Here is a 57,671-nt window from a genome sequence, read left to right as displayed (position 1 = left end):
AGATGAAGTCAAGAAGATATATGAGCACACAGGAGCGAGTATTTGGATTTCTGGCGTTGGGCAAGGTGGCTCGTAATAATGCTGGATCCAATGTAACCGCCGAAGTCAAAGTAGGAGGCAAGACAGTGGCTGAATTCACGAAAAAAACCTTGAAACTGACCAGCGATCAGCTAATTGGTGGCAAAGTCACCATCAGTACGTCAGGGCAAGGCAATCTATATTACTTCTGGGAAATGGAAGGCATTCCGGTGGATGGAAGCTATAAAGAAGAAGACTCATTCATTAGAGTAAGAAAGTCTTTTTATGATAGAAGAGGTAGGCAGATTACCTCAGGTAAATTCAAGCAGAATGACCTGATCGTAGTCAAACTCAGCATTAGCTCAAAGAGCGGAGAGCTGATAGAGAATGTAGCTATGACTGATATGCTACCTGCGGGATTTGAGATAGAAAATTCAAGAATATCTGATGTGCCTACCATTACCTGGATCAAAGACGGTCGTCGTCCTGATTATTTGGACGTCCGAGATGATCGTATTTCCTACTTTATCAATCTGAGAAATACTGGTATTGTGAACTATTACTATATCGTAAGAGCAGTCTCAAAAGGCACCTTCCAAATGGGGCCAGTCGGAGCAGACGCCATGTATGATGGAGAGTATCACTCATACAGCGGTGGAGGAACAGTAGTGGTCGAGTAAACTTGAAAATGAAAAGTAAAATTAAAATATGAAGACAATAACCCCTTTCCACCTGGCTATACCTGTGGCCGACTTAAGTAAATGTAGAGCCTTTTACGGCCAAACGCTTGGCTGTCCAGAAGGGCGTAGTTCAGAGCGTTGGGTGGATTTCAATTTTTTTGGTCACCAGCTTGTCATTCACCAAAAGGATGGATTTCAGGTCACTTCTAATCACGACACCAATCCTGTCGATGGCCATGATGTACCCGTGCCTCACTTTGGTGTAGTGCTTGGCTGGGACGATTGGACTGCTCTGGCAGACAAGTTGAAAGCGATCAATATGCCATTTGTCATTGAGCCATACGTTCGATTTGAAGGTGAAGTAGGAGAGCAGGCCACTATGTTTTTTCTTGACCCGGAAGGCAATGCGCTGGAATTTAAAGCATTCAAGGATGTGGGACAATTATTTGAATCCTGATTTGGATCGGTGTGTTAAGTCTGATTTTGCCGAAGTTTGTCAAGCGATGATCAGAACCAGACCATGCGAATCAGCATCAAAGCACAGATCAGGAATATGATTCCTGACAAGAATTTCAACCCATAAGATTTATTCCGTACTTCATTGGTGTTATCCTCATTGATTTCTCTATTAGAAATCCATAAAATGATTAGGCCAAAAGTCAACACAAGGCCAAACCCAATCTGAAATCCATGAGTCAGTATCCAGTCTATCATACCAGCGTAATCTTATGAACTTTAATTTATCAAATTATCCAGAAAGGTCAATATGCTGTCATATACCTGATCCAACTCCTCATCAGTGATCACATAGGGAGGAAGCAGATAGATTACATTGCCAAGCGGACGAATAAGAATTCCTCGCTCCAGAAAGTAGGGATAGATCTTTTTTCTGGCGTCGCTATCGTATCCTGTTTCACCAAACCCTTTTAAGTCGAAGGCTACAATTGTGCCTCGTAATCTTATATTTTCTATGTTTTCGTAAGAGTTCAGCTTTTCCACAAACTGCTGATGCCTTTGATTGATACGCTGAATGTTTGCCTTGCACTCATCAGCTTCAAATAATTCGAAGCTGGCATTTGCTGCTGCACATATCATAGGATTTCCGGTGTAAGAATGACCATGCAACAAGGCCTTTGATATTTCCTCACTTTGAAAGACTGCTTCGATTTTGCTGCTACAGGCTGTGATGCCGAGAGGCAAGGCACCTCCGGTGATACCTTTGGATATGCAGGTGATATCTGGGTTTGCTTCGATCTGATCACAAGCGAAATTGGTACCAGTCCGACCCCAGCCAGTCATCACTTCGTCCGCAATACAAATGACTCCGCGTGATTGTGCCAACGAAACTAGCTGCTGAAGCATCTCAGGCGTGTACATTCGCATACCGCCAGCACCCTGTACCAACGGCTCAAAAATAAATGCCGCACAATTTTCGTCGGCCGTCAGCTTGTCGAATCGAGACAACACCTGATCAAAGTTTTGCTCAGTCGGGAAGTCAAGTGTTTCTATATCAAATAGAAATGGGAAAAAGGGCCTGGTAAATCCACTTCGTTCGCTGACTGACATAGAACCAAAGGTGTCTCCATGATAAGCTCCGTCTAGCGCAATAATCTTCGTTTTGTGCTTTTTATCCTGATTGTACCAATACTGGAAAGCCATCTTCAAAGCCACCTCTATCGAAGTACTGCCGTTGTCCGAGAAGAAAACTTTGGAGTAGTTTTTCGGTAGAATCGTCATTAGATTTTTTGCCAATCTTACCGCAGGTTCGTGGGTAAATCCAGCAAATATTACGTGCTCTAGTTCCAGCGCCTGCTTGTATATGGCTTCGGCGATATGCTTATTCGCATGACCATGGATGTTGACCCACCAGGAAGAGACCGCATCGATGATTGTATCACCGTCATGAGTAAACAGTTTGGCATCCTTACCAGATTTGATAGATAGATGACCAAATGGATTAATTAATGGAGTAAATGGATGCCATATGAGGTCCTTGTCAGCTTGTTTGATTTCCGTGCTGTTCATAGTGTAATATTTTGCAACTGTGATTGAATACTGGTTTTATCGATAACTGGCATAGCGTCTATACGACCAAGGCAGGGCAGATTAGAATGATTTAGAATAAAACTTTCTGTTTCAGGGTTTGGAGTGTCGTTGAAGATGATTCCGGCTATGTCAAAGCCATTAGATTTTAAATAATCAATAGATAGCATAGTATGATTGATGCTGCCTAGATAGTTGCGGGAGACAAGGATGACCTCTGCCTCAAATTGCTTTGCCAGATCTATCACAAATTCATGGTCATTGATCGGGACCATAAGTCCCCCAGCTCCTTCGATTACCAGTGTTTTTTCAGCCGATGGCATTTTGATATCCGTCAAATTGAGGTTGATATTTTCAAGCTTAGCAGCCGCATGCGGAGACATGGGTGCTTTGAGTACAATGCCTTCCGGGTGGATTTTTCGCTCACCCTTCACGAGCGAACGTATGGTATCCGAATCGGTTGGCGCTCCAGCCTGAATGGGTTTCCAGTAGTCCGCTTGAAGTTTTTCTACAAGGATGGCACTTGCGACAGTCTTGCCACTGTCGGTGTCTATGCCGGTAACAAAATATTTTTTCATATGATTGAGGCCAACTGATTGATTAATTCATCAATTTCTTCGTGAGAATTATGTGTGTGAATCGAAATTCGCAGACGTTCTGCTCCTTCCTTGACTGTAGGCGACAAGATGGCTCGTACATCGAAGCCGCTTTTTTGTAGTGACTTAGCCATTTTTTTTACTTTTTCATTGCCGGGTACTACGATCGGTTGAATCGGGGTTTGACTATCCAACTTATGAATTGCAGTTGAGTTTCCAATTTTCTGATTGAATAGTGAATTGAAGTAAAAAATCTTGTCTTTACTTTCCTTTTGCAGATTAATATTTTCTGAGAGATAATCAAAAGCCGCATCTATAGAGAACAGACTATGCAGCGGTAGGGCAGTGGTATATATAAACGGTCGTGCGAAGTTGGTAAGATAATCTATAAGTTGCTTTGAGCCTCCGATGCAAGCACCGTGGACACCCATGGCCTTTCCAAAGGTATGTACCCGAGCGAAGATATGCTCTTCCAATCCCAAAGCACATAATTTACCAGCGCCACTTTCGCCATATAATCCTGTGCTGTGCGCCTCATCCACTATTATTTTCGCATCATATCTGGCTGCCAACTCTATGATGTCTCCAAATGGAGCCAAGTCACCATCCATTGAGTATACAGATTCTATCACCACATATTTATTTCCAGAAGCCGATTTGAGTTTTGCCCCCAGGTCATCACAGTCATTGTGGCGAAATGAAAACCGATTGGCCTTACTCAAAAAAGCACCCTCTTTCAGGCATACATGAGCCAAGTTGTCATAAATTATAGTGTCACCGCGTTGGGGTACACAAGAAATCAGCGCGAGGTTCGCTACATAACCAGAATTGAAGAGCAAAGCCGCCTCTGACTTGAATATTTTGGCTAGTTTGGATTCCAGTCGGGTCGCAGTGTCTGAATTGCCGGCAAGAAGTCTGGATCCTGTCGATCCGTTGAGATTGACTTCATGCTGATAGTCATATCCACGAATCTGATCAAAGAGGCGTTTGGATCTACTCAGTCCCAAATAGTCATTGGATACAAAATCTACTAAGCCTTTGTGCGTGGTAAGCTCTCGGGTAGACCCGGCTTTATCTCTGTCCTGTTGTTTTTGTGAAATATGGTCCGTCATAGCGGTGGTTTTGCAAATCTTTAACTTTCTGGCAATCCTGCCAAAGGAAATCTAAGTTTCTTTTGGGGGAAGGTTATATATTAGCGGTCATATCAAAAACATCAATTATAAGACTTATGAAAAAAATCACATTACTACTCGTTGTTGGAACACTTTTTTTGGCAACTGCCACGCAGGCGCAGGTCTCTTTTGGACTCAAAGGTGGATTAAACTTTAGCACTGCAGATGTAGATGGCTTGAGCGTAGATTCTAAAACTGGCTATCACTTCGGTGCTTACGCCGTAATCAAAGCAGGACCTATCGGTATCCAGCCTGAGGCATATTTTTCTGCTCAGAAATTGAGCGCAGATGGCGAAGATGTAGACTTGAGCTACATTCAAGTTCCAATTTTGCTTAGACTTGGATTTGCTAAGATTTTGTATTTAAATGCTGGACCTCAGTTTGGAATCAATACCAAAGCTGAACTCGGCGGAGGAGATATCAAAGACGACATCAAAGGAATGGATCTTTCAGCCGCATTGGGTGCTGGATTGGATCTGCCAATGGGGCTCGGCGCACAAGTGAGATATGTGAAAGGTCTAACTAACGCTTCAGAAATCAATGGTGTGGATTGGAAAAATGCCATGTTCCAGGTGTCGGTTACTTACGCACTTTTTGGTAACAACTAGTTCCAATTTTATAAAAGTAAAACAAAGGCTGCCTTGATAGAAAAGGTGGCCTTTTTAATTGCCTAAATTACCAATCCATTAACACGGTGTCTTATGAAAAAATGTCTAATCCATCTAGTAGTCCTTATTTTATTTCAATCTTGTACGCCTGAAGGCACAATGAGGACTTGGAGTTCAAACGAGGATTATGATCGACGCTTCAAGAATGTATTGGCTATGGGACTTGTCAATAATGTCACGGTCCGAAGCGATGTAGAAAACGAATTGGTATATGCAGCGCAGAAAATCAACCTAAAAGCCGCCAACGGAATGTCACTTTTCCCACCTGAACTGGGCAAACCATTCGAGGATATAGAAAGAGTGAAAGCTCGATTGAGAGAAAAAGGGTACGACGGGATATTGACCGCAGCACTTATTGACATCAGAGCTGAGAGGTATGTACCACCAGAAACGTCATACGAGCCTCTGATCTATTACGACAGATTCCGCAATTATTATTACCGTACTTACGATCTGGTTTATCGCCCTGGGTACTATTCCGCCTCTTCCAAATATTTTATCGAAACCAACTTCTATGAACTAAAAGAAGGCAAATTAGTTTGGTCAGGACGATCAGAAGTGTTTGAATATGGTGAACTGGAGAGTTTTATTCCTACCTATTCGAGAAGACTCTTCAAAGAGTTGATGAAAGAAGGAGTAATCGCCACACAGTAGAATCTAGTTCTTTTAGACAATTCATGTTTTAAGTAGAGACCTGTAATATTCTAATGCATATTTCAGGTTTAACGCTATCCGTGAATACTACACAATTCCATCTTTGGAAGCTCATGCCTGTTATCTTTATGATGATGGCCAAGAGCATTGATTTTTGCAATTCATTGGGGTTTTATCAATCTTAGTGGTCTTTAGAGTTGAAAACATAAATTGAAAAAGATGAAAAAAATATTACTATTCATATTTCCATGCATGCTACTTATCAGTGTTTCTGCGAATGCACAAGTGGAATTTGGTATGATGGGCGGGTTGAATTTTAATTCACCCAAAATAGATGCCATAGGTACTAGCGGTGCCTTGAGTGATGTCGGATCGAGCAGTATGGGATTTCACGTAGGACTATATGCTACGATTGACTTTGAACTTTTTGCTATCCAGCCAGAGATATATTATTCCATGCAAGGAGGGACATTCAAAGTAAACACCACGCAGGAGAATGAAGTAAACATGGACTTTATCCAAATTCCACTTTTGGGGAGATACAATTTTCTGGAATACTTTCATGTGCTAGCCGGCCCTCAGTTTGGGATTCCGGTAAAAAGCGAGGTATCTCTTTCTGGAGGTACACCTATAGATATTAAAGATTTTACCAAAGGACTGGAAGTATCCGCAGTCCTTGGAGTAGGAATAAATGTACCCGAAGTGGGTATCAGCGGTTCGCTGCGCTGGGCAAGGGGTCTAACCAACATGATAGACATCGATGAGGCAAGTGCAGGCCCGGGATCAGTCACTTCCTTGAAAAACTCAATGATACAAATCTCAGCTGCGTACGCCTTTGGGGGTGGAAATTAAAGAGTACACACAAAATAAAAGGTCCTTCCGATTCAACCACTTGGCTGAGCCGGAAGGACCTTTTTTTACTGTTATTCCTTTCCTGAATATTATTCTGGCTATATGCTTAGAATTTTTGTCAAACGTATCAACTCTTCATTCAAAGGCTTGGATTTTGAAATGGCAAGTTTCAAATTGGTATAGGTAATCTTATTATCGATGACACCTACCATTACATTCTTTTCACCATTCATTAGTCCTTCTACAGCCGCCAGGCCTAAGCGCGAGGCTAAAATCCTATCAAAAGCTGTCGGGCCGCCTCCTCTTTGGATGTGTCCGAGACTAGTGACGCGAATATCCATTTTCGGAGTTTCCACTTTCACTCTTTCCGCGATCTGAAGAGCGCTACCTTGCTCGTCACCTTCTGCTACTACTATGATAGAAGAAGTTTTTTTGTTGTCTCGCCCTTCACGTAATTTATTGATTACATCCTCTATAGTGGTTGAGGTCTCAGGCACCATGATCATTTCTGCTCCTCCGCCGATACCCGATTGGATTGCAATGTAGCCACTGTGCCGTCCCATGACTTCTATGAAGAAGACCCGGTCGTGTGATGCTGCAGTATCTCTGATTTTGTCTATAGCATCCAGCGCAGTGTTCACTGCCGTGTCGAATCCTATAGTATAGTCCGATCCATATAGATCGTTGTCAATGGTGCCAGGCGCACCTATCACAGGTATTCCGAACTCATCATAGAACAGGTTGGCTCCGGTAAACGTACCATCTCCACCGATAGCCACCAGACCTTCGATGCCGTGTTTTTTTAGATTCTTGTAGGCTTTTGCTCTGCCTTCTTTAGTTCGGAAATCTTCACTTCTCGCAGACTTGAGGATTGTGCCTCCGGTTTGAACGATGTTACTCACGGAGTAGGACTCCATTTTACTAATCTCTCCGCGGATCATCCCGTCATAGCCATATTTGATTCCGTATACTTCCAGATCCAGATATATGGCACTTCTCACTACAGATCTAATGCAGGCATTCATGCCCGGTGCATCGCCCCCAGAGGTAAATAATGCAATTTTCTTCATAAGGTACTTACTAAAACTTTATACTTAACCTTTTATACCGTTTTGGGTGTCTTGATGTTTTGGGCATTCAAAGTAAATCATAAAAAACTATAATTTCATCAATAATTTGACTGAATTCTATGTTTGTTTCCACTCAATGGGTCGAATCTTTTAAAATTTCACATTTTGATAATATACCATTCAATTTTGATTTAATTAGCGAAGTCTACAGGAGATAATATGACCAAAAAGAAAATATTGATAGTCACATATTACTGGCCACCTAGCGGAGGTGGGGGGGTACAACGCTGGTTGAAATTTGTAAAGTATCTACCGGAATTTGGATGGGAGCCCATTGTTTTCACTCCTGAAAATCCTGAATTCGATCTGAAAGATGACTCCCTATCAAAAGATGTAGACCCAAACCTGGAAGTGATTAGGTTCCCCATTTGGGAACCATTTAGCTTCTATAAACGACTGTTTAAAAAAGGGGAAAGACTCAAGCAGGGCATCGTAATCGAAAAGAGCAAGATGTCACTCACTGATCGTCTTAGTGTATGGGTCAGAGCCAATTTTTTTATCCCAGACCCAAGACGGTTTTGGGTAGCTCCCTCAATAGATTTTCTGAAAGACTATATTGATGAGCACAAAATTGATGTACTGGTCACAACGGGACCACCACACAGCATGCACCTAATAGGGCGTGGATTGAAAAGAAAATGTAATATCAAATGGGTAGCCGACTTCAGAGACCCGTGGTCTGATTGGGATATCCTGGACAAACTAAATGTGAGTGGACTAGTCCGAGGCATCCACCAACGAATGGAAAGGTCTGTGCTCAATGAGGCTGACTTATGTATTACCGTGAGCCGACGGCTAGCGCAGGCACTAGCAACCAAGAGCGAAAATAAAAACATCCCTGTTATCACGAATGGCGTGGATCCAGATGATTTTGAATTGGATGATCAAATGCAGTTTGAAGCCAAGTTTAGGATCACCCATATGGGACTGCTCAACGAGATAAGAAATCCGGAATCTTTGTGGGAGGTGTTGGAAAGCCTTTGTGCTGAGTTGCCAGGATTTCAGGAGGATCTTCAAATCATACTAGCCGGCATGGTGAGTGGATCTATACTTGACCGATTACAAGAATCTAAGGAACTTTCTCAATCTTTGAAACATTTGGATTATATCTCTCATCATGAGGTTTTTGGATATTATAAAAACTCGTCAATTCTACTCCTTCTACTGAATCAAACAGAAAATGCTAAATGGATATTGCCGGGAAAATTCTTTGAATATCTAATGGCCGGACAGCAAATTCTAACTCTGGGTGAGCCTGATAGTGATATCCAGGATATTCTACTAGAGACCGAAAGTGGAGAAGTATTCAAATTTGATGATAAAGTTAAAATCAGACAAATGATTAAAAGTGCATATGAGCGATTCAAGGCCGGCGAAAGCACTCAACAGCAACTGAAGACTAAACGATATTTGAGAAGAAATCTTACCCAGGAGTTATCCATTAAATTAGATCAGCTGCTCGCTGATTAATCCTCCATAAAACTAATTTATTTTCGAGATTGAATTAACTTGTCGGGTTGTTACCGACTCGTGTTTTGTTTCATATGACAAGATTGATACAATCGTATTTATTTTTCTTTTGTAGTCTCTCCACACTTCATCTATGTGCTCAAGTGAATGGAGAATTGCCCTCTGGAGAGAAGGCAGAATATTTCATCGATTTGTCATTTAAGACGGATCAGTCAGATTCAGTGATGCAAATGTTGGATTCGGCACTTTACTATGCCGAACTTGAAAACAACAAGGATGTATTTGCAGAGACATTGATCGAAAAAGGAGAGGAGTATGTCAGGCTCAAAAATGGAGACAGTAGCAGTTTCTATTTTGAAAAGGGATTGAGATATTCACAGAAACACTTGGTCTCAGTACCAATCCGTGCCAAAGTATTCAAAAGATATGGCAATCATTTAGGCAGACAAAATCAGTATTTCGTTGCTCTTTCTTACCTTGACAGCGCCGCACTATTGTATTTATCATATGAAGACACACTTTCCTACGCAGATGCTATCACATTGAAAGGTACAGTTCATGATAATAATGGCAATCAGGGCAAAGCCCTAAGTTCCTACCTGGAAGCTTCAAAAATCTACGAACACTATCAGGACAGTGCCTTATATGCCGGCATAATCAACAATGTAGCTATTGTGCATAAAAAACTTGGTGACATAGAACGAGCCCTTGAGTTCTACAACAGAAGTGCCGACATCCATCGAGCTTTGAAGGATACGATGGGATTGGCCATAGCACAGGTCAACCGTGGTATGCTATACAAGGATTTGGGACAGCTTGAGAAAGCTAAAACTAATGTAAGAGCTAGTTTGAGTGTATTTGAAGAGGTAAAAATGAGTTATGGAATAGCTATAGCCCATCACAATCTCTCCGAAATTCACTTGCTTCAGGATAATGTTGATTCTGTACTTTTTCATGTAGATGAATCTCAGAAAATTGCTATCAATCTTGAGTATTGGATGATTGTAGTCAGCAATCAAATTGTATTATCCAAGGCACTCCGAAAAATGGGACGTCCAGACATTTCTAACAAATCGGCTTTACGTGCCTATGAATTGGCATCTACCAATGGATTTATGGATAAACTAGAGGAACTAACTTCACTTCTTGCTACCAATTATGAGACGATGGATGATCACCGCTCCGCATTGAGATACTATAAAGAATATAAGGAACTGCAAGATGGCCAACTGAGCAAGGAATCTCAGGAGCAGATCAATAGATTACGAACCGAATATGACGTACAGCAAAAGGAAGAGGATATAAAGGATTTGGAGCTCATCAATACGTATCAGATGAACTTGGCAGAGAAAGAGAAAAAACTGAAGCACGTGCTTGAAGCAGGGATTGTTCTGGCATTTTTAGTGATCGTTCTGTTTTTCTATCTATACAGAAGGCAACGAAATTTTGCTAAAAGACTTACCGCTCAAAAGACGCAGCTGACCGCTTTGAATAAAGAAAAAGATGATTTGATTGCCATGGTCGCACATGATCTTCGTAGTCCACTCAACAACATCAAAGGATTGCTCGGCATCATAAAAGATGTTTCTCAAGATGAACGTGACAAAATGATTGCATTGGCGAATCAATCCACAGACGTACTCAGAAATAGAATCAATCAAATCTTAGACGTAGAGGCGATCAACGAAGGTAAGATTAATCTAAAGATCGAGCAGGTCAGTGTATCTGAAATTTTGACCCAATTGACCCGTCATATTTCTCCGGAAGCGGACAAAAAACAAATCTCATTTTATACCCATTCAGTCAAGGATATGACTTGCTGGGCGGATGAAAACTACTTACTTCAGGTTTTAGAAAACCTTTGTACTAATGCCATTAAGTTTTCAAAACCCGGATTGGAGATTTTTGTGAGAGTGACCACAGAGGGAAACAAAATTACCTTCGAGGTTCAAGATCAGGGTCAGGGGATACCCAAATCTGAGATCAAGCAGCTATTCACAAGACATGCCAGAATCTCAATCCGGCCGACGCACAATGAGTCCTCCACAGGACTTGGATTGCCTATTGTGAAAAAATATGTAGAAGCCATGGGCGGCAACGTATGGTGTGAAAGCGAAGTCGATAAGGGCAGTACTTTCTACGTTCTGCTCAATGCGGGTGATCAATCAACACCCCACCAGTAAAAATTCATTCAGAGATTTTATATAATAGTTCAGGTAATAATTCGAGCCAATGGCAGTCTTAAGCCAGATATTCTGAAGGCGCTTGACCGTATCTACTTTTGAATAGGTTGCTGAAGTATTTAGGTGTTTCGAATCCTATTTCGTAACAAACATCAGCCACCGTGTAATATTCACCAGACTGCAATAGATCGCGTGCTTTTTTAAGTTTGATTTCATTAAAATAATGAACTGGCGATAGCCCTGTGATCTTCTTTAATTTTCGCCTCAACTGTCGTTCGCTTATTGCCATTTCATCAGCTAAAATCAAGATGTTGAAATTCCTGTCGCCTAAATATTTGGTCCAGGTGGCCTCTAGCTGCTCTAGCCAGCGCAGATCCACTGGCCTTACCTTCATTAAGTTGCCGTCTTCATCTAGCGACTCAGCTGAATTTGTATCACCATCTATGGGCTCATTGCGGTTTTGAATGTTGTTTAGCAAACTATTGCAATGTGCCAGCAATATATCCTCTGTGAATGGTTTGGTGATATAGTCATTGACACCTACAGATAGAGCCTGAAGTTTGTCATCTACCTCGGCTCTGGAGGTCAGCAAGGCGACTGGTATGGAAGCGAATTCTTCACTCTTCTGAATATTGTCCAAAAGCTCATATCCATCCATCTCGGGCATCATTACATCAGATAAGACAAGATCAAAATTGCCGTTTTCTTTTTTCAATTCCTCAAGAGCCTCTCTTCCATTCATCGCAGTCGATACGTTAAATGATTTGTCCAGAACGGACTCGATATACTCAAGCATTTCAAGCTGATCCTCCACCACAAGCACCCTACTGGTTTTGTATCCACTTGGGCGTTTATGTTTTGGTTCAGGATTCAGTGCAAATTCCATTTCATCGATTGTTCCCTGCGTCTCTACTTCAACGGATTCATTTGGCAATGCATCTGAAGAGATTGAAAGCACTTTTGGAAACTCAAAAATAAACGTAGATCCTTTTCCATGCTTACTTTTTGATTGGAGCTTACCTCCCATTTCCAATGCCAGATTGAAGATATGATTAAGGAAGGTATCTTTATCATGAATACTATAAGATTCATATTCGGAAGTTTCATTTTCCGGTTTGGTAGGTGAGAATAGTTCGGCCAACTCAGATTCTTCCATGCCTTCACCTTCATCTTTTACCATTATTCTCATCATATTCTGACTGACTTGCTCATCTACTATGACGGAAACTTTACCCTTATCGTAGGATTGTTTGATAGCATTATCAATGAGCACAAACAATATTTTAGAAAATTTGGACTCGTCGAGGTCAAGCAAATAATTTTCGTAAACCAAAAATTCTAACGAATAATCAAGATTCTTAATTTTTGCTTTTTGCTCATTGAAACCATAAATCCTTTTGATGAGTGAATTAAGTAATACGGGGGAAGTGTTTTGTGAAAGTTCTGTTTTGCGACCCTCATATTCATTGCACAGAAGCGAAATTTTCTCAGCGAGGGCTTCGAGTTTTTTGCTTCCTTTATCAATTCTTACAATGGCTTTTCTCTGAGAATCATTCAAATTATCGGCAGTTTCGAGATCAGCCAGTGGACCTACAATTGAACTGAGTGGGGTTCGTAATTCAAATCCCAATTCTTTGAAAAATTCAGAGTCGATTTTTCTATGCGCCTGTCTTTGTTTTGATTTTTGGTCTACTTTTCGCCATTTTATCAAAAGCATGATGCTTGTGATAATGAGTAGTACGGTATAAAACACCAATCCCCAAAACAAAGTTTGAGGCAGACTGTTGATCATATTCATATCATGTTCTCTAATTAATAATAGTTAGAGTAGGTTGGATTTGGTTAGATCGGTTCTATTAGGCAGTTTTATTTCTCTGGTTATAAACAATTTTATTAGGTGATGAAAGATAGTATGTCCGAGAAAGTCACAAAACAAAGCTTTGACTCACAAGTACAAGACAATCATATTAATACCTTAAAAGGATTCAATTGACAAATAATATGATAAGTCAAAATCTCCTTAGAAATAACTTGGGGATGTTATTATTTCAAAGGTCAGGAGTAGTTTGGTAAATATGCTGAAATATTAAGATGAACGATATTATCAAACTTCCATCTCCACTACTCTGTTAGATACTATATTATAAATTTAATGAATTGTGGCCAATTAATTGATTACATCTTGCAAAAAAGTCAAGAACCACCTTATCGTCTTTACAAGAGTCTGAAGCTGTCAAATCCTTCAATTAATGCGCCATATGTCCATTTTATGCCATATAAACCTACTGAATTGGCACCAAAATAAGTCCGTTTACTACCCTGTTGCTGCCCATTTTTCAGATAATGATGGCCGATTTGTGCCATTGTGAATGCTCACATTTGTATATAAGTTTTTTTACTGAATATAAATTCATTCGCCATGAAACCTTCAGCCATAAAGAACCTACCTACCTTTAAGAGATTCGAAATGATTGTGAGTGAGATAAAATATCACTTAACAAAATTTGAGAAATCCTTTTTCATTGCAAAAGCTAATCATAAGCGACACGAAGCTGATGGTAAGCTCGAAAATCACACTTCCGTCAAGGCTTTCTATAGACCTCCTGTTAATAGAACCATTCTGCTTGACCAGAAAATCACCAGGCTGATACATCTTTTATTTAAGCTGTTCGAACATGTTCGATTTAAGAAAAAGATCGAACCCAAATGGATGGTTCTATCTGGAGAAACTGAAATGAAAAGCTAAGAGTCATTATTCCAGAATAGGACAACCACCCTTACAAACCAGCCTGTAAACAGAATATTAAACAAAATTAATTATGAAAATTTCAGTGTTGATAGTTTTAGTTTTATTGATACGAGCGATTCCAACAGAAGCTCAAGCAACAGTTATCCTTAAAAGAAGTGTAATTGGTGCATCTGGAGGACTAACATATGCTAATAGTCACAAATTCCATTTGCAATCGGCAATCGCTCAGTCGTCACCCATAAAAATAGGCACCAAGGATAGATATAGTCTGGCCCAGGGTTTTCTACAACCTAATGGTATAAAGGCTGGTGAACCTCCGATCCGCAAAATTATTCAATTCGAGATGTTTCCTAACCCATCACATGGACAGGTAAATCTGGTTTTATCTGATCAGCCAGAGGACGTATCGCTTTTGATATACAATATTGACGGCAGACAGATGATGAATGAACATCTCGGTGCTAGCAAAACAATGACTATTGAATTAAACAAAAAAGTTTTGACCAGAGGCATTTATCACGTGGTCTTAAAGAACAAAGGTCAAATTCTTGGAACCGAAAAATTACTACTATTATGAAACCATTGATGATACTCGTACTAATGCTATGTGGGTGTGCAATATCAAAAGCACAACATTCAGTAGGTCTGGGACTTGGAGCAAATTTAAGCCAGATAAACTTCAAAAATAGTGAAGGTGAAAAAGACGATCGAATCAAAGGAGAAATCGGATTTGGTGTACACTTTACAGGGCAAAAGACTATAAACTATTCACGTAGAAATAAAGCAAAGACTGGGGACAATGTAATAGAACTAAAAGTTGGCTTCGAACAGATAAGTTTTAGAAACAAAGAAAACAATATTCTACAGTCCTGGAAGATGAATAATCTTTCGACCACCCTAATGTTTAAGCATTTTGGTAGCCAGGAAAGCGCCGTTTATCCTTTTTTTGGTGCTGGGGTATATATGGATTATATGATAGGAGGTACTCAGGAAAGTGGTCTCGAGCAATATGACCTGACCGCCTATCTGGAAAGGAAAAATCTTGGCGTTTTGGCCAACGTCGGCGTCGCCTATTATATATCAGCAGAATCGAGCGCTACACTCGGTTTTACGTATGCCAGAGGCCTTTCAGATTTGGAGCCAGCGGAACAAAGCCTGACTATCGGGGATTTTAAAATAGAAGTGACCTTGCTCTTTCATATTTCCAAATAAACCATTACAAAAATGAAATTATATAAAATAATACTTCTTATTCTGTTTTTGGCAATAGCTAGATTTGGACGTTCGCAGAGTGTTGGGTTTTCATACCAGGCTGTAGCCCTGGATCAATCAAAGAGTGAGAGACCTGGGCAAGACTCAGATGGTGAAGTGCTGGCAAGTGAAGACATCACTGTCAGATTTACTATTACTGAGGAAAGTGCTGAAGGAGCACAAGTGTATCAAGAATCTCATGATACCAGAACCGACATTTATGGTATGTTTCGGTTGATTGTAGGAAGAGGAGCAAAAGAAAGTTTAAGCTCCGAAATTGAGCAATTACAATGGGGCGAGATTGCCTATTTCTTGCATGTAGAACTCTATATAGATAATCAATATGAGTACTTCGGATCAGAAGAACTACTAGGCTCTCCCTATGCATTGAATTCACAGCCCCAGCAATTAAGTATGGAAGACGGTACGCTATTACTAAGCAATGGAGGTTCAGTGGAGTTGCCTTCAAAATTATCCGAAGAGGAAGTAGTGGCTTACGCTATAGAAAATGGGTTCATTACAGAAGCTGCTATTAGCAGTGCCCGTCTTACCGAAGCCGAAGTAGATGATTATATCTCTAACAATGGCTATCTGACTGCGGAAGTAGATGGATCCATCACCAACGAGATTCAGGACATCAGCCTGGCGGGTACAGTTCTTTCCATTTCATCAGGAAACTCCGTGGATCTCGTAGGTCTACAGGATGGAAATACACAGCTTACAGATGCGGATATCGCAGCTCTGGGATATGTCAAAAATATGACAGGCACTCCTCTCACCGAAGCTGAAGTAGATACGTATGTCTCCAACAACGGCTATCTAACAAGTTTCACCGAAGTAGATGGTTCCATCACCAACGAGATTCAGGATTTGGATTTGACGGGCGATGATCTAACGATCACCAATAATGGCAGCGCCACCACCATCGACTTGAGCGGATACCTGGACAATACCGACACCCAGCTCACCGAAGCTCAGGTCGACACGTATGTCTCCAACAACGGCTATCTAACCAGTTTCACTGAAGTAGATGGTTCCATCACCAACGAGATTCAGGATTTGGATTTGACCGGTGATGATCTGACGATCACCAACAATGGCAGTGCCACCACCATCGACTTGAGCGGCTACCTGGACAATACCGACACCCAGCTCACCGAAGCTCAGGTCGACACGTATGTCTCCAACAATGGCTATCTAACAAGTTTCACCGAAGTAGATGGTTCCATCACCAACGAGATTCAGGATTTGGATTTGACCGGTGATGACCTGACGATCACCAACAATGGCAGTGCTACCACCATCGATTTGAGCGGATACCTGGACAATACCGACACCCAGCTCACCGAAGCTCAGGTCGATACATATGTCTCCAACAACGGCTACCTGACGACTTTCACCGAAGTAGATGGTTCCATCACCAACGAGATTCAGGATTTGGATTTGACAGGTGATGACCTGACGATCACCAATAATGGCAGTGCCACCACCATCGACTTGAGCGGATACCTGGATAATACCGATTCTCAGGATTTAGCCAGTGTTTTGGGCAATGGAGCGGATGCCAATAGCATTTCAATTACAAATATGGCTGATCCATCCGATCCCCAGGATGCGGCTACTAAAAATTATGTAGATGGAATTTCGAAATCCTTCGAAACTACTACAGGTGTGATTAGCAATTCACCAGGAACTACTGCCTCAGACGATTTTGTTTTTGGCAGCACCAGTCTCGCCGACATAGCAGGTACGGATGATGATTTCAGATTCTTTTTCGATAAAAGTAAAGGAGCCTTTCGAGCTGGAGGGTCAGTAGGCACATATTGGGATGATTCTAATGTGGGTATCGCGTCAACTACATTGGGAGTAAATAATATAGCTTCTGCGTTGGCTTCTGCAAGTATTGGAGCGCAAAACGAAGCATTTGGTAATTCATCAATGGCATTTGGACATGGCAACAAAGCACATGGCTCTTATTCGGCAGCATTCGGTTTTCAGACTGAAGCGTCCGCAGTGCTGGCTACAGCCTTTGGGATTAGTACCGTGGCCTCAGGAAACAACTCAACCGCCATGGGAAATGGGAGCAAGTCGATCTCTTTTGGAGAAGTGGCTATGGGAATATACAATACGGAATATACGCCGATTTCCACCACCGCATACAACAGCGCAGATCGATTATTGGTTGTCGGAAATGGGCTTGACAATAGCAATCGAGCAGATGCATTTATTGTTTACAAAAATGGTAATGCTTTTTTAGCCGGAGCTCTTACTCAAAGCTCAGATAGAAGGCTCAAGGAAAGGATTGTGCCTCTCACCAAAAGCTTGGCCAAACTGACTGCCATCCAGGGTTTCCATTATTACTGGAATAGTGTCAGACCCAAAAACATGGACCAATTGCAAACAGGATTTATTGCTCAGGAGGTCGAAAAATTATTTCCAGAATTGGTTGAAGAAGACGCCGAAGGTTTCAAGGCAGTCAATTATACGGGCTTTATACCTCATCTGGTAGAAGCAATACATGAAATGAAAGCTGAGAATGATGAGTTAAGAGAAAAGCAAGAAATAATGGAAAGCAGGTTAGCCGCACTTGAGGCCATGCTGGCTAACAAATTTTGAGTGAAAAATATAAGGAATGAAAGTTTTTAGTGAGAACATAACCCCAAACAATATGATAATGTCCAGTCAATTGATGAAAATGATTCTTGTGCTTGCCAGTATGATAATAGCCTGCGGTCGTTTTCACGCCAAATCCCAATATCTCAATGCAAATGACAAGCAACACATACGTGTGACATCAGAATCTTATGCCCAAAGCAATAATGCTGTAGCTGCGCTGGAGACCGCAAGCTTAGGTTCTCAAAAAAACCAAATTTTCTCGAGCTACAAATTGGCTACCGAATTCGATGAACAGATTTTTAGCGGCAAGGCAGAAAAAGGAAACCACAAAGAAAATGAATGGAGCAAAGCTCAATTCGATCGTAGACAATATGGCAAATTCAGAAATGTAAATGTAAAAAATATTGAATTCCATCAGCTGAGTCAGATTATCCTTCCTGGTTTGAATTGGACAGTTGGCGTGGATACCGGTGATGGTGATAAATATAAGTTTAGTTTGGGAACTGATCTTACTACAGATCCAAAACTTACTATTGAAGCGACCACTGGCAATGTTGGAATCGGCCTGACTGATCCTTCAGAAACATTGGATGTCAATGGGAATATTGTGGGTTCAGATAATCTGATTTTTGGGAGAGATGATGGACTGAAGTTTGTCATGCATTCTCGTGGGAGTACTAAAGAATTCTTGCAAATTACTAATGACAATCCTGATGGAAGTTGGGATTGGTCAAATGGAATTATTCTATTGAGAGGTGGAAATGTCGGTATAGGAATCACTTCTCCTCAAGAGTCATTGGACGTGGCCGGGCATGCAGTGGCGGATGGTAATTTTATTACCACCGGAAGTCTGTCATTCAATACCTCGGCGACTCCATCCAGTTCGGTAGGCAATGAATCATATATATCCTGGAATAGTACCACCAGTCGACTACATTTTCAAACCGAAAATAGTGGTGTACAGGATAGAATGGTGATCGGAGATGATGGAAATGTTGGTATAGGCACGATTACTCCGCAAGAGTCATTGGACGTAGCCGGGCATGCAGTGGCCGATGGTAATTTTATTACCACCGGAAGTCTGTCATTCAATACCTCGGCGACTCCATCCAGTTCGGTAGGCAACGAATCATATATATCCTGGAATAGTACCACCAGTCGACTACATTTTCAAACTGAAAATAGTGGTGTACAAGATAGAATGGTGATCGGAGATGACGGTAATGTTGGAATCGGCCTGACTGATCCTTCTGAAACTTTGGATGTCAATGGAAATATTGTAGGTTCAGATAATTTAATTTTTGGTAGAGATAATGGAAAAAAGTTCGTAGCGCATTCTCGCGGCAGTACTAAAGATTACTTGCAAATTACTTATGACAACGGTGATGGTAGTTGGAATTGGTCAGATGGCATTACTTTGCTTAGGAGTGGTAATGTGGGAATTGGCAACTCTAGTCCAAGTGTCAAATTAGACGTAGATGGATATATCGAAGGAGGAATGTCGATGGTAGATATGGCATTTGCAAGAAGGGGTCTCGATGACAATATTGGAGCAATTCTAGTGACAGTAAAACCGTCCACCAATGAAGTATATGTTAGAACTAATACAAATCGCGATCAGAATATGGGCGGGTTGGCAGATATATCAAACTGGAATTCATATGTCAGTTTTGGAAATCCATCAGGAGGTACCACAAATATTGCCTCAGTGACTGTCGACATCTCCAATCTAAATGGAGATAATAAATATGGCGTGGTGTTGATGGCTCGGATGATTAACGGCCGTATTTATATCAGAACAACAACCAGCGATAGCAAAGATTTTGGAAAGCTTGACGATCCATTGGAGTACGGTGGGTGGGTTGATCTCAATGGCCCTTAAGGCTACCTTAATGTGCTCAGTAATGATTAGTAAGATATGAAATGAGGGCCGCTGCAAGGCGCTGAAAACTGACTCAACACCTTGTACGGCCCTGCAACCAATCATTCCTCTCGTTTCTTGTCTAACATAAATACCTCATTCAGACTGATTTCTGTGATGTACTTTGTAGTTCCATCCTTCTCGTAGTTTCGATTGACCAGTTTGCCCTGTATAGCAATCTCACTTCCCTTCTTAAGGAAATCATTAATTAGGTCAGCCTTTTTGCCCCAGGCGACCACATTATGCCATTGGGTATCTTCTATTTTCTCACCTTCATTGTTGACATAAGTCTCATTGGTGGCCATGGAAAATGAGGACATTTTTTTACCGCTGTCAAAAGTTCGCAATTCTGGATCATTCCCAAGTCTACCAATTAATTGCACATTGTTTTTTAAAGTATTCATGTTTATCGAAATTTTTTGTGTGATTAATTCATCAAATGATATGATGTATAATGTCATTGACAATGTAAATATTGAAGGGGTAAGCCTGGTTAATCGGTATATAAATGCTTGTATTCACTTATTAGCCATTTGTAGTCGTTTGTTGTTGAATGTAATTATGTAGCTTAGATTTATGAATGAAAACCTAAACCTACGCCTATGCCCCGAGTGCGACCGTCCAGTCTATGGACGAACAGATAAAAAATACTGCTCTGATGCTTGTAGAAATTCAGCTAACAACAAAGCCAATTCAGACGTGACCAATATGGTCAGAAATGTAAATAACAAACTGCGAAAAAACCGGAGAGTTTTATGCTCACTAAATGACAGTGGAAAAAGTAAAATGCATCGAGATAAGCTCCTGAAATCAGGATTTGATTTTGATTTCTTCACCAATACTTATGTGACCAAAGCAGGGAACGAGTACAAATTCTGCTATGATCAAGGTTATATGGAATTGGAAGAAGGGTTTGTCCTACTTGTAGATAGATCTTAGAAGCTGACGGTTTGGCCGGGGTTTTGGAATACCATCACTTCTGGCAAAAATTTATTAATCTTCTCCAATGACAATTTACTCCCATTTAATGGGAAGTGAACAGCTATGATTTTTTTGGCTTTGATATATTTATGTATGACCTCAGCGCCATAAAAACTAGTCATATACCAAAAGGGCACAAATGCTATATCAAGGTCCTCATATTGCAATTTGAGCTCATCAAAGCGGTTAGGATCCATATCTGCATCGCCTAAGTGAAGAACTTTTTTGCCTTCCATATCGGCAATAAATATGATGTCCTGGACTTTGGCATTAATCTTTCCGGCATGTCGCGCGTATGCGGCCTTAATGCTTAGTCCCTCTTTGCTATACGTTCGCCAGCCTCTGGAGATCGGAAAGGTGAGTGTACGGTCATGTATGCTTTCATAGTCATCCATTACTGCCTCTATAGAGTCCAACACTTGTGGTGTAGTTAGACAATTGAGTGTTTTTTGGTTCAGCAGTAACTTAGAAAGTTGACTGGGGTCACAATGATCCTGATGGGCATGAGTAATTAGCGCAAGCGATAAATTATTATATGGAGACTTACCTGTAGTCATAGCCGCCAGTTTAGAATCATTGGGAGTGGAGAACCTTCTGAGACCATTGGTAAACAGTGCATCAATCAATATTTTCGTGTTACCTACTTCCACAAATACACCACTATTTGCGATATATGTAGCTTTTTGGGCTATGGAAAATGTCGATAAACCCACAAAGATGATAAAAACAACAATTCTCAAAAACAGCATTCAATTAATAGATTTATTGCAACTCAAGTCCTTCAAAAAAAAGCAAAGTTAATAGATTCAATGTTTTTCTCTAATTGAAAACTTCCAGTCCATCAAAACGGAAATGTTTCTCCAGTTTCAGTAAATACAACGGCCTCAGGGAAATTTTCCCTAATGGCCTTTAGAGATTTCGGGTCTCCGACTTTTGGATAGTGGATAGCAATAATTTTTGTAGGTCTGATGTATTTATTTATTATTTCCACTCCAGGAGGATAGGCTAGAAACCAATAGGGAATGAGTGCAACATCAATATTTTCGCTGACTATATCCAGGCCGGAAAAATGCTTTAGATCCATCTCAGCGTCTCCAAGATGAATGATGTTTTTTCCATTGATCTTTATCAAAAAAACAAGGTTGTCTACATCATAGTTTTGGCGACCACCATGCCTGACATAGATCGTGCGTAGCTGTAGGTCATTTATCTTTTTATTCTGCCAGGACTCTACTCTGCCATATCCAATTAATCTGGTACTGACTTCGTCATAATCTGATCCAAGCATACGCATGGAATCTACTGCCTGGAAAGTGCCGACGAATGAAGTCTCCTCATGCGCTTTGAGAAAATCGAGCACCATCTTGCTATAGAAATGATCCCGATGTGCATGAGTACTAAGAAATAAATCTATTTCTCCATAGGGAGGATTCTTTTCCATGATTTCTTCTACCACCCCGAGGGTAGGAGATAGAAAGGTAGGATAGTAATTGTCAAATAAAGCATCAATCAATACTCGACGACTACCAGATTGAATCATCAAACCCTCATTTGCTATATATCTAATGGTGTCCTGGGCACACAGCTGGACCGAGATCATGTGGATGAGCAAGAATAATAATTTCTTCATAGGTTTTAATTTAAACTAAAACATCTGAGAGACTCATAAAACGTATTAGATTATTATTTGAAATAATTCTAAATAAGAAGTACTTTTGCATCGTGATACACACAATATATCATACAACACACGGCCGGGTAGAGCAAAACGATAAGGACAATTGTTTTTATATCCATTTCAAAGGGAATGAATACCGCATGTCTGTTTGCGCCTTGATTGCATTCAAGACCAGGCTGGATCAGCTAAATATTGACACTCTCCTGCTCAGCGATGCTACTTGTGACGGGCTAGAGGTAATTCCTATGTGTGACAAAGATCGGCTGATGGTACTTACGCTTGACGAAATCATCGAAATGAAAGATCTGATTCCTGGTACATTAGTCATGCTGGAGCTCAACAGCATCGTGCAGCAACGACTTGTTCGTGCTCTTGTCTAAATTAGACTTGTTCTAAATTTCGATCTCACTCAACCATTTCATCTCATTTTAGTTACCTATAGTATATATTTATATAGTAGATAAAGTACGGATATAAGCTTCCGGGACTTTTTGAACATTGAAAAAAAGGAAATGAAAGATCTAATGAGACAGAAAGTAGCAGTTCAGGACAATGTCTTGAGTATGCTGAATAAACAAGTGAAGCTGGAAGCTCAATCGTCTGCAGGCTATTTGGCCATGGCAGCTTGGTGTGATCAGCATGGATTTGATCATAGTGCAAAATTCTTTTACGAGCAGAGCAATGAAGAGAGAGGTCATATGCTTAGGCTATTTCACTATATCAGTGATATGGGAGGGCAGCCAACTGTAGCTGCCATAAACGCACCTCAAAACGAATTCAGCTCATTAAGAGAAGTGTTTGAGACTGCGCTAGAAAGCGAAATAAACGTGACTGAATCAATCAATCACATTGTAGCTGCTTGTAGAAAATCCGGAGATTTTGCGACAGAAAATTTCATGCAGTGGTTTGTCAAAGAGCAGGTAGAGGAAGAGTTTATTGCAAGAAAGGCACTAGAGCTATTCGACATGCTTGGTGATGACCCAGCCTCATTGCTATTAATAGACGAGAGAATATTGAAAATCAGCTACACAGAAGAGTAGAAAAAAAGATTGCCCTTAATAAAACAAAAACCCAGTCTGAAAATTCAGGCTGGGTTTTATTTTTTTGTTGAGCTCAAAGTCTAAAGGCTTATCTACTGATCTGGTTAATAGCTTTATCTACATCCTCCACCGGCAACAGGCAAGACTTGTCCTCACATACGTAGATAAGAGTTTTACCTTTGGCATGTTTGCCTTCTAGAAGTTCTAAACTCCCCTCATCATCACCCCCCAAAAGGATTTTATTTGGGTAATACTCTTTGACGAACTCTAGCTTTTTGGACTGGGCATCTTTACCCACAATGGCCACTTCATAATGTCGCTGACCCATCAATCCATATATTTTGGCCCAATTGCTGTAAAAATAAGGCTGACCCATAAATTCTTTTTCCATGTTGTTCACCATCTGTACCGCTCGTTTCAGATCGTCTTGATCGTAGTAAAACTGCCCCAATAGAAACAGCGCCTCCGCCATCGCCGAGTTGGATCCAGGGATCACATTGTCCGACAGCTCCATCTTCCTGGCGATTAGTTTCTCATCCTGATCAGAAGTATAATAGTACATTTTGGTTTTCTCATCCGAGAAGTGCTTGTCTACATAAAATTTTAGCTGGTTGGCCTCATTTAGCCACTCCTCATCAAAAGTAGCCTCGTACAGTCTGATAAAAGCAAGGATAGTAAATGCATAATCATCTAAAAAGCCGCTGATGGTCGACTGACCATTTTTATGATTTCTCAGCAGTTGACCATTCGGCTGAATCTGATTTATCTTGATGAACTTTGCCGTTTTTAGGGCCTCTTCTAAATATTCTTCTTGTTGGAGTGCAAAGTAGGCGTCCACCAGTCCAATGATCATCAAGCCATTCCAGGAGGTCAATATTTTATCGTCCAGACCCGGGCGAATTCTTGTAGATCGCACTTCCATCAATTTAGATTTTGACGAAGCCAACTGTTTGACTATAGTTTCCTCTGATAGCTCATATGCAGTGGCAAGCTCCGGGATGGTCTTCTTTCGTTCTAAAATGTTGTGACCTTCGAAATTCCCACGCTTGGTCACCCCAAAATAGCTCTTGAACATTTCTGATTCACTTCCGAGTACTTGATCTATTTCTTCCTCAGACCATACATAAAATTTCCCCTCTTCGCCTTCGCTATCCGCATCCAGAGAGGAGTAGTATCCACCAGATCCATCCGACAGTTCGCGTTTACAAAACGATATGGTTTCTCTCACCGCTTGAGCGTATATTTCATCATCGTATACCTGATAGGCATGGCTATACAGACTAATTAACTGAGCGTTGTCGTACAGCATCTTTTCGAAGTGGGGCACCGTCCAGGTTTCATCTACAGAATACCTGGCAAAACCACCACCAAGGTGATCGTAAATGCCACCGTTAGCCATACCATCTAAAGTGACCTTCACCGCTTCTTTGATACTTTCTTCTTGGAGAAAATAATTTTGAGTCAGCAAAAATTCATGGATTGCTGGCATAGGGAATTTGGGAGCTCCCTCTCGTCCACCATATTTCATATCGATGGATGCTACCACTTTTTGGCCCGCCTCAGCATAAAGTTCAGCGTTGAACGGAGCGCCGGTTTGGTTCAGCTCTGGCACCTCCAGTTGGTTGATGCCCTGCGTGACTTTCTCTGCTTGCTCCAGCATCTTGCCCGGTTGAGTTCTGTACATCTCTGCAAAGTAGTCGACCACTTTAGCCCAATTCTCCTTTGGGAAATATGTACCTGCAAAAACCGGACGACCGTCAGGCAATGTGATCACGTTGAGCGGCCAGCCACCACGACCAGTCATCAGCTGCGCGGCATCCATATAGATTTGATCTATATCCGGACGTTCTTCGCGATCCACTTTGATAGAAATATAGTTCGTATTCATTTTGGCTGCAATGGTGGAATCTTCAAACGATTCATGCTCCATTACATGGCACCAATGACATGCCGCATACCCGATACTGATGATCATGAGCTTGTCTTCACGTCTGGCGAGATCCAGAGCCTCTGTACCCCATGGAAACCAATCCACCGGGTTGTGCGCATGCTGTAGCAGATACGGGCTCGTTTCAGATATTAGATTGTTGGTGAATTTGTGTTCTTGTCCCATGTTTTGCGTGCAAGCGTATGTGGATAGTACAATTAATAATATAAAAATGAGTCCCTTGTGCATGTCAATCTTCTACGGTAATCAGGAAGTAATTTTTCTTGCCTTTTTGAGCAAGAAGGTACTTTCCGTTTAGCAAACTGAAGTCCACAGCCTGATTTTCATTCTCCAATTTAACCTTATTTACACTCACACCACCTCCTTTGATCATTCTACGTGCCTCGCCTTTGGAGGGAAACACTATGCCGTTGCTTTCTTCCGAAAGCAAATCGGTCACGTTTTGAGAGCTTGAGAAAGTGCTCCGTGAGATAGTCGTTTGAGGCACTCCTTCAAATACTGATAAGAAAGTGTCCTCATCCAATGATTCCAGATCCTCAGTAGTCGATTTTCCAAACAAGATACCAGAGGCCTTGAGCGCCATTTGGTAATCCGACTCAGAGTGGACACGTGTCGTTATATCTTTGCCCAATTCCTGCTGTAGCTTACGCAAATGTGGTGCCTCCTGATGCTCCGCTATGAGCGTATCTATTTCCTCTTTAGTCTTCAAAGTAAAAATCTTGATGTAATTGATAGCATCTTCATCAGATGAGTTGAGCCAGTATTGATAAAATTTATAAGGAGAGGTTAGCTTCTTATCCAACCAGATGTTTCCCCCTTCAGTTTTCCCGAATTTGGTGCCATCCGCCTTTTTTATCAATGGTGTGGTAATCGCCCAAGCTTCGCCCTGGCTCTTTCGACGGATCAACTCTGTACCAGTCACTATATTTCCCCATTGGTCGGATCCACCCAATTGTACTTTGCAATTTTTATTAGTGTAGAGCCAGTAGAAGTCATATCCTTGTACCAGTTGATAGCTGAATTCGGTAAACGACATGCCAGATTCCAACCTACTCTTTACAGAGTCTTTGGCCATCATATAATTTACAGAGATATGCTTACCGACATCACGGATAAAATCAAGAAAATTGAAGTTCTTGAACCAGTCATAATTATTGACCATCTCGGCCGAGTTTTCGCCACAGTCAAAGTCCAGAAATTGCTCCAGCTGCTTTTTTACACACTCAAGATTATGGTTTAGGAGTTCTTCGGAGAGAAGATTTCTTTCAGCCGACTTACCAGAAGGGTCACCGACCATGCCTGTGGCACCGCCTACCAAAGCAAATGGCTTATGACCTGATCGCTGAAAATGAACCAGTGTCATGATTTGAACTAAACTACCTATATGCAAAGAGTCAGCTGTAGGGTCAAAACCTATATAGGCTGAAGTCAGCTCCTTATTCAATTGCTCTTGTACGCCAGGCATCATGTCGTGAATCATGCCCCTCCATTTTAGTTCTTCTACAAAATCCTTAATCATTGCATCTATTAATTTCGATAAGTTGGCAAAGATAGAGTCTTCAAAGATTTTTGAATATGGTTCTCATAATAATCCCAAAAAATAAATTTCTGATACAAATTTTGTAAATTGACGCAAGGAATGATTCATCCTTTGGATGTGAGATATTTCTTTTTGGCACCGTACTTGGTTAATGCCGTTGGGTCAAAGAAAATGAAGCCATGTTGATTGAGAATTACGCTATTACTATGAGAATGCAAAAAGTACTCCTTTTGCTATGGGTGTTTACCCTGGCTATCACCACCACAGGCATTGCTCAAAACTCCGATTTGTATGCTAGTCCTTCTGAGCGAAAATCTATCGCAGCGGACTATTATGAAAAAGGGAATAGGGCAAGCAAGAGAGAGCAGTTCCCCTTAGCAGTTGTTTATTATGACAGTGCCATCAGACTATATGGAGGCAATAGTGACTACTATTTTGCCAGAGGTCAGGCCAAAGAACTTGCAGACAACAACATTGGGGCGTTGGCTGATTTCGAGGCTGCCTTGAGAATAGACCCTCAGCACTATACTGCCATGTTTAAGCGAGCATTGGTTTACCTCAAGCAGAAAAATTATAAACAGGCCGCACAAGATTTTACCTTCCTGATCAATAATGTAGAGACATTTGAAACGAAAGCCATAGTATTCAAAGGTGCGTCCTATGATGAAAAAGGCGAAATGATATTCTCAGGCATCGCCACCCTCGAGGACATGATGGCAGACGTCTATCTGGCACGTGCCCAGACCTATGAGCAAATGGGATTTAGTACACCTACTATGTTGGACTACGACAAGGCTATCTCGCTCAATAATCATGAACCCAACTACTACGTGCACAGAGGTTTGTTCAAATTGAAAAAAGAGGATGCGGCCGGAGCCGAAGCTGATTTTAGGAATGCGCTCGAAATAGATCAGTTTCATAGACTTGCACTATACAACTTGAGCTTCCTTGTAGATGCAGATGAAAAAAATGAAATCGATAAGATTCTGTATGGAGTAGGAGATTTTGCGATGGCTTATTCTAGAAGAGCATTTGAAAACTATCAAAAAGGCAACTACGAAGAAGCATTGCTCGATTATGATTCGGCACTACAAATCAAGAGAGATAATGCAAACGATTTGATGAATAGAGGCATGGTAAAAGCAAAATTGGATCGTCATAAGGATGCCATTAAGGATTTTGAAACCTCTGTCTATACTGACAATACGCTGACTCGCAATTTTGTTTTGATCGGAAACTCATTTCAAGAGCTCAACAACTACCCACAGGCTGTCACCTACTACCAGCGATATCTCAGATCCGGAACCGGTGATGGTGTGGTGTACTATAATCTTGGACTTGCTTATATGAAAGCAAAAAAAGACGATTTAGCATGCGAAGCCTTGCGCAAAGCCTATGATTTAGGCGAGGAGCGAGCCGAACCGGCACTAGAACAGGTCTGTTTCAGATTAGAATAGCCACCGCAGTTTGAGTCTAAATTCAGGTATCCGACATCATTTTACTGAGAATTCTTATGTCCTGGAGGAACACAAGCATTGCGTCTCCATCGAGAGCCCAATAAACAGGATACAGCTTTCTGTAATTTCAGTGATTGGGGGGATAGTGGTTGTTTTCTTTGGTTTGGCCTCTCATATACTGATTTTCTTGATGGGGTTGATAATGGTTTTTAGTCCGTTTGTTTATTTAAGTGTGTCACTTCCAAGAAGAGTCGATTTGGACACCTTGATGCAAACAATCACCATTCAGGGGTTAAGCGGTCGGAAAATCATACATACCAAAGAGCACTGGTCCGACATTTTTGTTGAGCGATATACCAACTCGACCTTTGTAAGTGCCTTTGAAAATGGCAATAAAGAATTTGTGTACGAGTTTCATTTAAGAATGAAATCAAGCACACCACTGAAGCTATTCCGGTTGACCTCAAAGCAAGAAACCGACAAGAGTATGCAAATGGTGGCCTACTATTTGAATTCACTTATGGTAGACAAGAAATAAGAATTTTATTAAAACTAAAACCACTATGAGAACTTCAATATTCATTTTAGCCCTTTGTTTGTCGACTATCCTTGTGAATGCACAAGACTTCAATGCCTTGAAAAAAAAGGCGGAAAGCAGTATCCCATCCATGTCTAATGGCAAACTGACTGAGAAAGAAGTGGCCGCCGGGTTGAAAGAAGCGCTCAACAGGGGAGTAGAAAAAGGAGTGAATAAACTCTCAAAACCTGATGGGTACTTTAAGGACCCTCAAATCAAAATACTCATGCCTAAGGAAGCTCGTGAAGTAGAAAGCAAACTCAGAAGCTTAGGCCAGGGAGACAAAGTGGACCAGGCCATAAAATCAATGAACAGAGCTGCTGAAGATGCGGCGAGTGAAGCCAAGACCCTTTTCGTCGCCGCTATCAAAGACATGGATATTAAAGATGCCATGTCCATCTTGAGAGGAGACAACGACTCTGCAACTAAATATTTGAAGAAGTCTACCCGAGCTCAGCTGACAAAAAAATTTCAGCCTAAGATCAAAACATCACTGGAGAATGTCGACGCCACCAAATATTGGAATACCGTATTTTCATCCTACAACAAACTACCGTTTGTCGATGAGGTGAATCCAGATTTAGAAAAATATGTTACTAAAAAAGCCATCAATGGACTCTTTGTTCAAGTAGCCAAACAAGAACTTGAAATTCGTAAAAATCCAAAGGCTAGAGTCTCAGATCTACTCAAAAAAGTGTTTGAATAATAAAGGCCTCTTCCAAATGTAGAAGATCCGGAATGCATTAGGAATAGCTGTGATTACCATTGGTTATCAGTCTCTAATAGCAGCCAACAGAAACCCTGTAGATACACTCAAAGATGAATAGCGAAAGGCCTGTTTATCAATACTAAGGAAAATTCAATTGCATGGGGTGTCAGATTTTCATAGAAAATAGATTATTTTTATACTCAGAATAGTAGCAAACGAGCACTATTTGAATTCAATGCGGAGGAGTTGATTCAAAGCTTTAGCCCGCAATTGTTTAACTAAACTAACTTAACCTATGTATTACTCTAACCTAATCAAGGGCCTGCTGGCCTTTGTTTGCCTATGTGTATTTAGCACGGCAAGTGCACAGCAATTGAAGAAACAGCCCGACCAACATCCAAGAGGGCACGCCCTGTACAAGCAATCCAAACTTTTTGATAGTAGGACAGGCCCTACCGAAAGCAAACCGTCAGCCGTCGGCGATAATGCCATTGACCGACAGACCTATGAATTCAATAGGTTGAAAAATCCCTATACAGGCAAAATGCCTGCGGGAATTGCTGATTTAGAACTCAGATTTTCGGAGAAAATAGCCGAAGGGCAGGACATGCAGCACTCTGCTGATCGCATGGGAGGCAGATACAGTAAGTATGGATACTGGAAGAACAGAGGACCCTTCAATGTCGGCGGACGAACTCGAGCATTGGCTATAGATATCACTAATGAAAATGTGATCTTGGCAGGTGGAGTGTCAGGCGGACTGTGGAGATCAGTCGACGCTGGGGCAACCTGGAGAAAGGTCACCGCAAACAGACAAGCACCTGGGATCACCTGCATTGTGCAGGATCCCAGACCAGGCAAACATCATATTTGGTACTATGGTACCGGCGAAAGAATAGGGAATTCTGCCAGCGAAGGTGGGGCATTCTATTCAGGTACCGGTGTCTATAAATCTGTAAACGGAGGAAGATCGTTCAAACTCCTGTCTGCTACAGACGATGATGCCATCGGTTCTTTCGGCCCGTTTGACATCACAAACTCCATAGCCATCGATCCAACAAATGGAGATTTGTATGTGGCAACCTTCAATGGTCTCCATCGATCCACAGACGGTGGAAAGAACTTTGAAGAAATTTTGACTGGAGGGTTTGATGCTACCGTGGAGGTCGCTATCACCTCGCAAGGACAAATTTATGCCACGATCGACTTTAGCGGTGTACCCAATGCTGGAATCTTCACCTCTGATGATGGAGACAACTGGACTAATATAACACCTGCTTTTTATCCAATTTTCTTTGGACGTACCGTGATGGGCATCGATCCGACCAACGAAAACAGGGTCTACTTTCTCAACCATGACGAACTAGGGCCACAGGGACTTTTTAGATATATCGCTACGGATGCTATCGGCAGCAGATGGACTGATTTGAGTGCAAATCTGCCAGTCGCTATTGGTGGGCCTGTCGGAAATCTAAATTTCCAAACTGGCTACAATATGCTGGTAAAAGTGCACCCAGGAGATTCTAGCACCGTTTTTGTAGGAGGCACCAATCTCTATAGATCCAACACCGCTTTTACAACTCCGACGGGTCAGGAAAGCTGGATTGCCGGATACTCTCCACTCAATAATGTAAGCGTCTACCCGGACCAGCACCCAGATCATCATGCACTCGTCTTCTATCCGTCCAATCCTGACAAAGTATTGTCCGGTACAGACGGCGGAGTCTTTTTGGCTGACGATATCACTACTTCCAATTCAGCGGCTGAGCCTGTCGATTGGACTTCATTAAACAATGGATATGTAACCACACAACCATATGCTGTAGCCTTTGATCCGGAGCCAAATAGCGACGACTTGCTAGCAGGATTTCAGGACAATGGCACCTGGTTTACTTCCTCTACTGATCTATCAGAGCCGTGGGAAGAAGACTTTGGTGGAGATGGTTCCTACAATGCTATTGCAGATGCAGGAGCTACTCGGTATGTATCTTCTCAGTTTGGAAATATCTATCGCCTCAACTTTGACAGCGAGGGAGAATTCGAGTCCTTCACTCGAGTGAAACCTGCGGGTGCAAATAATCTTGATTTTGTTGCGCCATTTGTGCTTGATCCACATAACGATAACATTATGTATTTGCCGGACGGCAACAGAATTTGGAGAAATAATGACCTGGACGGAATTCCACTTTTTAGTAATGCCACGACTACAGTCAACTGGGTGAACTTACCCAATTCCGATACTCCGGCAGGAACTACGATTACCTCGCTGGATTTGTCGACGTATCCCGAAGCCAACAGATTATACTATGGAACCAACAGTGGTGGAGTATATAGAATGGATAATGCCAATCTGGATAATCAACCTGCCACTGATCTTACCACTGGCAAGGGACTACCGCCCGGATATGTCAACGATATCTCAGTTGATCCATCTAATGGAGACCGAGTGGTGATTTCATTTTCCAACTATGGAATCCAAAGTCTGTTTTTGACCGAAGATGGAGGAGAGACTTGGGTCAATGTCAGCGGAAATCTGGAAGAAAATGAAGATGGCACCGGCAATGGTCCTTCAGTAAGAAGTACGGCCTTTTTTGGAGGTAGCGATTCTTTCTTTGGGCCAAGGATTCAAAAAGTGTTCGCCGCTACCAGTACCGGACTCTACTATACCCGTCGTCTGGATGGCAGTAAGACCCGATGGTATCGTGAACCTTTCATCATCGGAAATGCGGTGACTGATGAAGTCAAAACCAGGAAAGACGGATTTATTGCCGTGGGTGCTCATGGCAATGGACTGTTTAGCGCAAGATTTCCAATCTTTTTCAATCCACTGCCAGAGTCGAAACTAAGTGTCGCCTATCTTCTGGAAGATCTGGTAGTAGACGAGAACAGCAGCGATGTAGTCGTAAATATTGAAGATCTGTTTGTACATTCTCATGGTCAAAGCATCGACGTAGAGCTGATCAATACAAACCCAGGTCTCGTCACAGTTACTGACAATGGTACTTCACTTACACTATCTTTTGCTGCCGACACGCTCGGGTCAGCGACTATTGGATTGATCGCTACCTCAGGTAATGAGCAGGTAGCTGAAGGCTTTACCGTCTTCATCTCAAAGCCTACGCTGTATGAGCAGCTTGGAGCAGGAGTAACCTCTCTGCCCTCTCAAAATTTTATCGACTTCGGTGGTATCGCGCAGACAGCTGATGATTTCGTAGTACCGGTAGGAGATAGTTGGGAGATCAGCAATGTGCTAGCCTTCGGTGGAGCGAATAACTCGCCCACATTTACCAGTGTGTCCGTAGTGATCTATGAAGATAATCTGGGAAGCCCTGGTCTTGAAATCTACAATAGCGGAGAAATTGTACCCGATTCAGATCCACTCAACGCCAACCTAAATTTGACACTACCGGATGTGGTGCAGTTGAATAGCGGCACTTATTGGATTTCTGTGTATACAAATTTGGCCTTCAATCCAGCTGCTACACAATGGTTTTGGACCTCACAGAATGGTGGAATCGGAGCTGAGCCTCAGTTCAGAGACAACTTGAATCTTTTTGGAACCGGTGCCATAGATTGGACAGGAGTATCTACTGCATTTGGGCAACCACCGCTAGATCAGGTATTTCAGGTGTTCGGATCAATCATTCCGGCGGCAGCCTCTGCAGCTAGTCGCAAAACGGAGGCTGTGCCGTTGGCAGAACTAAGCATGGAATTGAGTACCGTGGTTTGGCCAAACCCATCCAAAGATCAGTTTACTTTCAAGGTGGCATTTGGTGAAAACCTTGAATCAATTGATGAAAGAGTAAATATGAGAATTTACAATACGTCTGGTAGATTGGTACACAGATTAGACAACATAGACGTAGCCTCAGACTTCGTGTGGGATGCTTACCATCAACCTGTGGGCATTTACATGGTCAAGATTACAGGATCAAGCACACATCAATCATTTAAAATCATTAAACGGTAATAATTAATATATAGGGTCACCTCGGGTCAATAAAAGGCCCGAGGCAACCTTCGGTTTAGCCTTATATGTCAGTCAACTACTTTTTCATGGCCATACTTGTGGTTTTATTCGTTTCCGTCGGAGATCAAACACGGATAAATTCGATCAGCAGCGATAGCTACGCTCATCAGGGCCCCGATCGACTAGAGGCTCTAATTACAGTTCTTGAAGTCCGTACTGATCAGGAGGCTTGTGGGAAAGTTTACAACATGACCCTGGTCGTCCGAATAGACAAAATCATAGCATCAGGCCGGACCATTACAAATCCTATCAGTCAAGGTATGGAAATACCAATGCTGCTGGAAAATACGCTTACCAATCTATTAACAAAAGAAAGTGCTATTCCTGTGGTGGGACAAACTGCGCAGGTCATCGCTAAGGAGAAATTGTGCCTGTTAAGCGAAATTTCCATGATGAGCATTTTGCAATACAAGCCCGTTTGATGAGAACTTTTTGATTTTTCAGAATTCAAAACTACTTGAGTAGTTCAGTAAAAATGGAAAGAGCAAACGATACCATTGCTTACTTAATCAAGAATATTAAACGTAAGTCACACATTTAATAAAGTCTGATCTATTATATTGCTAACTGAATTGACCTTTTTTGAATAAGGGATGATTTTGGAAGGTCAAACAGACGGATAGACATTTTTCCTAATTTCTTTGAAATAAGCTGTTTTTTGATGAGTTTAGCTGTCCCCAGATACTATTGAAATAAATCTCCCCCCATTTTGAAATATATCTAATCCCATTGTCAGGGTGAATTGGCAAATATTGCATAGTGTTTAAAGTACAAAAACATAAACTAGGAAGATTTGATGCTGTGCGATTAATTAACGATTCAACTGGAGAATATTTGGAAGTCCTATCCGAGTTTGGAGCTGGACTCAACACCTTGGTCATTAAAAATGGCGAAGACCAATTAATCTCTGTTTTGGATGGTTATCAATCCGAGACCGAAATATTTGAGCAGCATCACTTTGCATATAGAGGATCAAAATTGTCCCCAATTCCAAATCGCGTTTACAAAGGAAAATACAAATTTGACAATCAGTCCTATCAGTTGCCGATCAACGAGGTCAAGGCCAATAATAGCCTACACGGGTTTTTGCATAACAGACCTTTTGAACAAATAGAAGAATATGAAGGAGAGGATAAGGCGGCTGTCAAGATGGTACATTCCTACAAAGGCATAGACAGAGGATATCCATTTTCATATGAAATTGCGGTATCCTATCATTTTGATGCTACAGGACTGACTGTACAAACTGATATAGAAAATGTATCCGTTACGACTATCCCGATAGGAGACGGTTGGCATCCATACTTCTCTTTTGAAAACCTGGATGACATATTCTTTCAAATGAATCCTACTAAAAGAGTCTACTCCGGCGTGGGCAACAAGTTGTCAGGTACCCATGGATTTGAGTCAGCTAAGGTGATAGGAAAGACCAAATTTGACGATTGCTTTGAAATCGCCGACAATGAAAATTTTGCTGTTCGACTGAAGGATGAAAATCGCCACTTTGAGCTGGAAATTTGGCAGGACAGCGAGGATAAGAAATATAAATATGTACAGATCTATACTCCACCCGACCGTAAGTCTATTGCGTTGGAACCGGTCACCTGTGCACCTAATGCTTTTAACACCGGCCAGGGGTTAATTGAATTAAAACCAAACGAAAAGGTGTCAATGAGTTTTGGCATCAAAAACATTCTACAAAACAACTAACATGAATTTTTCGACATTAGATTTTATCATTTTCGCAGCATATTGTGCGGTTATTTTGGGAGTAGGTCTATTCGTGTCTCGCGACAAGAAAGGCCATGAGAAAAATGCCGAAGACTATTTTCTTGCAGGTAAATCACTACCGTGGTGGGCGATTGGAGCCTCACTCATTGCCGCTAATATATCTGCAGAGCAATTCATCGGCATGTCCGGTTCGGGATTTGCCCTGGGATTAGCGATTGCCTCCTATGAATGGATGGCAGCGATTACCTTGCTTCTGGTAGGAAAGTACTTCCTCCCAATTTTTATTAAGAAGGGTTTATATACAATCCCGGAGTTCGTCGAAAAAAGATTTAGTACCAACCTAAAAACGATCCTTGCAGTGTTTTGGATTGCCTTGTATGTCTTTGTCAACCTAAGTTCGGTCTTATACCTTGGGTCGCTCGCACTGGAGACCATTATGGGTATCCCGATGATGTACGGAGTGCTAGGTTTAGGCCTGTTTGCGGCAGCCTATTCTCTCTATGGAGGGCTATCAGCTGTAGCCTGGACAGATGTGATTCAGGTGGTCTTCTTGATCTTGGGTGGCTTAGTCACTACTTACCTGGCCTTAAATGTGGTTTCTGATGGACAGGGCGTAATTGTCGGCTTCAATCAATTGATAGCCGCAGCGCCAGATAGTTTTCATATGATATTAGATGAATCAAATCCTGAATTTAAAAACTTACCTGGAATATGGGTTTTAGTAGGTGGTCTTTGGGTGGCTAATATTTATTACTGGGGATTCAACCAATACATCATTCAAAGAACTTTGGCAGCTAAGTCACTTGAGGAGTCTCAAAAAGGTATTGTTTTAGCAGCAGGCTTAAAACTAATCATTCCATTTATTGTAGTCATTCCTGGTATCGCTGCTTATGTCATGGTGAATGATCCAGCGATCATGGCACGATTGGGAGAAGCAGCTCAAATGAATATACCGGGTGCAGGTGCATCTGACAAGGCCTATCCATGGTTGCTCCAACTCCTACCGACAGGGCTGAAAGGAGTGGCATTTGCCGCATTAGCTGCTGCGGTAGTTTCATCGCTGGCCTCGATGCTCAATTCTACTTCCACCATTTTTACAATGGATATATACAAGCAGTATATCAACAAAAATGCAACAGACAAGCAGCTAGTATCTACGGGTAGAATAGCAGCAGGTGCGGCATTGGTTATTGCTTGTATTATGGCTCCACTCTTAGGTGGTATAGATCAAGCCTTCCAGTTTATTCAGGAATACACAGGTATTGTTAGCCCAGGTATTTTAGCTGTTTTCATTCTCGGGTTGTTCTGGAAAAAGACAACTAACAAGGCAGCTATTTGGGGTGCTATATTATCTGTTCCCTTGGCCATTGGTTTGAAAATGCTTCCTGGTATTCCTTTCATGAATCAGATGGGACTCACTGCTGTGGGTACCATGATAATCATTGCGATTATCAGCCACATGGAGCATGGTGGAGCAGACGATGAAAAAGGTATTGACTTGAGCGGCGGATTATTCAAAACCAGCCCGGTTTTTAATATCTCAGCTTTTGCTATTTGTATCATTACCGCGGTGCTATACGCGATATTCTGGTAGATAATATATTTAGTTAAAAATGCAAACCTCTTGGATTGAAATCTGAGAGGTTTTTACTTTTAAGAGGGTTAGGTTCTGTAAACTCTTTCTCCATGATTACGTATCTTTCCATTTTTGTAAATCGTATTCAGAAAATGATAGTAAAACTGGCAGAGGGACCTCTCAAAACCAAATTTGGAGAATTTACGGAAGCACTTTATTATGATGGACAAAAGGAGTCTGTTGTGCTGATGATGGGAAAATTGCAGGATGCTGAGCAGGTGCTATGTCGAGTACATTCGTCTTGTATTTTTGGACACTATTTCAATAGCATAGCGTGCGATTGTCAAGAGCAGATGGACATCTCTCAGCAATTGATCCAAAGAGCAGGAAAGGGGATTATCATTTTACTTGATCAAGAGGGCAAGGGCAATGGCCACTTTGCCTTGCTCAATAGTGTAAAGTACAAGCGCCAAGGTATGAAACAAGCGAATGCCTATGAGGCCGCTGGATTTAAAAAAGATAACAGAAATTTCTCCGCCGCTGCTAAAATTTTAAAAGACATTCAGGTGAAATCCATCCGGATGCTCACTGACAATCCCGACAAGGTAAATACACTGACGCAACATGGGATTGTAATAGACGGGGTTCAAGAAATTAGGCTTTAATTCATCAAAAAATAGATATGGAAAAACTACTTCACAAGATCGGCGGTGTGGTTGGTAAAGGTCGGGTTTTTAAGCTGATGTTCAACCTTTTTCCGGGTTTCAGACGTACGGGTGCACGCATGCTAGAGGCTAGCGACGATTTTCATTATGCCAAGATCAAACTTCCACTCAACTACAAAACCAGAAACTATGTAGGTACCATCTATGGTGGCTCGATGTATAGCTGTGCAGACGGGATCTACATGGTGCAGCTGATCAATATCCTGGGCAATGACTATGTAGTCTGGGATAAATCTGCTTCTATCCGCTTTCGTCGGCCTGGAAATACCACTTTGTACGCGGAGTTTATTTTGAGTACTGAGTTTATAGATCAGATCAGAGCTGAAATCAAGGAACTAAAAGAGAAGGATTATGTACTGAAGGTGGAACTGGTAGACAAGGAGGGATCTGTATATGCCATCGTGGAGAAGACTCTATATATAGCCTCAAAAGAGCACTATAAGGAAAAGAAGGCGAAGAAAACTTCTAAGAACAAGGCAGACTAGACCCATCTATTCGAAAATAAAAATGTCATTGCGGATTGATAATATTCAATCGACAATGACATTTTGTTGAAATGCTGAAGTGTTACTTATAACCTACTTCACATGTGCATGCAGCACATCCACTACACTACCAGATTCACTTTCTTTGAACCCTATCAACTCAAGTTTGATATTTTTGGATAGTGCGTTGATTTTAAAATCTTCGATCAGCTCGAGCACATCCCAGTGGATATCCTGAGTTCTGGAAGCATCTATGATTACATGAGAATCTTCTGGAAGCAACCCAAATGTTTTGATAAAGCCCGCCTTGTTGAGAAAACTGACGTCTTCTGACAATTCTATTTTGATCGGCTCACCTTCTTTGACTTTATCCGGATCGAAATGATATGGAGTTTTAAAATTGTTCCAAAGAATAAATACAACGGCCACGATCAACCCTAAGCCTATCCCGGTGAGTAGGTCTGAGAATACAATAGCCACTACGGTCACGATGTAAGAATAAAACTGAGAGTGACCAGTTTTGTACATCGACTTGAAGATGGAAGGTTTCACGAGTTTGTAACCAACTACAAGTAGTACTGCCGCCAGACTAGCCAGAGGAATCAGATTTAGAATGTTAGGAATCGCGATGGCACACACCAATAATAAGATACCATGAAAAATGGCAGAGGCCTTGGTTTTACCACCAGACTGCACGTTGGCCGAACTTCTGACGATTACCTGAGTGACTGGAAGCCCGCCTATCAATCCAGAGATAGAGTTGCCAATACCTTGAGCGATTAGTTCACGGTTGGTAGGTGTGATACGTCTCTCGGGATCCATTTTGTCTGCCGCTTCCACACTGAGCAATGTTTCGATACTTGCCACCACAGCGATGGTAAGTGCTACCATATAGGTCTTTTGCTGCGCGAACATGGCAAAATTTGGAGAAGTAAATTGTGCAAAGAATTCACCCATGGATGTGGTGACTGGTATACTTACCACATGGTCTCCATGTAAAGAAAACAGTGGCATATTTTCAAACAGTAGATTAAGTCCAATACCGACAGCTACCGCTATCAGTGGACCATTGAGAATTTTGGTGAAGCTTAGCTTTTTCATGAATGGCTGCTCCCAAATGATCAGAATAGCCAAACCTAGCAGACTGATCACCATGGCGCCGGGAGTGATGTTTTCCCACGCATAGAAGATTTCCGAGAAGGTATTGTGACCATCTGGCTGAAAGAAATCAAGATCGCCTTCCGGGTCAAGATCATAGCCAAATGCGTGAGGGATCTGCTTGAGGATAATGATCACTCCGATTCCTGAGAGCATACCCTTGATCACGGAAGATGGAAAATAGTAGGCGAATACCCCTGTCTTAAAGACTCCGAGCAATACTTGGAAAAAACCTGCGATAACCACCGCAGCGAGAAAATTTTCGAATCCACCCATATCCCCAATCGCGGTCAATACGATCACGGCGAGACCAGCCGCCGGACCACTTACACCCAATTGAGATTTACTGATGGAGGCGACCACTATACCACCTACGATTCCAGCGATAATACCTGAGAATAGAGGCGCTCCAGACGCTAATGCAATACCTAGACATAATGGTACTGCTACTAAAAATACGACCAAACTGGCTGGGAGATCACTACCGAGGTGATCAAAAAAGCCATGAGATACTTTTTTTTGCATGATAATAATATTGTGAAGGCCCTATTGAGCCTTTGAGATAAAGTGACTAATTGAATTTTGAGTTGGGAATATCTGCCTTAGCAGGGAGAGTCCAGTGGGTCGGGAGGAGGGGTGATCACGGGAAGGTAGAGCTCTTGAAAATCTGGTGACAACAACGGATGTTTTAACACGTTTTCCTTGCCATCAGGTAATACTATGGAATGTCGGAAGTTATGATTGATGTTCTCTTTGTCTTCCTTACTCTCTTTTTTTTCTTCGTTGGACTCTTGCCCATCCAAATCTGCTTCTTCGATATTAATCGTCTGAGGCGAGCCATAATCAGGAACGATAGCAGAAATCACAAAAGTGATCATCAGTAGAATGACCAGTGCCTGATTCGCAATGTTTGTAATTTCCTTTTTGCTCATAAATCTGAATGGATCATAAGATCACTAGAATGTTTGCTAAGATTCTGTTTTTTTTACTCATAAACAAGCTAAATGTTTCATTTGACTCTTATCTCATTTAGTTGGCGATCATCAATGCCAGGTGGTAGTTGATAGAATATTCGACCTGCAAAGAACCTATTTATAATAAATGTGTTTAATTCTCTAGACAGATAGAATATGTATTTTGAATATAAGGATAGTGAGCTCAATGCTTTACTACGATTGACTGACAGTGTGGGGCTAATCACCGAGGATGCGAGTATTAAAAAAGGACTGATTCATATTATTTGGAACCGGACTAATACTCCAGTGACTTTCTATGTCGACGACCTTCCCATATCCCTGGCACCCAATGAAATCACTACAACGACCTATGTGCACCTGGTGCGTTTTGATCGTCCCATGCCCGAACTTACCGTGGTCTCTTTCAATCGGGAATTTTATTGTATCAATGATCACGATCACGAAGTGTCTTGCAACGGCATCCTGTTTATGGGTGCAAGAGATCTGCCCATCATACCGCTTCATGAGACTGAACAACAGAAAATGGAGGCATTGGTGGAGGTATTCAAAGACGAGTTTGAGACTAGGGACAACATCCAGGGAGAGATGCTACGGATGCTGCTTAAGCGACTAATTATAAAATGCACACGACTGGTGAAGGAGCAGACCTATGGGAGCTCGTTTGACCACGAATCGGCCGACATCATCAGGAAATACAATGTACTCGTGGACGCCAACTATAAATCACTGAAGCAGGTGTCGGACTATGCTGATTTATTGTTTAAATCTCCTAAGACCCTGTCCAATCTATTTCTAAAGCATGGTAGCAAATCGCCACTACAGATTATACATGAGCGGATAGCGATAGAAGCGCGCCGATTGCTGATCAAATCAGAAAAGACTGCAAAGGAAATTGCCTTTGACCTGGGGTTTGACAATGTATCCTCATTCAACAAGCTTTTTAAGAAGGTATCGGGCCAGACTCCAATAGCATATCGGGCGGCATCGAAAAGTCGGGAAGAATAGACAATCATTGGGGAAAAATTGACTCTTACCCGAGGTTCTGGATGGAGTTAATATGATTAGAAAATAAAAAATTTAATCATATAACTTTTAAGAAAATGGAAACCTTTAACGTACCAACCAGAGACCAAGTATCAGCAGACAATCAAGCTATCTTTGACAATTTGAAAAGCCAGGTTGGGTTTGTCCCCAATTTATACGCGACGTATACGCATTCAGAAAATGGATTGGCTGACTATTTGGCTCTAGCCAATAGAAAAACTACGCTCTCGGGCAAAGAAAAAGAAGTGATCAACCTGGTAGTAAGTGAGGTCAACGGATGTGCATATTGCAAAGCGGCTCATACTGCTATTGGTAAAATGAATGGTTTTACTGAAGATCAAATCCTTGAAATCAGAGGAGGAGAAGCTTCATTTGATGCTAAGCTGGACGCGCTGGCCAAATACGTAAAAAGCGCAGTGCTGAACAGAAGCAAACCTGAAAACAGCGCTTTAGAAGCATTTTTCGAGGCTGGCTACAACAAAGAAAACCTGGTGGACACCATCATCCTAATAGGAGATAAAACGATTAGCAATTTTCTATATGGCTCTACTGAGATACCAGTAGACTTCCCTGCAGCGCAAGAGCTGGAAGTGACTGTTGTCTAATGCTCGAATAATAGAAGAACACTTTTTAGGCTGTCTTAAACCTGGATTATGCATTAGGAATCGTGATGAAAGCTATAAAGCGCAAAGAAAGAGGCACTTATATTGAAGAGGCATAGCACCGCTATGGTGATTCAATAAATATATGTAAAGTGTCTATTTCAAAGTGTTTTATGATTGGAATAGATTATCTAATGCATATTTCAGGTTAAATATCACTCGCTATTGGGTAATGTTTGGGGCAGTCTTTTTTATTGTCAATCCTACTACAGTGGGAGATAGACTCAATAAATCCATAACAGTCAAGGCTGATTTAGCGAAAGCGATTACTTTTGAGGTATTAAGAAAATCTAACAAGATACAAATCAAATCAAACATGGGTTTATTACAAGGAAAGACAGCTTTGGTAACGGGAGCCTCTAAGGGCATCGGTAAAGCTATCGCTATGAAATATGCAGAAGAAGGTGCCAACGTGGCTTTTACCTATCTATCCAGCGTGGAAAGAGGAGAAGCGCTGGTGAAGGAGCTCGAAGCCAAAGGAGTGAAAGCCAAAGGGTACCGATCGGATGCCTCTGATTTCGTAGCCGCAGAAGAGCTTATTAATAACGTGGTGGCCGACTTCGGTAGTCTCGATGTATTGATCAACAATGCAGGTATCACCAAAGACAATCTGCTCATGAGAATGACTGAGGAGATGTGGGACGACGTGATCAATGTCAATCTCAAATCTTGCTTCAATACCGTGAAGGCCGCTACCCGTACTTTCATGAAGCAGAAAGCTGGCTCTATTATCAATATTACTTCTGTGGTGGGATTGAAAGGTAACGCCGGTCAGGCTAACTATGCTGCCTCGAAAGCAGGAATTATTGGATTTACCAAATCTGTGGCACTAGAGCTGGGTTCTAGAAATATTCGATGCAACGCCGTCGCTCCTGGGTTTATAGAAACAGAAATGACAGAAGTGCTGGACGAAAAGACTGTGCAAGGCTGGAGAGACGCTATTCCGATGAAACGTGGAGGCCAGCCTGAAGAAGTGGCCGACTGTTGTGTTTTTCTCGGGTCAGATCAATCGACCTATGTCTCTGGGCAGGTCATCCAGGTGGATGGCGCCATGCTCACCTAAGCCTGAAGTGTAAAAATGAGGTTATCCTGAAAAAAAATCAGACTTCGAGAAATTAGGCCGAATGGCTTATTCTTTTCAAATCAATTTTCCTTTTGGGGTAACCTTATGATATTAAATGATTTGGGCTTTTCTTTTCCAACCCCAATCCTTATATTCATTTCTACGTTACTATTCACTTCATAACAATCATAGAAATTGCCGGAATTAATCTTTGAACAATCGGTTTGGTTTGTCCCAGTTTGTCTGCTCTTGGCAGCGGCTATTTCGTATTTGGTCTACTCTGGAAAGTCGCCCTGGTCTCGTACGACCAACGCCTTGTTGATGACCGCCCGCATTATTTTAATTACGCTGCTCCTGATCCTGCTGCTCAATCCGCTGCTCAATCAGGTCATCAGCGAGGTAGAACGCCCATCGTTCGTGATCGCCGTGGACAATTCACAATCCATGATTCAGGGCTTAGACTCGACCGATTTGCAGGCTTTGAAATCAACAGTGATACAGCTTCAGGACCAATTGTTAAGCAGTGACTATCAGGTGAACATTCATACGCTAGGGTCTTCGGCGACTACAGTCTCTGACATTAGATTTGATCAGAAGACGACAGACCTGGATCGATGGCTGCGTCAATTGCAGTCTACTTATGAAGGCAAAAACCTGGCAGGGGTCTATCTGATCTCCGATGGCAAATACAACCAGGGGATCTCACCGGCTTACTTCCCGTACCCGTTCAAAGTGCTTACGCTGGGCATAGGTGATACGGTGCAAAAGAGTGATTTGGCGATTCAACAGGTGATGTACAATAAGATCGCCTATCAGGGGAACAAGTTTCCAGTGGTTGCAGAAGTCACTAATCATGGGTACAAAGATCAGCGCGCCAAGGTTGAAATTAGACGCGACGGCAAGGTGGTCAGCTCACAAAATGTGAAGTTCACCCACGATGAAGGACTCACCAGTGTAGAAATGCAAGTGGAAGCCACAGCGCAAGGTATGCAACAGCTGGATATCAGTGTTTCGCCGCTCGATAATGAGGCCATAGCCGTCAACAACTATCGAAGAGTATTTGTAGATGTAGTAGATGGCAAACAGAAAATACTACTCGTAGCTCCAGCTCCTCATCCGGATATAAAAGCCCTTGCTGCGGTCATCGAAAATAATGAGAACTATGAACTGACCATTTTTATTCCTGGAATGGGCGATTTCAAAGCAGATAAATACGATTTGGTGATTTCTCATCAGGCCTACAGCCGATATCGAAAGACCAATGAACTGGTACAGCAGCTACGAGAGGAGGGTGTCCCGGCACTGCTCATTTTTGGCAATAGCTCTAACATCCTTATGGCAAGCCGAAGCGAAGATTTGCTTACCATATCGCAAAGAGGTGCGAAAAGAGATTTGGTGTTTCCCTCCCTCAATACTGAGTTTTCACTGTTCTCCTTGCCAGAAGATGCCAGATCAGGCTCGAACAATTACCCTCCGGTGAGTGTGCCGTATGGTAGCATAAGCCAGCCAGCCAATGCTCAAATCTTACTCTATCAGCGAGTCGGGAGTATTCAGACAGAAAAGCCGCTGTTTTATCTCGCTGAGCAGAACGGTCAGAAGAATGCCTTTCTGTTGGCAGAAGGGTTTTGGCGGTGGAGAATGCAGGAATATGCAGTGACGGAAGCCACCTCCAGCTTTGATGATATGTTCCTCAAAACGATCCAATACTTATGCACTAAGGTGGATAAACGAAAGTTTAAATTTTACCCATCAAGCACCACCTATTTTGAAAATCAAACGGTAAAGTTTCAAGCAGAAATCTACAACCAGATATATGAGAGAATCTATGGAGAGACAGTGAATGTGAAAATCTTCAACGCCAAGGGGTTCAACAGAGAATATAGCTTCACGTCCAATTCGAATTTTTCTCGACTCGAGGCATCCAATTTTCCTCCAGGCCTGTACAGTTATGAGGCCAGCGTCACGCTAAACGGAAAGCAGGAGATTGCCTCAGGCAAATTCTCTATCAAGGAGTTGCAACTGGAAGAGCTAGATCAAGTCGCGGACTTCAACCTGCTACGCCAAGTCGCCTACAATACAGGTGGAGTGTTTTATTCAGATCCCAACACCATGCTTGCCGATACAGACACCTTTGATCTGAAAGGAGTGATTCATAGTCACGAGGACATATTTCCAATAGTTCACATCAAATGGATCTTAGCCCTGCTGCTGCTACTCGTAACCCTGGAGTGGTTTACGAGGAAGTACAACGGAGGGTATTGATAACCATCTTGTCCTATCCAACATTTCTGCTGAATTTTTATGTACTATTCAGGCGCTGTCGATTTCATAAATTATGACGTCATAATTTATGAATGTCAAACAAAAGACACAGGTGATCAAATATGTGGATAAGTTATTATTCAAAAATTTGGAGGTGTAATAATCAATCGCTAACATCGCATCGGCAACTATTTTTGAGAAGAATAAGCCTGATTGATTATGATGTATGCCTTGATCGTAGCATTTCAAGACATACAGTCACGTACTTTACCTACCAAACCTATCGATACTCCCCCATCGAATGAGTGGGCTGATGTCAGCAAGAAAGTACTGATTATAAAAAGGCAGGCGCCAACTACTACCTAATTGTTCTATTATTTAATATCCATGCACCCTAAAGGGTGCTAGGCTTCGATGATTTTATGGTCATTTTGACTAAAAAAATCTTGTAAGCACTTTAGCAACTATGGCATGTAGATCAGATCATCTACTAGGTCGTAGTGATAGGCATGTACTGTGCTGAACTGCTCTATGTGGCGATTTCGAAGTGATAGAATTAGAAAAATTATAGAAAAGGTGAAGTTCAGATTTGAACGTTGATTTGATAATTAATCAAAAAAAGCCGATAAGGCGATTTAAGTTATGAGAAGAGAAGTAATCAAGTATTTGTTTGGTATCCTGTGCGTACTGTTTTCAGGATCAATCGGGTTTGGTCAGGCAGGTGCCGGCTACAATAGTTTTTTACCCCCATCACCCAGCGCAGGCGCTTCCGGCGCTTCGGGCGGCGGTTTGGCTCATGGGATGAGTGGGGTGTCGATACCACTGGCCAACTTCTCCACCAATCAACTCTCTGTGCCTGTATCGCTGAGTTACTACTCCACCGGAACCAAGACAGACCAGCTCGCCTCCAACGTCGGCCTGGGCTGGTCATTGCATGCCGGCGGTGTGATTACTCGAACGGTGCGAGACCATAAAGACGAGGCCTCCACATCGGTCTATCCAGCCGATGTTGCTGATTTTTCATCAGGTGATACCAGGACTTTTATAGCCAATGCACTCAATGAGACCTTAGTGTCTGACACAGAACCCGATTTATTCTCTTTCAACTTTATGGGTTATTCAGGATCCTTTGTATTCGACTCCAATGACGAAATACATGTGATGCCTTTTCAGAATATTAAGATCGAAACCAATGCAACGCTGGACTCTTTTATAATAACCACACCAGATGGCATTCGCTATGAATTCGGTGGTGCTGACGCGACCGAACAATCTAAATCTGAATCAACTGGTTCGCATTGTATTTACAGTAGTGGCTATGGGGATTTTATCAACACCGCGTGGTATTTGAAAAATATTATTCATCCATTGGGCGATACTATAAGTCTTGAATATTCCGCACCCAATGAGTATACCTATATAGCCGGCAAGACTCAAACGGAGTATCATCTGGTAAGTGAATTAGACCTTCCAATAGCGTTTCGGGATATAGGATTGTGCCCCAATGATGCACCCGAAAAGTGCGATGTGGAAGTTACCGTCAAAGAAATCCAACTCACAAAAATTTCATCTCCGAGTTTTGGAAGCTTGGTTTTCAATAATACCACACGTACTAGCGTGGGCAACAAAAAATTGGATGAAATTTTAGTAAAGGATGTCAATGAGTCAATAATTCGCAAGACGAAGCTCACCTATCAGACCACAGGAAACGATAGAATGTTTCTCAATAAGGTGACTGACATGGATAAAAACGATGAACAGGAAGCCGTCTATGTTTTTTGGTATTTCGATATGGAATCCTTGCCAGAGCGACTCTATGGAGGACAAGATCATTGGGGATACTATAATGGGCCCGGTAGCAGATACACAATAGTGCCCGAATATAATCAGAGTAAGGATGATGTCTTTGAAGGTTATGACGGCTATTTCAACGGGTTGGGAGTCAGCCGAGACCCTGATGCAAACTATGCCAGGCAAGGCATGTTGAAGAGTATAGTGTACCCATCGACAATGATTAGCATGTACGATTATGAGGCGAATACATTAGAGGATGGATCGGAAACTGGTGGATTGCGCTTAGCTAGAATCACTAATCATGACCCAGTGACCAAAGATGAGAACGTGACCAGATACTATTACAATGAAATCAATGACCTGTCTGGCTCTTCTGGGAAGCAGCAACATCAGCCCAATTTCTGGTCGTATTTTAGTCGGTTTGCTACTAAAATATCCAACCCAAATTCTATATGTGAATATTGGTTATGCGAAAGAGCCTCCCTGCAGTCCAATTCCCTCAATTCACTCTACAATACTAGCGGACAGCATGTTACTTATCAATATGTAACTATTGCTCGGGGTGAAAATCTTGACAACGGTGCGGTCCAGTACGAATTTCTTGTTTCTTCTGATAGTGATGCGGAAGCACTACATGGAGAAAGAATAGATGGTGTACCGTTGAACAACCTGAGCTGGGACAATGGATTGACCTCGAATGTGAAAACCTATAAGAATAATGGTCAGGGAGGATTTGTTCTGTTACAACAGACCACCAATAACTTTATTGAAGACCCTGCGCTGAAGACTTCAGTTCCTGGGGCTGTAATTCGAAAATCATTTGTCAATGCTTGTGATCAAAATTCTACTATTACCTGTACAGCTGAAAATAGCCAACAAGAGTTTTTAGTGTTTTGTAGGGCCCAACATACGCATAACTATACAGGACCGATTGGAGAATGCATCGCCGTTGATAATGACAATGATATTAAGTTGCTCTTTACTCCGGTTTGTTTTGGTCATGAGGGTGAACAAATTACATCCTACTACGAGATGGAGAATGTAGACATCATGGAATATGAGAATCATTCCTATTGGTACTACCTCCAGTCAAGCACTACCAGTACCTATGATGAGAATGGTAACAATCCAGTCTCCACCACTGTGACCTATCACTATGATAATACGGACCATGCCCAGCTGACCTCGGTAGAGAGTGATGCCAGCATAGAGGGCACTATTCTTACGACTTATTTATATCCACAGGACTATGGGGTCAATGGAAGCGCTGTGATGACCGAGATGATCAATCAGCACATGGTGGGCATTCCTATTGAATCTTACAAATCTGTAGGAGGAGAGGTGACCTCTGCAGGAGCGACCAAGTTCATCCATGATACCAACAAAGGCTGGGTCGTTCCAGAATCGTTTTACACTTACGAAGATACAGGTGGTAGTTTTAGTCCGTCTACAGATGGATCTACCTTCAGCAGTTACACAAAAAAAGGAGAGGTACTGGCGCGCGACGAGCAAGGCCAGGTGATCAGTCAGCGCGCTGAAAATAATGTGGTCAGCACCGTGATTAGAGGTTATGACCAGACGCTTGTAGTGGCTAGCATTACCAACGCGACAGTCTTGGAAGTGAAAACTGCCTTACCGGCTCTGGGCGATGAACTAAGCGCCGGCAGTGGAGCTTTGACTAATGGCCAGATTAATACGCTGAAAAGTGCTCTTCCCCATGCACTGATTACCACCTATACCTACAAGATTGGCTATGGACTTGAGACCACAACCGATCCCAATGGACGCATCACCACCTACGAATACGATGATTATGGCAGGGTCATATATGTCAAAGATCACGACGGCAACATCCGTAGTGCCAGTGAATATCACAACAAAAGCCAGGTGTCCAACTAAGGACCCAATAATGGGTCTAACCAATAATCACGAAGAAAGATGAAAGAATTAGCAAAAGAAATAAAGCACACTGTGGCGATAAAAAATATTATATGGACATTAGGGCTGTTGTTGTTGACCAACGCAGCATTGTATGCTCAAACTGCAACCACGACTGATAGTACCGCGGTAGCAGAACCTCAAATCATGATGATCTCACCCTTAGAGGCACCAATGGCCGCCGCAGCTGCAGCTGATGACGGTGGCGGCGGATCAGCTCCGGCAGACCCTAATACCACCTTCTCACAAAGCTACAATTGTGGAAATACGGTGATTACAAGAAATTCTAGCCCCACTGGTGGTGTGGTCTGGTATTGGCAAACCTCCTCATCGGGTACAGATCTGACCTACTTCGGTAGCACCTATACCGTGACTTCTACGGGCACTTACTACCTGAGATCTCACATCCCCTCCAGTGGCGTATGGGGTTTATCCTATCAGGCGATCCCAGTCAACACCTTACATGCCATCCCGGATGCACCCAATGCCAGACAGGAGAACAGTAAAACTACCTCATCCTTCAATGCCAGATGGTACAGCGTGTCTGGAGCCACCTCGTATAAGCTGGATGTGGCTACCAACAGCAGTTTTAGCAATAAGGTATCAGGCTACAACAACAAAACCGTTTCAGGCACCAGTCAGACCGTGTCAGGTTTGTCACCCGGCGACCGATACTACTACCGTCTGCGTACCAAAGATGGAAACGGCTGTACCTCAGCCAATTCTAATTCTATCACGGCCAATACCACACTAAGCACCCCCACAGCCAGCAACGAATCGAGCAAGACCACTAGCTCCTTCAAGGCCAACTGGGGCAGTGTCTCAGGTGCAGACGAATATCTACTCTATGTATCGAGCAACAACAGCTTTAGTAGTCATGTATCCGGCTACAACGGCAAGACCGTGTCAGGTACCAATTCGACAGTTTCCGGACTTAATCCAGGAAAAAATTACTACTATCGGGTAAAGGCAAAAACGAACTATCATACCACGGGATACTCGAACACAATTACAGCCAATACTAAACTGGAAGTGCCGACTGCTCAGCAAGAGACATGTGCCACGCACGAAGCATTTACAGCGCAGTGGGGCTCTGTGACCAATGCGACATCCTACAAACTGTATGTATCGGATCAGAATGATTTCAGTAGCCACTTGTCCGGTTACAATGGGCTCGAAATTAGCGGTACCAGCCAGGTCGTTACCGGATTATCCGGCGGTATGTATTATTACCGGGTAAAGGCCAAAAACAGTGTCAACACCTCGAGCGTTTCGAACAGCATACCCGCGAGAGTGTTGCACGAACACTACGACGTGACCGGCGGTGTGGTCTGTAATGAAAACGGGCAGACGCTTACTATGGGTTTACAGGACACTCAGGTCGATTTTACTTATAAAGTATATAAGAACGGCTCTCCTTATCAGCAAACCATATGGGTAGATGGCGAACCTCATGGCACCGTGGAAATTTTCAAAGCAGGCACGGGCAGTGCAATCACCTTCAATACACCGATCGATGAGTTGGGTACTTATGAAGTGTATGCGATAAGTGGCAGTTGTGCCACCAAAATGGACAAAGACGCTAGCCTGGTGGCTCCGCCCACCGCTTACAATGTCACTGCAGCTACCTACTGTGCCAACTCAAGTGGTGCTTTGCAGATCAGTGATACGCAGCTAGACTATGAATACCAGGTCAAAAAGGACGATGTAAATATTGGCAGTGTGGTGATAGGTACAGGTAGTGCCATGACCCTCGGCAATTTTGATGATCCCGGGACATACACGGTGGAAGCTACCTTCCCAGGCGCCTCGTGTAGCACTGAGATGACTAACGAAATCGAAATTTCGCCCGTTGTACCGGCACCCACTATCCCCACTGTATCTGACGAGGAGTGTGAGAAGAGGACTGTGACTAAATCAGGTACAGAACCACACACAAGTGAGTATGGCTTTCCTATCACCTGGTATTGGTTTGGAAATGATCCGGACAATAGCAATCCCATTATATTAAGTTCCCATGAGGTAACTCTACCAGATACATACTATGTCAGAGCCAAAGGTTTTATAGCTGCCGGTCAGGAGTGCTGGAGTGAGGCGGTATCTATTGACATCAATGATTTGATTCCTGGACCTAATGCAACGGTTCCTAGCATCGATGATATCGATGTAACGGTAAATAGTTGTGGCCCTCAGACAGCCAGCACTACTCAATCACTAGAGATAGGAGAGCAATTCTTCTGGCAAGGCACAGACCCCGATTCAAGATTAGAAACAGACAATGGGAGTACCTCTGATTTGATCTATCAGGTGGATACCTATTATTTGCGAACTAAGACCTCGCAAGGATGTTGGAGTGATGCCGTGGCTTTTCCAGTTTTGCAAGTTGATCTTTACCCCACTTCACAAACATTAAGTCCGGTGGAGGAGTATGCGGATGCTCCTGAAAACTATCGCAGAGTGCATCTTGATCAATCGGAATCAGACGTCACTTACAAAATATATAAGGACGGGCAGGATACAGGGATGTTATTTCCCGGTACTGGAGGATCGGCAGTTTCAGAAATATTGATAGAAGATGGTGATTATACCGCTGTGGCTGACCGAAATGGCTGTACCACACCGGTCGCTGGTACAGCGAGCATCGGCAGTGATGCTAATTATAACTATACCAAAAGCAGAAGCTTTTTTGTACCGGCCACCGACGATACCAGTTTGCCGACAGCTCTCGGTGAGGTACTTGCCGCCAAATCTTACGCAGATGGAATGGGAAGGCCTTTGCAGTCAATTGCTCGCAAGCATTCCCCAGATCAAAAAGATATCATCAGCTTTTACGAATATGATGAACTCGGTCGGATGGCGAAGCAGTATCTGCCCTATGTAAGTGGAACCAGCGGCAGCTACAAACAAACTGCCAAGACGGCCCAGGCTAGTTTCTATCAGGCTTCGGGTGATAATATCGCCAATGACACCAGACCATTTACAGAGACTACATTTGAAACCTCACCAATGAGTCGGGTCAAAACCAGTCTTGGAGTAGGGGAGGCTTGGCACACCGCCGACAAAAAAGCCAGTGTCTCCTACGAGACGAATACCACAGCTGAAGGGATTTACATCTGGCAGGTGGTCAACGACGTGCTCACCAAAACAGGAGCCTACAGCACGGGTGAATTATACAAAACAACCGGAGTAGACGAAGAAGATCATACCGTAGTCTCCTATTCCAACAAGGTGGGACAATCAATTTTGAAAAAAGTAGAATCCGGAACTAACACCTGGACAGAGACCTATAGTGTCTACGACAACAAAGGCCGCTTACGATATGTACTGCCCCCGGCAGCGGTGAATGAATACAATACCAACGGCAATGTAATGGATCAAACCTTGCTCGATACCTGGGCCTTCCAGTATAAGTACGACCATAGAAATCGTCTGATAGAAAAACGTGTACCCGGTGCAGGTTGGGTCTATATGGTCTATGATGACAGAAATCGTCTCGTACTCAGCCAGGATGGCAATCAGCGAACCAGCGACAAATGGTCCTTTGTGAAATATGATCAGCTGAATCGAGCGATCATGACCGGCGAAAAGGTAATCATAGGTACCGCCACCTCCATCCGAACTACAGTAGCCAACGCCACAGTATTCTATGAAAGCTATGATGCCGCTGGACTGATGAAATATAGCGATCTGGCCTACCCGACAGGAGTAGTCGCTGATGAAATCTATTCGGTGAGCTACTACGATAACTATGATTTTACCAGCAAGACCTTTAGCATGCCCACTGATCCAAGTGACGTTTTTAGTGATCTGAGCGATCACAAGGAAACCCCTACGGTGACCTCACATAGCCTACAGGGACTGGCTACAGGCTCGATGACCAAAGTATTAGGTACCACCACATTTTTGGAAACCGTCAACTTCTATGATGACAAATACCGTCTGGTACAGTCCATTAGCGAAAATCATAAAGGTGGACGAGACATCACCACCGTGCAGTACAACTTTGCCGGTCAGGTGATGAAAACCCTTGTAGATCATAATCCTGATGGCACTGCCAACAACAGCACTACCATTGTGCAAGAATACACCTACGATCATGCAGGACGAGCGCTGTCCACCACACACAGCATCAATGAATCCACACCGGTCACGATTGCCAGCTATACTTACAATGAGCTGGGTGCGCTGGAGAATAAGACGCTCGCCGATGGATTTGAAGACATCGACTATGCTTACAACATTCGGGGATGGATCACACAGATGAACAACCCCAACGATAGCGAAGACCATCTCTTCGAAATTGAGTTTAAGTATGAAACTGCTACGAATCAGATTTATAATGGCAATATAGGGGAGGTCGTCTGGAAAAGCCCCTACGAAACCACCCTGAGCAGCTTTGACTATACTTATGATGAGATGAATCGTCTCAAAACTGCTGACTACAACAATACCGGGACGAGTACAAGAGACTATGGATTGGAGAGTATCAACTATGATGTCAATAGTAATATCACTTCTTTAAAAAGAAAAGGTGATCACGACGATACTGCCAATCAGAGCTTCGATGATCTGGTCTATAACTATACGGGCAATCAGCTGATGGCTGTCACGGACAATGCAGCCATGGATACCGGCTTCAAGGATGGCAACACCAGTGGAGACGATTTTGTCTACGATGACAATGGCAACCTGATCGAGGATAAAAACAAAGGCATCACCGCCATAACATACAACCACATCAATCAGCCCACCAAGGTCACCTACGATGCCAATAAGTATATGGAATATACCTATGCCGCCTCAGGTGCTAAGGTAGCTCAGACCGTCGTCGAAAACGGAGTAACGAGCGTAACGGACTACCTCGGCGGATTTCTATATAAAGACGACGTCCTACAGATCATCTCCCACAGTCAGGGGCGGATCGTCGCCGAATACGACGAAGCTCAGGTTTTCCAAGGGTATGAATACCAATACCACCTCACCGATCATCTGGGCAATGTACGGGTGACCTTCAAAACCGAGATCGATACTGACGTGCTCGTAGCTACTATGGAGACGGAGAACGACACAGCAGAAAGCCCCTACTTCTACAACTTGGATACCCGAGCCACCCATGCAGGCGCCAATCACACCGCAAGTGGTGATGAAGCAGCCAAGCTGGATCAAAATCATTTGATTGGCCCGGCCATTGCCTTGCGGGTAGTACCGGGAGACGAAGTGGACATGGAAGTCTATGCCTATTACGAAGGCGGCAGTGGCTACAACAATACGGTGACCGTCAATAGCTTTGTAGCCGCCCTGGCGAGCTCCTTTGGTGGAGCCAGCGGCGCAGGTGGAGAAGCAGGTTCGATTTTTAGTGGTATCGACGAAGCAGTGACCGCAGGTGCTGGTGGCGTAGGCGGTAGTGGCAATGACAATGTGCCTGCAGCCTATCTCTCTTACATCCTCTTCGATCAGAACTACGAAGAAGTCCAAAGCGGCTATCACGAAATCAGCTCTAGTGCCTCGTTTGCACAAGAGCGATTATTTTTGGACGACATCGCTGTGACCGAACCCGGCTATTTGTATATTTACACCAGTATGCAAAGTGATGTCACCAGCCCAGTCTATTTTGACGACCTTCAAGTCAGTCACACCCACTCGCCTGTAGTGCAAAAAGACGATTATTTACCCTTCGGCCTCTCTTTTAACTCCTACAGCCGGGCAGCAATCACCGATCAAAACTTCAAGTTCAACGCCGGCTCCGAGCTAGAGGCCATGACCGACTGGTACAGCACGCCATTCCGAAAATACGACCCGAGTCTGGGTAGGTTCCATGGGGTGGATAAGTTGGCTAGTTTGTATCCAGGCATAACTCCTAGTCATTTTGGTGCTAACAACCCGATCAATTTCAATGACCCGACCGGATTGGAAGTAGTTCCTAATTCAGCACCTGATGGAGATGATGACCCTGGGCAAAGCGGAGATAGTGGAATAACTAGTTTTATTCCAATGTCTGGTCCCTGGTATGGTCAAGATATGAGAAGTAATGATAGAATTGCAAGCGCAGAGAGAGGGCATGGAGGAGCAAATATTGGGGCTAGTGCAATAGCTGGTTCAGGAGCTCATTGGAGTGATTATTATCGGTCTGCAGGTGACCCGATGTGGACAACAACTGGCTTAGCTATTGCGTTTGGGGATGTAACATTCTACAATGCCGCATGCAAGTGTAATGTTAATGCTATTGAGTTTCTAAGGTTTGGCGAGATTAATGGTTATCAAAATACTGCCTATAGAGCACTAGCCGAGCTAGCTCTTGAACAGGCAAAAAAACAAAGAGAGGACGAAAGAGGATACGAAGTTGTGTTAGGAGGAAGTGGGCCAATGGGAGATGCTTTGTTTGGAATTCCGTCTAATAGTAATAATAGAGCCCATTTGGTTGACATGGACGGAATGAATGCAATCTTTTCTAGACCGAACTGGTGGAATAATTTTTGGAATAAATCAAATAGTAATCAGCGTGGGAAACCAGATAACACCCACTGGTGGGATGCGCTGACTAACGGATTAAGTAGTCTTGTGAGTGCAAGTGATGAATTGAGCAATACTGGAACCAATGATAAACTAAATCCTGTTGATACTGAACAGCAGATTATTGAAAACGCTGTAGATAGTACATTTCTAGGCTTAAAACCATTCAATGGAGGTTATGGATTTAAATTTGAAGTAACAGATTATACCATAATAAATGGAGATACCACTCATAAATTCACCCATTACAGATATCATCCAAACAAATGAGAGACAAAATAATAACTATTCTAATTATCACAATACTTTGCGCTTGTTCGGATAACAAGGAAACCTTATATCACCAAAATGGTAATATTAAGGCTATAGGTGAAATGGTTGATGGAAAAAGAGAGAATGAGTGGGTTTATTTTTTTGAAAATGGAGACACTTTAGAAGTTTCAAACTTTTCGAATGATAGGCGCCATGGAAAGTCTTATGGGTTTAATAACAATGTCGTTAAGTCTTTGAGTAAGTATAATAACGGAGTAATGGAAGGTGAACGAATAATGTATTACCCTAATAATCAAATCTTAGCTATTGGTGGTATGAAGGATAACAAACAGCATGGTAAATGGAAAGTTTATTATGACAATGGTCAAATTCAAAATGAATTCTCGATGGAAGATGGCAACCAAGTAGGAGCATTCACAACTTATTATAGAAATGGCCAAATAGAGTCAAAAAGTAATGATGGAATTGCTAATGGAATTGCTGAATATTATGATTCACTCGGTAATTTGGGTTGGAAGATCAGGTTTGAAAATGCACAACCAAAGGATACTATTGAATATAATTTTTCAGCTCCTCCGTTACCAGAAAATGTGAATTAGCCAAAGTCACACAGATGGAAACTTAATCGACGTGATTTCGACTGGTGAATATCCTGGACCTCCATTTTAAGCTAAATGAATGTAATTATGGATTCTATCAACAAGTTTATAGCAATAATTTTACTGATTTCTCTAAAGAGTTTGTCTAGCAATGCTCAAGAGCAAAGGAACGGACAGATGTTGCCTTCTTATGAATATTTGAGTCAAAAGGCAGAGGAGTGTATAATTATGTTGGGTATTCAGGGCTCTAGGGCAAGAGAAAGTGAAAGTAATAACAAATACTTCGTTACTCTTAATGGTAACATTCCGTTGCATGGTGATACAAATATCAGTTTGGAAAGTATCACTAAACATTTGAATGAGATTATAAGCATACCAGACAGTATTGTAATGGTTGGCAACTTGATTTGGATTGTAAGTTTAAACGAGACCGGACAATTCGAAAAAATTAGTTTAGTAAAGAATAATAACCCCCGACTGGCGCAAGTTTGTAACTTGTGTCTAATAGAAAGGACATTAGAAATCCCTGATGCTGTGTAGTGTTGGGGATTTTTTTATTGAGAGGATAGCAAGTGTGTAGTAATGTTTAGACGACATCGCTGTGACCGAACCCGGCTATTTGTATATTTACAGGGCTGAGTGTTAAGAAAATACCCGGTGGGTATTTTTAGCGAAGAGCCAGCAAGCGCATGAGACAAAGTGATGTCACCAGCCCAGTCTACTTTGACGACCTTCAAGTCAGTCACACCCACTCGTCTGTGGTTCAGAAAGGGGCTGAGTGTCTAGAAAATGTCCGGTGGACATTTTTAACGAAGAGCCAGGTGGCGGGAGGATCCTTCGGCCTCTCTTTCAACTCCTACAGCCGGGCAGCGATCACCGATCAAAACTTCAAGTTCAACGCCGGCTCAGAG

At 42.5% G+C, this 57,671-nt stretch carries 47 protein-coding genes (1 of these 47 running past the window's edge); 34 read left to right on the top strand and 13 right to left on the bottom strand.

Going from position 1 to position 57,671, the window contains the following annotated elements:
• Positions 1-698 carry the 3' portion of an MG2 domain-containing protein gene (locus ABJF11_RS10650; RefSeq protein ID WP_348119833.1) on the top strand. The gene continues 4,672 nt to the left of window position 1, outside the view, so only the last 698 of its 5,370 coding nucleotides appear in the window; its start codon lies beyond the left edge, outside the window; its stop codon occupies positions 696-698.
• A gap of 28 nt (positions 699-726) precedes the next feature.
• Positions 727-1,155, top strand: coding sequence for a VOC family protein (locus tag ABJF11_RS10645; protein WP_348119832.1), 429 nt, complete (start codon positions 727-729; stop codon positions 1,153-1,155).
• 50 nt (positions 1,156-1,205) lie between these two features.
• Here ABJF11_RS10645 and ABJF11_RS10640 read toward each other — a convergent pair whose 3' ends face one another.
• The 4 genes from ABJF11_RS10640 to ABJF11_RS10625 are packed head-to-tail and all read right to left on the bottom strand — an operon-like array spanning position 1,206 to position 4,449.
• Positions 1,206-1,412: a hypothetical protein gene (locus tag ABJF11_RS10640; RefSeq protein WP_348119831.1), complete on the bottom strand. Its 207-nt coding sequence runs from the start codon at positions 1,410-1,412 to the stop codon at positions 1,206-1,208.
• 21 nt (positions 1,413-1,433) lie between these two features.
• Entirely contained in the window at positions 1,434-2,723 is a 1,290-nt protein-coding gene (gene bioA / locus ABJF11_RS10635) for an adenosylmethionine--8-amino-7-oxononanoate transaminase (protein ID WP_348119830.1), read from the bottom strand.
• Positions 2,720-3,319 (bottom strand): dethiobiotin synthase, encoded by a 600-nt coding sequence (gene bioD / locus ABJF11_RS10630; RefSeq protein WP_348119829.1) that lies wholly within the window; start codon positions 3,317-3,319, stop codon positions 2,720-2,722. The genes bioA and bioD overlap by 4 nt, the downstream gene beginning before the upstream one ends.
• Positions 3,316-4,449 carry an 8-amino-7-oxononanoate synthase gene (locus tag ABJF11_RS10625; RefSeq protein WP_348119828.1) on the bottom strand — a complete coding sequence of 378 codons (1,134 nt, stop codon included), beginning with the start codon at positions 4,447-4,449 and terminating at the stop codon, positions 3,316-3,318. The genes bioD and ABJF11_RS10625 overlap by 4 nt, the downstream gene beginning before the upstream one ends.
• Before the next feature lie 116 nt (positions 4,450-4,565).
• On the opposite strand from ABJF11_RS10625, the gene ABJF11_RS10620 reads away from it, so the two are divergent.
• The 3 genes from ABJF11_RS10620 to ABJF11_RS10610 all read left to right on the top strand — a co-directional run bounded on the left by ABJF11_RS10620 (position 4,566) and on the right by ABJF11_RS10610 (position 6,683).
• Complete coding sequence (locus ABJF11_RS10620; protein WP_348119827.1) at positions 4,566-5,117, top strand: porin family protein; 552 nt, start codon at positions 4,566-4,568, stop codon at positions 5,115-5,117.
• A 93-nt stretch (positions 5,118-5,210) separates the two neighbouring features.
• Positions 5,211-5,831: a hypothetical protein gene (locus tag ABJF11_RS10615; RefSeq protein ID WP_348119826.1), complete on the top strand. Its 621-nt coding sequence runs from the start codon at positions 5,211-5,213 to the stop codon at positions 5,829-5,831.
• 219 nt (positions 5,832-6,050) lie between these two features.
• Complete coding sequence (locus tag ABJF11_RS10610) at positions 6,051-6,683, top strand: porin family protein (RefSeq protein WP_348119825.1); 633 nt, start codon at positions 6,051-6,053, stop codon at positions 6,681-6,683.
• A gap of 98 nt (positions 6,684-6,781) precedes the next feature.
• On the opposite strand, the gene pfkA is transcribed toward ABJF11_RS10610, so the two are convergent.
• Positions 6,782-7,753 (bottom strand): 6-phosphofructokinase, encoded by a 972-nt coding sequence (gene pfkA, locus ABJF11_RS10605; RefSeq protein ID WP_348119824.1) that lies wholly within the window; start codon positions 7,751-7,753, stop codon positions 6,782-6,784.
• A gap of 219 nt (positions 7,754-7,972) precedes the next feature.
• Here pfkA and ABJF11_RS10600 point away from each other — a divergent pair, with 219 nt between their 5' ends.
• Positions 7,973-9,283: a glycosyltransferase family 4 protein gene (locus tag ABJF11_RS10600; protein WP_348119823.1), complete on the top strand. Its 1,311-nt coding sequence runs from the start codon at positions 7,973-7,975 to the stop codon at positions 9,281-9,283.
• 74 nt (positions 9,284-9,357) lie between these two features.
• Entirely contained in the window at positions 9,358-11,466 is a 2,109-nt protein-coding gene (locus ABJF11_RS10595; RefSeq protein WP_348119822.1) for a tetratricopeptide repeat-containing sensor histidine kinase, read from the top strand.
• A gap of 58 nt (positions 11,467-11,524) precedes the next feature.
• Here ABJF11_RS10595 and ABJF11_RS10590 read toward each other — a convergent pair whose 3' ends face one another.
• Positions 11,525-13,264, bottom strand: coding sequence for a response regulator (locus ABJF11_RS10590; protein WP_348119821.1), 1,740 nt, complete (start codon positions 13,262-13,264; stop codon positions 11,525-11,527).
• Positions 13,265-13,885: 621 nt separating this feature from the next.
• Between ABJF11_RS10590 and ABJF11_RS10585 the strand changes: the two genes are divergently transcribed.
• The 5 genes from ABJF11_RS10585 to ABJF11_RS10565 all read left to right on the top strand — a co-directional run bounded on the left by ABJF11_RS10585 (position 13,886) and on the right by ABJF11_RS10565 (position 19,964).
• On the top strand, positions 13,886-14,212 hold the full coding sequence (locus ABJF11_RS10585) for a hypothetical protein (protein ID WP_348119820.1): 327 nt from the start codon (positions 13,886-13,888) through the stop codon (positions 14,210-14,212).
• A 73-nt stretch (positions 14,213-14,285) separates the two neighbouring features.
• Entirely contained in the window at positions 14,286-14,792 is a 507-nt protein-coding gene (locus tag ABJF11_RS10580; protein ID WP_348119819.1) for a T9SS type A sorting domain-containing protein, read from the top strand.
• Complete coding sequence (locus ABJF11_RS10575) at positions 14,789-15,427, top strand: outer membrane beta-barrel protein (protein ID WP_348119818.1); 639 nt, start codon at positions 14,789-14,791, stop codon at positions 15,425-15,427. Before ABJF11_RS10580 ends, ABJF11_RS10575 begins: the two co-directional genes overlap by 4 nt.
• 12 nt (positions 15,428-15,439) lie before the next feature.
• Entirely contained in the window at positions 15,440-18,082 is a 2,643-nt protein-coding gene (locus ABJF11_RS10570) for a tail fiber domain-containing protein (protein WP_348119817.1), read from the top strand.
• A gap of 58 nt (positions 18,083-18,140) precedes the next feature.
• Positions 18,141-19,964: a hypothetical protein gene (locus ABJF11_RS10565; protein ID WP_348119816.1), complete on the top strand. Its 1,824-nt coding sequence runs from the start codon at positions 18,141-18,143 to the stop codon at positions 19,962-19,964.
• 101 nt (positions 19,965-20,065) lie between these two features.
• Here the strand turns inward: ABJF11_RS10565 and ssb are convergent, their stop codons facing one another.
• Positions 20,066-20,407: a single-stranded DNA-binding protein gene (gene ssb / locus ABJF11_RS10560; RefSeq protein WP_348119815.1), complete on the bottom strand. Its 342-nt coding sequence runs from the start codon at positions 20,405-20,407 to the stop codon at positions 20,066-20,068.
• Between the two features lie 172 nt (positions 20,408-20,579).
• On the opposite strand from ssb, the gene ABJF11_RS10555 reads away from it, so the two are divergent.
• Entirely contained in the window at positions 20,580-20,942 is a 363-nt protein-coding gene (locus tag ABJF11_RS10555) for a hypothetical protein (protein WP_348119814.1), read from the top strand.
• On the opposite strand, the gene ABJF11_RS10550 is transcribed toward ABJF11_RS10555, so the two are convergent.
• Entirely contained in the window at positions 20,939-21,733 is a 795-nt protein-coding gene (locus ABJF11_RS10550; RefSeq protein ID WP_348119813.1) for an MBL fold metallo-hydrolase, read from the bottom strand. The genes ABJF11_RS10555 and ABJF11_RS10550 overlap by 4 nt on opposite strands.
• A gap of 92 nt (positions 21,734-21,825) precedes the next feature.
• A complete protein-coding gene (locus tag ABJF11_RS10545; protein WP_348119812.1) occupies positions 21,826-22,614 on the bottom strand; it encodes an MBL fold metallo-hydrolase in 789 nt (262 codons plus the stop codon).
• A 92-nt stretch (positions 22,615-22,706) separates the two neighbouring features.
• Here ABJF11_RS10545 and ABJF11_RS10540 point away from each other — a divergent pair, with 92 nt between their 5' ends.
• Both ABJF11_RS10540 and ABJF11_RS10535 read left to right on the top strand, forming a co-directional pair.
• On the top strand, positions 22,707-23,042 hold the full coding sequence (locus tag ABJF11_RS10540) for a hypothetical protein (protein WP_348119811.1): 336 nt from the start codon (positions 22,707-22,709) through the stop codon (positions 23,040-23,042).
• Between the two features lie 132 nt (positions 23,043-23,174).
• Positions 23,175-23,702 carry a ferritin gene (locus ABJF11_RS10535; RefSeq protein ID WP_348119810.1) on the top strand — a complete coding sequence of 176 codons (528 nt, stop codon included), beginning with the start codon at positions 23,175-23,177 and terminating at the stop codon, positions 23,700-23,702.
• A gap of 88 nt (positions 23,703-23,790) precedes the next feature.
• Here ABJF11_RS10535 and ABJF11_RS10530 read toward each other — a convergent pair whose 3' ends face one another.
• Together ABJF11_RS10530 and tyrS are read right to left on the bottom strand one after the other, a co-directional pair.
• Positions 23,791-25,815 carry a thioredoxin domain-containing protein gene (locus tag ABJF11_RS10530; RefSeq protein ID WP_348119809.1) on the bottom strand — a complete coding sequence of 675 codons (2,025 nt, stop codon included), beginning with the start codon at positions 25,813-25,815 and terminating at the stop codon, positions 23,791-23,793.
• 64 nt (positions 25,816-25,879) lie between these two features.
• On the bottom strand, positions 25,880-27,166 hold the full coding sequence (gene tyrS / locus ABJF11_RS10525; protein ID WP_348119844.1) for a tyrosine--tRNA ligase: 1,287 nt from the start codon (positions 27,164-27,166) through the stop codon (positions 25,880-25,882).
• A 236-nt stretch (positions 27,167-27,402) separates the two neighbouring features.
• Between tyrS and ABJF11_RS10520 the strand changes: the two genes are divergently transcribed.
• From ABJF11_RS10520 to ABJF11_RS10480, 9 genes are all read left to right on the top strand, one after another.
• Complete coding sequence (locus ABJF11_RS10520) at positions 27,403-28,647, top strand: tetratricopeptide repeat protein (RefSeq protein ID WP_348119808.1); 1,245 nt, start codon at positions 27,403-27,405, stop codon at positions 28,645-28,647.
• A 10-nt stretch (positions 28,648-28,657) separates the two neighbouring features.
• On the top strand, positions 28,658-29,185 hold the full coding sequence (locus ABJF11_RS10515; protein WP_348119807.1) for a hypothetical protein: 528 nt from the start codon (positions 28,658-28,660) through the stop codon (positions 29,183-29,185).
• Between the two features lie 25 nt (positions 29,186-29,210).
• Positions 29,211-29,930: a DUF4197 domain-containing protein gene (locus ABJF11_RS10510; protein ID WP_348119806.1), complete on the top strand. Its 720-nt coding sequence runs from the start codon at positions 29,211-29,213 to the stop codon at positions 29,928-29,930.
• Positions 29,931-30,228: 298 nt separating this feature from the next.
• Entirely contained in the window at positions 30,229-33,903 is a 3,675-nt protein-coding gene (locus tag ABJF11_RS10505; protein ID WP_348119805.1) for a T9SS type A sorting domain-containing protein, read from the top strand.
• Between the two features lie 86 nt (positions 33,904-33,989).
• Positions 33,990-34,385, top strand: coding sequence for a hypothetical protein (locus tag ABJF11_RS10500; RefSeq protein ID WP_348119804.1), 396 nt, complete (start codon positions 33,990-33,992; stop codon positions 34,383-34,385).
• A 337-nt stretch (positions 34,386-34,722) separates the two neighbouring features.
• On the top strand, positions 34,723-35,673 hold the full coding sequence (locus tag ABJF11_RS10495) for a hypothetical protein (RefSeq protein WP_348119803.1): 951 nt from the start codon (positions 34,723-34,725) through the stop codon (positions 35,671-35,673).
• A 1-nt stretch (position 35,674) separates the two neighbouring features.
• Positions 35,675-37,288: a sodium/sugar symporter gene (locus tag ABJF11_RS10490; protein ID WP_348119802.1), complete on the top strand. Its 1,614-nt coding sequence runs from the start codon at positions 35,675-35,677 to the stop codon at positions 37,286-37,288.
• Between the two features lie 92 nt (positions 37,289-37,380).
• The gene (locus ABJF11_RS10485; protein WP_348119801.1) at positions 37,381-37,935 is read left to right on the top strand and encodes a GTP cyclohydrolase; all 555 of its coding nucleotides are present in this window, start codon (positions 37,381-37,383) and stop codon (positions 37,933-37,935) included.
• Positions 37,936-37,952: 17 nt separating this feature from the next.
• Positions 37,953-38,480 (top strand): DUF4442 domain-containing protein, encoded by a 528-nt coding sequence (locus ABJF11_RS10480; protein ID WP_348119800.1) that lies wholly within the window; start codon positions 37,953-37,955, stop codon positions 38,478-38,480.
• Positions 38,481-38,573: 93 nt separating this feature from the next.
• Here ABJF11_RS10480 and ABJF11_RS10475 read toward each other — a convergent pair whose 3' ends face one another.
• Together ABJF11_RS10475 and ABJF11_RS10470 are read right to left on the bottom strand one after the other, a co-directional pair.
• Positions 38,574-40,163 carry a SulP family inorganic anion transporter gene (locus ABJF11_RS10475; RefSeq protein WP_348119799.1) on the bottom strand — a complete coding sequence of 530 codons (1,590 nt, stop codon included), beginning with the start codon at positions 40,161-40,163 and terminating at the stop codon, positions 38,574-38,576.
• A gap of 77 nt (positions 40,164-40,240) precedes the next feature.
• Positions 40,241-40,570 (bottom strand): hypothetical protein, encoded by a 330-nt coding sequence (locus tag ABJF11_RS10470; protein WP_348119798.1) that lies wholly within the window; start codon positions 40,568-40,570, stop codon positions 40,241-40,243.
• Positions 40,571-40,768: 198 nt separating this feature from the next.
• Between ABJF11_RS10470 and ABJF11_RS10465 the strand changes: the two genes are divergently transcribed.
• The 10 genes from ABJF11_RS10465 to ABJF11_RS10420 all read left to right on the top strand — a co-directional run.
• The gene (locus ABJF11_RS10465; RefSeq protein ID WP_348119797.1) at positions 40,769-41,620 is read left to right on the top strand and encodes a helix-turn-helix domain-containing protein; all 852 of its coding nucleotides are present in this window, start codon (positions 40,769-40,771) and stop codon (positions 41,618-41,620) included.
• A 95-nt stretch (positions 41,621-41,715) separates the two neighbouring features.
• Entirely contained in the window at positions 41,716-42,264 is a 549-nt protein-coding gene (locus ABJF11_RS10460) for a carboxymuconolactone decarboxylase family protein (RefSeq protein WP_348119796.1), read from the top strand.
• A 373-nt stretch (positions 42,265-42,637) separates the two neighbouring features.
• Entirely contained in the window at positions 42,638-43,384 is a 747-nt protein-coding gene (gene fabG / locus ABJF11_RS10455) for a 3-oxoacyl-[acyl-carrier-protein] reductase (protein WP_348119795.1), read from the top strand.
• Positions 43,385-43,579: 195 nt separating this feature from the next.
• Complete coding sequence (locus ABJF11_RS10450; RefSeq protein WP_348119794.1) at positions 43,580-45,646, top strand: vWA domain-containing protein; 2,067 nt, start codon at positions 43,580-43,582, stop codon at positions 45,644-45,646.
• 219 nt (positions 45,647-45,865) lie between these two features.
• Positions 45,866-46,012, top strand: a complete 147-nt coding sequence (locus ABJF11_RS10445) for a hypothetical protein (RefSeq protein ID WP_348119793.1) — start codon at positions 45,866-45,868, stop codon at positions 46,010-46,012.
• A 276-nt stretch (positions 46,013-46,288) separates the two neighbouring features.
• A complete protein-coding gene (locus ABJF11_RS10440; protein WP_348119792.1) occupies positions 46,289-49,339 on the top strand; it encodes an RHS repeat domain-containing protein in 3,051 nt (1,016 codons plus the stop codon).
• A gap of 39 nt (positions 49,340-49,378) precedes the next feature.
• Positions 49,379-56,158 (top strand): DUF6443 domain-containing protein, encoded by a 6,780-nt coding sequence (locus ABJF11_RS10435; protein ID WP_348119791.1) that lies wholly within the window; start codon positions 49,379-49,381, stop codon positions 56,156-56,158.
• Complete coding sequence (locus tag ABJF11_RS10430) at positions 56,155-56,760, top strand: hypothetical protein (protein ID WP_348119790.1); 606 nt, start codon at positions 56,155-56,157, stop codon at positions 56,758-56,760. The genes ABJF11_RS10435 and ABJF11_RS10430 overlap by 4 nt, the downstream gene beginning before the upstream one ends.
• 87 nt (positions 56,761-56,847) lie before the next feature.
• The gene (locus ABJF11_RS10425; RefSeq protein ID WP_348119789.1) at positions 56,848-57,300 is read left to right on the top strand and encodes a hypothetical protein; all 453 of its coding nucleotides are present in this window, start codon (positions 56,848-56,850) and stop codon (positions 57,298-57,300) included.
• 149 nt (positions 57,301-57,449) lie between these two features.
• A partial coding sequence (locus ABJF11_RS10420) for a hypothetical protein (RefSeq protein ID WP_348119788.1) occupies positions 57,450-57,671 on the top strand: 222 nt, incomplete at its 3' end.

Source organism: Reichenbachiella sp. (genome assembly GCF_039941815.1).
Taxonomy (GTDB): domain Bacteria; phylum Bacteroidota; class Bacteroidia; order Cytophagales; family Cyclobacteriaceae; genus Reichenbachiella.
This window is presented reverse-complemented; position numbering and strand designations above follow the sequence as displayed.

Coding starts and splice junctions, on each gene's coding strand:
- ABJF11_RS10645 (WP_348119832.1), top strand. CDS start 727: ATGAAGACAATAACCCCTTTCCACCTGGCTATACCTGTGGCCGACTTA.
- ABJF11_RS10590 (WP_348119821.1), bottom strand. CDS start 13,264: ATGAATATGATCAACAGTCTGCCTCAAACTTTGTTTTGGGGATTGGTG.
- ABJF11_RS10505 (WP_348119805.1), top strand. CDS start 30,229: ATGTATTACTCTAACCTAATCAAGGGCCTGCTGGCCTTTGTTTGCCTA.
- ABJF11_RS10640 (WP_348119831.1), bottom strand. CDS start 1,412: ATGATAGACTGGATACTGACTCATGGATTTCAGATTGGGTTTGGCCTT.
- ABJF11_RS10550 (WP_348119813.1), bottom strand. CDS start 21,733: ATGCTGTTTTTGAGAATTGTTGTTTTTATCATCTTTGTGGGTTTATCG.
- fabG (WP_348119795.1), top strand. CDS start 42,638: ATGGGTTTATTACAAGGAAAGACAGCTTTGGTAACGGGAGCCTCTAAG.
- bioD (WP_348119829.1), bottom strand. CDS start 3,319: ATGAAAAAATATTTTGTTACCGGCATAGACACCGACAGTGGCAAGACT.
- ABJF11_RS10585 (WP_348119820.1), top strand. CDS start 13,886: ATGAAACCTTCAGCCATAAAGAACCTACCTACCTTTAAGAGATTCGAA.
- ABJF11_RS10520 (WP_348119808.1), top strand. CDS start 27,403: ATGCAAAAAGTACTCCTTTTGCTATGGGTGTTTACCCTGGCTATCACC.
- ABJF11_RS10615 (WP_348119826.1), top strand. CDS start 5,211: ATGAAAAAATGTCTAATCCATCTAGTAGTCCTTATTTTATTTCAATCT.
- ABJF11_RS10625 (WP_348119828.1), bottom strand. CDS start 4,449: ATGACGGACCATATTTCACAAAAACAACAGGACAGAGATAAAGCCGGG.
- ABJF11_RS10545 (WP_348119812.1), bottom strand. CDS start 22,614: ATGAAGAAATTATTATTCTTGCTCATCCACATGATCTCGGTCCAGCTG.
- ABJF11_RS10485 (WP_348119801.1), top strand. CDS start 37,381: ATGATTACGTATCTTTCCATTTTTGTAAATCGTATTCAGAAAATGATA.
- ABJF11_RS10445 (WP_348119793.1), top strand. CDS start 45,866: ATGATGTATGCCTTGATCGTAGCATTTCAAGACATACAGTCACGTACT.
- ABJF11_RS10510 (WP_348119806.1), top strand. CDS start 29,211: ATGAGAACTTCAATATTCATTTTAGCCCTTTGTTTGTCGACTATCCTT.
- ABJF11_RS10500 (WP_348119804.1), top strand. CDS start 33,990: ATGGCCATACTTGTGGTTTTATTCGTTTCCGTCGGAGATCAAACACGG.
- ABJF11_RS10580 (WP_348119819.1), top strand. CDS start 14,286: ATGAAAATTTCAGTGTTGATAGTTTTAGTTTTATTGATACGAGCGATT.
- ABJF11_RS10440 (WP_348119792.1), top strand. CDS start 46,289: ATGAGAAGAGAAGTAATCAAGTATTTGTTTGGTATCCTGTGCGTACTG.
- ABJF11_RS10475 (WP_348119799.1), bottom strand. CDS start 40,163: ATGCAAAAAAAAGTATCTCATGGCTTTTTTGATCACCTCGGTAGTGAT.
- ABJF11_RS10575 (WP_348119818.1), top strand. CDS start 14,789: ATGAAACCATTGATGATACTCGTACTAATGCTATGTGGGTGTGCAATA.
- ABJF11_RS10570 (WP_348119817.1), top strand. CDS start 15,440: ATGAAATTATATAAAATAATACTTCTTATTCTGTTTTTGGCAATAGCT.
- ssb (WP_348119815.1), bottom strand. CDS start 20,407: ATGAATACTTTAAAAAACAATGTGCAATTAATTGGTAGACTTGGGAAT.
- ABJF11_RS10610 (WP_348119825.1), top strand. CDS start 6,051: ATGAAAAAAATATTACTATTCATATTTCCATGCATGCTACTTATCAGT.
- ABJF11_RS10600 (WP_348119823.1), top strand. CDS start 7,973: ATGACCAAAAAGAAAATATTGATAGTCACATATTACTGGCCACCTAGC.
- ABJF11_RS10530 (WP_348119809.1), bottom strand. CDS start 25,815: ATGGGACAAGAACACAAATTCACCAACAATCTAATATCTGAAACGAGC.
- ABJF11_RS10565 (WP_348119816.1), top strand. CDS start 18,141: ATGTCCAGTCAATTGATGAAAATGATTCTTGTGCTTGCCAGTATGATA.
- ABJF11_RS10460 (WP_348119796.1), top strand. CDS start 41,716: ATGGAAACCTTTAACGTACCAACCAGAGACCAAGTATCAGCAGACAAT.
- ABJF11_RS10480 (WP_348119800.1), top strand. CDS start 37,953: ATGGAAAAACTACTTCACAAGATCGGCGGTGTGGTTGGTAAAGGTCGG.
- ABJF11_RS10465 (WP_348119797.1), top strand. CDS start 40,769: ATGTATTTTGAATATAAGGATAGTGAGCTCAATGCTTTACTACGATTG.
- ABJF11_RS10620 (WP_348119827.1), top strand. CDS start 4,566: ATGAAAAAAATCACATTACTACTCGTTGTTGGAACACTTTTTTTGGCA.
- pfkA (WP_348119824.1), bottom strand. CDS start 7,753: ATGAAGAAAATTGCATTATTTACCTCTGGGGGCGATGCACCGGGCATG.
- ABJF11_RS10435 (WP_348119791.1), top strand. CDS start 49,379: ATGAAAGAATTAGCAAAAGAAATAAAGCACACTGTGGCGATAAAAAAT.
- ABJF11_RS10430 (WP_348119790.1), top strand. CDS start 56,155: ATGAGAGACAAAATAATAACTATTCTAATTATCACAATACTTTGCGCT.
- ABJF11_RS10425 (WP_348119789.1), top strand. CDS start 56,848: ATGGATTCTATCAACAAGTTTATAGCAATAATTTTACTGATTTCTCTA.
- ABJF11_RS10535 (WP_348119810.1), top strand. CDS start 23,175: ATGAAAGATCTAATGAGACAGAAAGTAGCAGTTCAGGACAATGTCTTG.
- bioA (WP_348119830.1), bottom strand. CDS start 2,723: ATGAACAGCACGGAAATCAAACAAGCTGACAAGGACCTCATATGGCAT.
- ABJF11_RS10595 (WP_348119822.1), top strand. CDS start 9,358: ATGACAAGATTGATACAATCGTATTTATTTTTCTTTTGTAGTCTCTCC.
- ABJF11_RS10470 (WP_348119798.1), bottom strand. CDS start 40,570: ATGAGCAAAAAGGAAATTACAAACATTGCGAATCAGGCACTGGTCATT.
- ABJF11_RS10555 (WP_348119814.1), top strand. CDS start 20,580: ATGAATGAAAACCTAAACCTACGCCTATGCCCCGAGTGCGACCGTCCA.
- ABJF11_RS10490 (WP_348119802.1), top strand. CDS start 35,675: ATGAATTTTTCGACATTAGATTTTATCATTTTCGCAGCATATTGTGCG.